Genomic DNA, 56,846 nt, shown 5'->3' on the forward strand with positions numbered 1-56,846 from the left:
GGGCGGCGGGGAGGGCGGCGGGAGGCCACGGTTCTCCCCCGGCGACGCGAGGCAGACCACGTCGGATTGCGGATGCCGCGCCCACCGGTGCCGGGACGGTCACGCCCTGCGCGCGCCCAGCGTCGGCGACAACGCCGTGGGCCACGGCATCCGCTCCCCGCACGGCATCCGCTTCCGCCGCGGCATCCGCCACGGCCTCCGGAACACCCTTCGGTTCCACATCGGGAGCCGCGTCCTCGACCACACCCCCGGCATCCGCGGGCGGCCAGGCCTCGCCCCCGGGCACACGCGGGAGACCGCGTCGCAGCTTGTTGGGTCCCTGAGCCTGCCGAAGGGCCGCCATGGCTACTTCTTCCGCGCCTCGAGGGCGGCGATCACCTGGGGCACGACCGTGAACAGGTCGCCGACGATGCCGAAGTCCGCGACGTCGAAGATCGGCGCGTCGCCGTCCTTGTTGATCGCGACGATGTTCTTCGCCGTCTGCATGCCGGCGCGGTGCTGGATCGCGCCGGATATGCCGAGAGCGACATACAGCTGTGGCGAAACCGATACACCGGTCTGCCCGACCTGATACGACTGCGGGATGTAGCCGGCATCCACCGCCGCCCGCGAGGCTCCGACGGCCGCCCCGAGGGCGTCGGCGAGCTCTTCGACAAGAACGAACTTCTCCTTCGAGGCCAGGCCACGGCCGCCCGAGACGACCTTGGTCGCCCCACGGAGATCGGGTCGGGACGACGCCACCTCGGCGGCCTCGACAGGACCGGCCGTCGCCGCGACCGCACCGGATGCCGTCACGGCGAGCGCCTCGACCGACGGCTGCGCCACTGCCTCGGCCCGCGCGTCGACCGCACCCTGGCGGAGGGTCACCACGAGCGCACCGAAGGTGGCCGCCGCGTCGACGAGGTACGAACCGCCGTAGACGGAGTGATGCGCGATGATGCCCTCGTCGTCGCGGGAGACTCCCACCGCGTCGACCGCGAGGGCGCTCTTCGTGCGCACAGCGAAACGACCGGCGACGTCGCGGCCCGAGATCGAGTTCGAGATGAGCACGGCATCCGGCTGCACCTGGGCGAACGCCGTCTGCAGCGCGTCGACGATCGGCACCGAGAGCGCGCCGGCATCCCCGTCGGCTGTCAGCACGACGGAGGCGCCCGCCGCAGCCGCAGTATCGACCGCCGCCTGCGAGCCGCCGACCACCAGCGTGACGGGTGAACCGATCGTCGAGGCCGCGCCGATCAGCGCCGCCGTGCTGGTCGCGGCATCGCCCGACGGGGTGACATCGACGAGGACGAGAATGGGGTTCTCGGGATACGACATCTCACACCAGCCTGTTCTGCACGAGGAATTCGACGAGCTTCTCGGCGGCATCACCCTCGTCGGTGATCTTCACGCCCGCAGCCCGCGCGGGCTTCTCCGACACCGCGGTCATGATCGTGCGCGGAGCCGTCGCCGGGTCAGCCGACACATCGAGGTCGGCGAGGGAGAGCACCTCGAGCGGCTTCTTCTTCGCCGCCATGATGCCCTTGAAGTTCGGGAACCGGGCATCCGGGAGTGCCTCGGTGATCGAGATCACGGCGGGGAGAGGCGCGGACACCTGCTGCCCGCCGGCATCCGCTGCTCGCGTGCCCGAGACGCCGTCGGCCGTGATCTCGACGCTGCTGAGCGCGGTCGCCTGTGCGAATCCGAGGTGCTCGGCGAGCATCGCGGGGATCACGCCGCCGGAGCCGTCGGTCGACAGGTTTCCGGTGATCACCAGGTCGGGGGCACCGCGACGGATCGCGGCGGCGAGCACCTCGGCCGTGAGACCGAGATCCGCACCGGCCAGCTCCTCGTCCGCGATGTGCACGGCGGAGCCGGCCCCGATCGCGAGCGCCCGCCGAACGGATGCCGTCGACCCTGCCGGAGCCATGGAGAGGGCGACCACCTCGGTGCCCTCGTTCTTGTCGGCGAAGCTCAGCGCGACCTCGAGAGCACGCTCGGTGATCTCGTCGAGCACGACGTCTCCCGCCGCACGATCGGCGAGCCCCGTCTCGAGATTCAGCTTGCGATCGCCATAGGTGTCTGGCACCTCTTTGACCAGGACGAAGATCTTCATCGATTGCTCCTCACGACTGCTGCAATTCTAGACCGCGATACTGAGTCCCAGTTGTTCTGCGACTCCGACTCAGCGACTCCCGCGGCGTCTGCATCGCGCGCCGCGACGACGCCCCGGCATCCCGCCGGTACCGTAGGGACGTGGCTCAACCCCGACCGCTCCCCGTTGATCCGCTCGCCGAGGCGAAGCGGCAGTGGCTCGCGCACGGATGGACGGATGCCGCCGACGGCATGACCGTCGTCACCTCGGTCATGCGGGCACAGCAGCTGCTGCTCGCGCGGGTCGACGCCACCCTCAAGCCCTTCGCCCTGACCTTCGCCCGCTACGAGATGCTGCGGCTTCTGGCATTCAGCCGGACCGGCCGTCTGCCCCTGTCGAGCGTGGTCGCGCGACTGCAGGTGCATGCGACGACCGTGACGAGCACCGCCGAACGTCTCGTGCGCGACGGCCTGATCCTGCGCGAGCCGCACCCCTACGACGGACGTGCCGCGCTCCTCGCCCTGACGGATGCCGGGCGCGACCTCGTCGAGAGGGCGACCGAAGCCTTGAACGCCGATGTCTTCGCGCAGCCGGGACTCAGCCGCGGCGACGCCGCCGAACTCGTCGCGATCGTGGCGCGCATGCGCAAGGATGCCGGCGACTTCACGGACCCTCGTCCGCAACCTGAAGCGCTCTGACATGGCGAGGTTCGTGATCGAGACGATCGCCGCCGCTCCCCCGACCGTGGTGTTCGACGTCTCGCTCGATCCGACGCTCCACCTGCGGTCGATGGCACGATACGGCGAGACGATGGTCGAGGCGCCGGCGGGCGGCGTGTTCACGGAAGGCTCGACCGTGACGTGGAGGGCGCGCCACTTCGGCATCCGCTTCCGCCTGAGGTCCGTCGTGTTCGACATCGACCCGCCCCACGGCTTCTCGGATCGGCAGCTGGCCGGTCCGTTCGCCGCCTTCCTGCACGAGCACCGGTTCGAGGAGCATGCGGTCGCCACTCTCATGCACGACACCGTGACGTTCCGGTCTCCGTTCGGGCCGCTCGGGCGGTTCGTCGACGCGGTGTTCCTGCGGGCGTACATGCGTCGGCTCATCGCAGACCGCAACCGGATCGTCGCCGCCGAAGCGGAAGCCCGCGGGCGTACCCTGTCGGCATGAGCGAACTGAGACTGCACACCGTTCTCGCCGGCCGCGGCCCCGCCGGGGCGATCCAGCTCACCGACGAGCAGGTCGCCTCCTTCGGCGCGGGCAAGTCGTTCCCCGTGCTGGTCACGATCGACGGGCGCACTGCGCGCCTCCGGGTGGCACGGATGGGCGGCCAGAACCTGATCGGCTTCAGCAAGGCCGTCCGCACCGAGATGGGTCTCGACCTCGACCAGGAGGTCGATGCGGTCATCCGGGTGGATGCCGCCGAGCGCACGGTCGACGTGCCAGACGAGCTCGCCGCCGCACTGGATGCCGATCCGGCCGTGCGCGCGGCCTTCGACGCTCTCAGCTACTCCACTCGCAAGGAGCATGCCCGGACCGTCGCCGAGGCGAAGCAGGACGCGACCCGCGAACGTCGGATCGCGAAGATCGTCGACGGGCTTCGCGGGTAACCGTCCACAATTCAGCAAGATCATCGCGTTGCCGGCGTATCGGGGTCTCCTGACGCCCCCCGGCGAAATTCTTGCTGAATTGTGAACCATGTTCGGCCCGGACCGCCGACTAGCGATTCTCGAATCGCGGGGCGCGCTTCTCCCGGAAGGCCGACATGCCCTCGGTCTGGTCGGCCGTGTCGAACAGCGCCGCGAACGCCTGCTTCTCGTGCGCGAGGCCGTCGGTGAGAGACGTCTCCATCGCAGCATCCAGGGCGGCTTTGGCGGCATAGACCGACGGCAGCGACTTCGCGGCGATCGTCTCGGCCAGCTTCTCGGTCTCGGCCAGGAGATCGGATGCCGGCACGACGCGCGACACGAGACCCGAGCGCTCGGCCTCCTCAGCGCCCATAAAGCGGCCGGACAGCACGAGCTCCGCTGCCTTGTAGTAGCCGACCGCACGGATCAGGCGCTGCGTGCCACCCATGCCGGGGATGACCCCGAGGTTGATCTCGGGCTGGCCGAACTTCGCCGTGTCGGCGGCGAGGATGATGTCGCACATCATCGCCAACTCGCATCCGCCGCCGAGGGCGAAGCCGGAGACCGCCGCGATGACCGGGGTGCGCACCGCCGCGAACTCGTGCCAGACACCGAAGTGATCGGTCTCGAGCATCTCCGCCGCCGACATGCCCTCCATCTCCTTGATGTCGGCCCCGGCGGCGAACGCCTTCTCCGAGCCGGTCACGACGATCGCCCCGACTCCCTCGTCCTGGTCGAAGGCGACGGCGGCAGCGGTGACCTCTTCGGCGAGACGGCTGTTGAGCGCGTTGAGCGCCTCCGGGCGGTTCAGGGTGATCCATCCGACCCGACCGCGCTGCTCCACCAGGATCGTCTCGTACTCGGTCATGTCGCCCTCTCCGTCGTGGTGCTTCTCAGTATGTCGCGGCGTGGAGGCGTTTCGTCTCGGTCGCTGCGCTCCCTCGCTCAACGACCGGGGTGTCGGTCGCTGCGCTCCCTCGCTCAACGACCGGGGTGTCGGTCGCTGCGCTCCCTCGCTCAACGACGGGAGTCGGAGTCGCGGATGTCGGTGATGATGCCGGAGAAGTCGCGATGCGCGCCTTCGCCCGCAGCGAACGACGCGTAGATCTGCTGCGCCAGCCGGCCCATCTGCGCGTCGGTCGACGTCTGCTCGATCGCCTGCAGCGCGAGACCGAGGTCCTTCGCCATGAGCGCTCCCGCGAAACCGGGCTGGTAGTCGCGGTTGGCCGGGCTCGTCGGCACGGGACCGGGAACCGGGCAGTTCGTCGTGATCGACCAGCACTGCCCGGAGGCCCGCGACACCACGTCGAACAGCGTCTGATGCTCGAGTCCCAGCCGCTCCCCCAGCACGAACGCCTCGGCCACGGCGATCTGCGACACCGCGAGGACCATGTTGTTGCAGACCTTCGCCGCCTGGCCGAGGCCCGGGCCACCGCAGTGCACGATCCGCTTGCCCATGACCTCGAGCAGCGGCAGCGCGGAGGTGAAATCCTCATCGGACCCGCCGACCATGAAGGCCAGCGTGCCGTTCTCGGCTCCGACGACGCCGCCCGATACCGGGGCGTCGACGTTGCGGTGCCCCGCGGCGAGCGCGAGCGCGTGGGCGGCTCGCGCCTCGTCGACGGCGATCGTGGACGACTCGATGAACAGGGTGCCCGGGCGGGCGGCGGCGAGCAACTCGGTGCGGTACGCGTCGATCACGTGCTTCCCGGCGGGGAACATCGTGATGACGACATCCGCGTCGGCGACGGCATCCGCCCCGCTCTCGGCGACGGCGATGCCGGCGGCGCGCGCCGCCTCGATCGCTGCAGGCACCAGATCGAAGCCGTGCACCTCGTGCCCGGCGGCGGCGAGGTTCTTCGCCATCGGCAGGCCCATGTGACCCAGGCCGAGGAAGGCGACGACCGCGGAGGAAGTTGACGTGCTCATGATGCGCTCCGTGCCTGGTCTCCGCCGCTGCGCTGGAGGGTCGCCGACCCCGCGGGCCTCAGCATCTCCCGCCCGACGATCAGGCGCATGATCTCGTTCGTCCCTTCCAGGATCTGGTGCACGCGCAGGTCGCGGACGACCCGCTCGATCCCGTAGTCCTGCAGGTAGCCGTAGCCGCCGTGCAGCTGCAGCGCGCGGTTCGCGACGTCGAAGCCGGCATCCGTCGCGAAGCGCTTGGCCATCGCGCAGCGCATGGTCGCGTCGGGGGCCCGCTCGTCGACCGCCTGCGCACCGTCGCGCACCATCAGGCGAGCGGCCTGCAGATCGGTGCGCATGTCGGCGATCGCGAACATGATCGACTGCTTCTCGGCCAGCGGCTCGCCGAAGGCCACCCGCTCGTGCACGTACTGCACCGCGCGGTCGAGCGCCCACTGCGCCCCGCCGAGCGAGCAGGCGGCGATGTTCAACCGACCGCCATTCAGGGCCGACATCGCGATTCCGAAGCCCTTGCCATCGTCACCCAGACGAGCGGATGCCGGAACGCGCAGTCCATCGAAGATGACCTGACGCGTGGGCTGGGCGTGCCAGCCCATCTTCTTCTCCGGCGCTCCGAAGCTCAGTCCCTCGGCGTCGCCGGGCACGAGGAAGGCGCTGATGCCGCGGGCCCCCGGCTCTCCCGTGCGCGCCATCACGACGTAGACAGCGGCCTCTCCGGCACCGGAGATGAACTGCTTCACGCCCGTGAGCACGTACTCGTCGCCGTCGCGCGCAGCACTCGCGGCGATGTTCGCGGCATCCGATCCTGCACCCGGCTCGGTGAGGCAGTAGCCGCCGAACTCCTGCATGGCGGTCAGCTGCGGCAGCCATCTTCCCCGCTGCGTGTCGTCGCCGTAGGTGTCGATCATCCAGACGACCATGTTGTGGATCGAGATGTACGCGGCGACCGCCGGGTCGCCCTTGGCGAGTTCCTCGAAGATCGCGACAGTGTCGGCGCGGCTCAGCCCCGAGCCGCCGAACTCCTCGCTCACGTAGATGCCGCCGAGGCCGAGCTCGCCCGCCTTGTTCAGCGATTCGCGCGGGAAGATGTGCTTCTCGTCGCGCTCGGCGGCGAAGGGCGCGAGCTCGGTGTCGGAGAACTCGCGGACCGCGTCGAGGATGGCCTCGCGCTCTTCGGCGGTGGTGGTGACGGTGGTCATTGTCATCGTGGTTCCTCTGGTGCGTTTCGTCTCGCGGAGACCGGTGCTGAGCGAGCGAAGGAAGTCGAAGTGTCGCTCAACGACCGGAGAAGGGTGGATCAGTGCATGGTGGGGATGACGAAGCTGGCGCCGTCCTTGATCCCCGACGGCCAACGGCTCGTCACCGTCTTGGTCTTCGTGTAGAAGCGGAACGCGTCGGTGCCGTGCTGGTTCAGGTCGCCGAAGCCGCTGCGCTTCCAGCCGCCGAACGTGTAGTACGCGATCGGCACCGGGATCGGCACGTTCACGCCGACCATCCCGACCTCGACGCGGGCGGCGAAGTCGCGCGCGGCATCCCCGTCACGGGTGAAGATCGCGACGCCGTTGCCGTACTCGTGCTCGGATGCCATCCGCAGGGCTTCCTCGTAGTCAGCCGCGCGGGCGATGACGAGCACCGGGCCGAAGATCTCTTCCCGGTAGATCGCCATGTCGGTCGTGACGTGATCGAAGAGGGTCGGCCCGAGGTAGAAGCCCTCCTCGAACCCTTCCACGGAGAAGCCGCGGCCGTCGGCGAGGAGCGTGGCTCCCTCGTCGACTCCCTGCTGGATGTAGCCCTCCACGCGCTCGACGGCGGCACGCGTGACGAGCGGTCCGTAGTCGACGTCCGCCGAGAGCGACGGCCCGATCCGCAGTCGCGCGATGCGCTCGAGGAGCTTCGCGGCCAGGGCGTCGGCGGTCTCCTGGCCGACCGGAACGGCGACCGAGATCGCCATGCAGCGCTCCCCCGCCGAACCGTAGCCCGCGCCGATCAGGGCGTCGACGGCCTGGTCGAGGTCGGCATCCGGCATCACGATCATGTGGTTCTTGGCACCGCCGAAGCACTGCGCGCGCTTGCCGTGGGCGGCAGCCGTCGCGTAGATGTACTCCGCGATCGGGGTTGATCCCACGAAGCCGACGGCGCGGATGCGGTCGTCGGTCAATAGCGTGTCAACCGCCTCCTTGTCGCCGTGCACGACGTTCAGCACGCCGGCGGGGAGCCCCGCCTCGAGGAACAGCTCGGCGATGCGCACCGGCACCGAGGGGTCGCGCTCACTGGGCTTGAGCACCACGGCGTTGCCGGCGGCGAGCGCGGGGCCCGCCTTCCAGAGCGGGATCATGGCGGGGAAGTTGAACGGCGTGATCGCGGCGACGACCCCGAGCGGCTGGCGCATCGAGTACACGTCGATGCCGGTGCCGGCACCCGTGGAGTACTCGCCCTTGAGCAGATGCGGGGCACCGGCCGCGAACTCGATGACTTCGAGGCCGCGCTGGATGTCGCCCTTCGCATCGTCGACGGTCTTGCCGTGCTCGCTGGCGAGGAGCTCGGCGAGCGACTGCATCTCCCGCTGCGCGAGGTCGAGGAAGCGCAGCAGCACGCGGGCCCGCTTCTGCGGGTTCGTGGCGCCCCAGGCCACCTGTGCAGCCTCGGCATTCGCGATCACGGTGCGCACCTCCTCGGCGGATGCGAGCGGCACCCGGGCCTGCACGGCGCCGGAACTCGGATCGAACACGTCGGCGAAGCGGCCCGAGTCGGGAGTGAGAAGCGATCCGCCCACGAAGTGCGGGATAGTGCGAGTCATTGTGTGACGTCCCTCCGTGCCGTCGTTGGCACATTGAGAGTTTACTCCGGCATCCGAAGATTTACTAGGACGTCCTTGTAAAGAAGGTTCTCACCGCGTTCACCGGCCGGACACCTGCGTCGATTACAACTGCAGATGCGCGGGCACAGGGACTCAGACCGGATCGGGTAGTCACGACATCGCGCACGGTGAGCACTCTCGCTCCCGGCGCGGCGCCCACGCCGCGAGACCCCCGCCGAATCGGGTCGGCGGGGGTCCTCTCTTTTCGCGGGGCGGCAACGCCCCAGCTTTCGAATCGCGCAAATGGTCGATGTTCGGCGCCATCTTCGGCCACTTGCGCGATTCGAAAACCGGATGGCTGTGGAGAACTCGATCCGTCGTCCCGCGCGGCGTGGCACCGTGTCTGGATGAAGCGATCAGACCTCCCCGATGGCTTGGAACCCACATTCTCGACCGGTATCGCTCGGCTGCACGGCGTCAGCCGCACACGTCTGCGAGCTGGCGACCTGACCGCGCCGTTCCACGGTGTCCGCACGCGGGTGGACGTCGACGCGCCCGACGCCGCCGCACCGCCTGACGCGGAGACGGACCCGTACGAGCGGCAACGCGCGGCTCGCGTCGCGCATGCCCGCATCTACAACGCTCGTCTCCACACCGGCCACTTCTTCAGCCACCAGACCGCTGCCTCGATCTGGGGAGGGCCCCTCCCCCTCGAGTTCGATGAGCGCGGGAAGGTCGCCGCTGATCACGACCTCGACCTCCACGTGAGCGCGCTCGGCGGCATCCCCTTCCCGCGCGCGGCAGGGATCATCGGCCACCGCACTCTCGCCAGTCTCACGTCGTTGCGCGTCGCGGGTGATCTGCGTGTCTCCTCACCTGCCACGACGTGGGTTTCGCTGGGCACTCTTCCGCTGTTCGACCTGATCGCACTCGGCGACTACTTCTGCCGGTGCTGGCGGGTCGGCCATGGACGGCCGGACGCCGGCCGCCCACCGTTGGCAACGATCGAGCACCTTCGGCAGGCGCTCGAAGCAGGACGTCGACGCGGCGCGAAGCGACTCCGCACGGCGCTCGAGGCGGTCCGAGAGGATTCGTGGTCGCCTCGAGAGACGCGGGTGCGTTGCCTGCTCGTCGGAGCGGGTCTTCCGGAGCCTGCGCTCAACGTCGATGTCTACGCACCCTCAGGACGGTTCATCGGATGCGTCGACATGGCGTATGCGGACCAGAAGGTGGCGATCGAGTACCTCGGGATGCTGCATAGCCACCGGTGGGCTCAAGACGTCGAGCGTCTGGCCGCTCTGCGCGCTGCGGGGTGGACGGTGATCGAGGTGAGTGCGCCTCTACTTCAGCGCCCGGCGGAGCTGGTCAGCCGTGTGCGTCGCGCTCTGGCTGCCTAGTCCCCAGCTTTCGAATCGCGCAAGTGGTCGGTCGCGGCGGCTGAGATCGGCCAGTTGCGCGATTCGAAAGCCCGCAACCCGAAATAGAATCGTCGATGCGCCCGGACCCCGGCGCGACCGCTTCGGCAGCCCGCGATCCGGGCTCCCCGTCTTCGAGGACCGCACCATGTCCGAACCCATCACCGTGTCCATCCGCCGCGAGGTCGATCCCGAGCGCATCACCGAGGCCACCGTCTGGGTGCAGACCGGGGTGAACCTCGCCACGAAGTACCCCGGCTTCCTCGGCTCCGGGTGGGTGCGCGCCGGCGAGGAGTCGCAGGTCTGGCACATGCTCTACCGCTTCGCGAACGAGGACTCCCTGGTCTCGTGGGAGAAGTCACCGGAACGCGAGTGGTGGCTCTCGATGGGCGAGGGCTTCATCCGCAGCGAGCGCTCGAAGCGCCGCTCCGGGATCGAGGGCTGGTTTGACGAGCCGACCACCGGCACCATCACCCTGCCCACCGCCGAGGGCGGCACCACGACCGTCGCCGTCGTCGCCGCGCCTCCGCGCTGGAAGCAGGCGGTCTCGATCTGGCTCGGCTTCTTCCCGGTGAACGTGGCGTTCGCCTATGCGGCGAGCCCGTTCCCGGGCTGGGACGCCCTGCCGATCTGGCTGCGCGTGCTCGCCACGACCGTCGTACTCACCCCGATCATGACGTACTGGGTGCTGCCGTTCGTGACGCGCTCGCTGCGCACCTGGCTCGCGCGCTGAGAATCTCGCGGGTGACGCTCAGATCACGCCGACGGACGTGAACGCGAGCTCGGCCGCGCCGAGCAGCAGGCGGTCGGCGGCGAGGGATGCCGGCAGGATGCGGAGTCCTTCCGCGTTCTCGGCCATCGCCGCGGCCGCCACGGCCTCGGCGAAGCCCTCGGCATCCAGCTCCTCGAGCTGCGCGAGGAACCCGCCGAGCACCACGACCGAGGGGTTGAGGATGTTGACGGCATCCGCGATGGCCTGGGCGAGCAGCATCCGCTGGCGCACGCACTCCTCGCGGACCGGACCGGCGTCGGATGCCGCGGCGAGAGCCTCCGCGAGCATCTCGTCGTCGGCGGTCGTGAGCCCGAGCACGGCCAGAAGCCTGGTCCGACTGACCTCGTCCTCGAGCACGGCGGCGCCGTCGACATCCACCCGATTCTGACCGAACTCCCCCGCGTAGCCGCCGACTCCGCCGACCGGCCGGCCATGCACGATGATCCCGCCGCCGATGCCGGAGGGTCCGCCGTTGAGGTAGACGACGTCGTCGGCACCCCGGGCTGCGCCGAACAGGTGCTCGGCGAGCGCGCCGAGACTCGCGTCGTTGCCGACGGCGACAGGGAGGCCCGTCGCCTCGGCGATCAGGGCGCTCACGGGCGCGTCGGTCCAGCCGAGGTGCGGCGCATTGCGCACGAGCCCATCGGCCGCCCGCACGAGACCGGGCACCGCGACACCCGCAGCGACGAGCCGGGATCCGTCGAGCGGGCCGAGCCGCCAGCGGTCCACGACCTCGGCGACGAGAGCGGCGACAGCCTCCGCCGTGAGGAGCGATGCGGATTCGATGCGCTCGCGGACCGCGATCGTCCGTGCCAGGTCGATCGCGGCGATCTCGACCGCATCCACCTCGGGGTTCACGGCGATCACGACGGTCGTCGGCGACGCCGCCACGACCGGAGACGGACGCCCGACGCGACCGACCGGGTCGGGCTCGCGCTCGACGACCCAGCCCTCGCCCACCAGTTCGGCGACCAGGTCCGCGATGGTCGAACGGTTCAGTCCGGTCGCGGTGGTCAGTTGCGCGCGGGACTGCGCTCCCCCCAGATGGACGAGCCTCAGGACGCGAGCGAGGTTGCGCGCGCGCACGCCGTCGGCGGATTCCTTGGGCGCAGCGGTTCCGCTGAGCACCGTCGAAGTGTCCGTCACATCGTCCTCGCATTCGGTTCGGCGTCTCAGTCTAGGAGGCTGGACTTCCGCTCCTCCAGGTTATATGTTGTTGCTCACAACATTTCTGTACCTCTACTTTCTGCCGCATCGCTGTCGGCACCATGCGAAGGAGCATCATGAGCCTCACCCCGACCCGCGACGACAAGTTCTCGTTCGGCCTCTGGACCATCGGCTACAACGGCACCGACCCGTTCGGCGGCCCCACCCGCCCGGCGCTCGACGTCGTGCACGCCGTCGAGAAGCTCGCCGAGCTCGGCGCCTACGGCCTCACCTTCCACGACGACGATCTGTTCGCGTTCGGATCGACGGATGCCGAGCGCCAGACGCAGATCGACCGCCTGAAGGGCGCGCTCGCCGACACCGGCCTCATCGTGCCGATGGTCACCACCAACCTGTTCAGCGCCCCTGTGTTCAAGGACGGCGGCTTCACCTCGAACGACCGTGACGTGCGCCGCTTCGCGCTGCGCAAGGTCTTCCGCCAGCTCGACCTCGGCGCCGAGCTCGGCGCCAAGACCTTCGTGATGTGGGGCGGACGCGAGGGCGCCGAGTACGACTCCGCGAAGGACGTCCGCGCGGCCCTCGAGCGCTACCGCGAGGCCGTCAACCTGCTCGGCGACTACGTGACGGACAAGGGCTACGACATCCGCTTCGCGATCGAACCGAAGCCGAACGAGCCCCGCGGCGACATCCTGCTGCCGACGCTCGGCCACGCGATCGCGTTCATCGACTCGCTCGAGCGCCCCGAACTCGTCGGCGTGAACCCCGAGGTCGGCCACGAGCAGATGGCGGGTCTCAACTTCACGGCCGGCATCGCCCAGGCGCTGTTCCACCGCAAGCTCTTCCACATCGACCTCAACGGCCAGCGCGGCATCAAGTACGACCAGGATCTCGTCTTCGGTCACGGCGACCTGCACAATGCCTTCTCGCTGGTCGACCTGCTCGAGAACGGCGGCCCGAACGGCGTTCCGGCCTACGAGGGTCCGCGCCACTTCGACTACAAGCCGAGCCGCACCGAAGACGAGAAGGGTGTCTGGGACTCCGCTGCCGCCAACATGCGCACCTACCTGCTGCTGAAGGAGCGGGCCGCGGCCTTCCGCGCCGACCCCGAGGTGCAGGAGGCGCTGGCCGCCGCCAAGGTCGCCGACCTCTCGACCCCCACGCTCAACCCGGGCGAGAGCTACGACGACTTCCTCGCCGACCGCAGCGCCTACGAGGACTTCGACGCCGACGCCTACTTGGGCGGCCACGGCTTCGGCTTCGTGCGGCTGCAGCAGCTCGCCACCGAGCACCTGCTCGGCGCCCGCTGATCCGCTGATGGCCCTGGTTCTCGGCGTCGACTCGTCGACGCAGTCGTGCAAGGTCATCGTGGCGGATGCCACGACCGGCGCGGTCGTCCGGACCGGTCGCGCCTCCCATCCCGACGGCACCGCGGTCGCCCCCGACGCCTGGTGGAGTGCGCTGCAGACGGCCATCGCTGACGCGGGCGGACTCGACGACATCGAGGCCTGGGCCATCGGCGGCCAGCAGCACGGCATGGTCGCGCTCGACTCGTCGGGCGCGGTCATCCGCGATGCGCTGCTGTGGAACGACACGCGATCGGCGGATGCCGCGGCAGACCTCGTCGCCGAGTTCGGAGCGCAGGAGCTCGCCGATCGCACCGGCGTCGTGCCCGTGGCATCCTTCACGATCTCGAAGGTGCGCTGGCTGCGCGACGCCGAACCCGAGAACGCGGCGCGGGTGGCGGCGATCGCCCTGCCGCACGACTGGCTGACCTGGCGTCTGCGAGGGTACGGCCCCGAAGGTGCGTCACCGCTCGGGCCGGTGCTCGAGGAACTCGTCACGGACCGCTCGGACGCCTCGGGCACGGGGTACTGGAATCCCGCGAGCGGCGAGTACGACCGCGAACTGTTCGTCGCCGCTCTCGGGCACGACGCGGTGCTGCCGCGGGTGCTCGGCGCCGCCGAGTCGGTGACGGATGCCGCGGGCCGGCTGGTGGCGCCCGGCGCCGGTGACAACGCCGCGGCAGCCCTCGGCCTCGGCGCAGGGCCCGGCGACGTCGTCGTGTCGATCGGCACCAGCGGCACGGTCTTCGCGGTGAGCGAGACTCCGTCGACCGACGCCTCGGGAATCATCGCGGGCTTCGCGTCGGCGGACGGCCACTTCCTCCCGCTGGTCTGCACGCTCAATGCGGCGCGGGTGCTCGACGTGACGGCATCCCTTCTCGGCGTCGATCACGAGGAGCTCAGCCGTCTGGCCCTCGCCGCGCCCTCGGGTGCCGCGGGGCTCGCGCTCGTCCCCTACTTCGAGGGTGAGCGCACGCCGAACCTGCCCGACGCGACCGCGACGCTCAGCGGCATGACGCTCGCCTCGACGACGCGCGAGAACCTCGCGCGGGCCGCGGTCGAGGGGATGCTGTCCGGCCTCGGCGCCGGCCTCGATGCCCTGCGCGAGGCGGGAGTGCCGCTGCGGCGCGCGCTGCTGATCGGCGGCGGCGCGCAGTCGGAGGCCGTGCGGGCCATCGCCCCCGAGGTGCTCGGCATCCCGGTCGAGGTGCCGGCATCCGAGGAGTACGTCGCGCTCGGCGCTGCCCGCCAGGCGGCATCCGTCCTCATCGGCTGACGGTTCCGGTCGCAGTTGCTGCCGTCTCTCCCGGTTCCGGTCGCAGTAGCTGCCGTCTCGCGACGCGCGGGACGGCAGCAACTGCGACCAGAGGGGCGCGCTGCCGGCTACACCGCCCGGATGCGCCAGCTCGCGACGTGCGACGCCCCGGGCTCGAGAGTCACGAGATCGACACCGGAGTTGAAGGCATCCGGCGGGCAGGTCATCGGCTCGACCGCCAAGCCGATCCGACTCGTCGACGGCTCGGCCGGGGTGTCGGCCGTGTGCACCTGCACCCAGGGGCACCGCTCGTCGAACGAGATGGCCACCCCGGTGCCGTCGGCTGCCGTCACTCTCACCTCGGCGATGCCGTCGGTACGATCGAGACCCGTGAAGGCGTGGTCGATGAAGACGTCGTCGATGCGGCGAGCCGTGCGGAAATCCCACTCCGGATGCTGCGACACCGGCTCGACCGCGACCGGGCTGAGCCGATCGGGTGTGACGGTCAGGACCTCGGATGCCGGGAGCAGGAGAGTCCACGCGTTGACGCGTTTCGTCACTTCGACTCGCTGCGCTCGCTCAGTACGGCGCTCGTCGCTGCGTTCCTTGCTCAACGACCGGGCGCCCGCCACGAGATAGGGGTGCGGGCCGGTGCCCCAGGGCGCAGCATCCGCTCCGATGTTGTTCGCCGTGACGGTCTGCTGCAGGCCGTCGGCGTCGAGACGGTACTCGACCTCGACCTCGACACGGAACGGGTAGCCGGTCTGCGGCTCGATCACGGCGGCGAGCACGATGCGGTCGTCGAGCACCAGGCGGTCGGCGAACTCCGTCCAGGCGAGCAGGCCGTGCAGCGCCTGGCCGCGCTCCGGCTCGGTCAGCGGCAGCTGGTACTCGACGCCGGCGAAGCGGTAGGTCCCGTCGACGATGCGGTTCGGCCAGGGCGCAAGCGTCGCGCCGCGGTACGCCGGACGCACCTCATCCGCCTCGAACGGCACGACCAGATCGCGGCCGTCGAAGGTCAGCGACCGCAGCGTGGCGCCGACGCTCGCGATCGCCGCCTCGTACCCGTGGGCGGCGATCCGCAGCTGGCGGCCGGAGCGGGCCTCGACGACCACGCTCAGAGTCCCTGCGCGAGGCGGTGGTAGGCCTGGTTCCAGCGCACCCGCATCTGGAACTCCGGCAGCGTCGTGCTGTCGTCGATCACGAGCAGCTCGACCTCGGCCATCTCGGCGAAGTCACGGAACGCCTCGATGCCGACCGCAGTCGACATGACGGTGTGGTGCGCGGCACCGGCGGTGAGCCAGGCAGCGGCGCTCGTGTTGAAGTCGGGCTGCGGCTTCCAGACCGCGCGGCCGACCGGGAGCTTCGGCAGCGACGCCCGCGGCGGCACGTTCTCGACGACGTTCGCGGTCAGGCGGAAACGGTCGCGCATGTCGCTCAGCGCGACGACGACAGCGGGTCCGGGGTCGGCCGTGAAGACCAGGCGCACGGGGTCGTCCTTGCCGCCGATGCCGAGCGGATGGATCTCGAGCGTGGGCTTCGCGGTGGTGAGGGACGGCGAGACCTCGAGCATGTGCGCGCCGAGGATGAGCTCGTCGCCCGGGGTCATGTCGTACGTGTAGTCCTCCATGAGGCTCGCACCGCCGGGGAGGCCGGCGCCCATGACGTTCGCGATGCGCACGAGGATCGCCGTCTTCCAGTCGCCCTCGGCGCCGAAGCCGTAGCCCTCGGCCATCAGGCGCTGCACCGCGAGGCCCGGCAGCTGCTTCAGCGCGCCGAGGTCCTCGAACGACGTGGTGAAGGCGCCGAAGCCGCCCTCCTCGAGGAACGATCGCAGCCCGAGCTCGATCGCCGCGCCGTCGCGCAGGGACTGGTGGCGGTCGCCGCCCTTCCGGAGCTCCGGGACGACCTCGTACAGCTCCTCGTACTCGGCGACGAGCGCGTCGATGTCGGAATCGGATGCCGCAGCCACGGCATCCGCCAGATCGTTCACGCCCCAGGTGTTCACCTGCACGCCGAAGCGCAGCTCGGCCTCGGTCTTGTCGCCCTCGGTCACGGCGACGAAGCGCATGTTGTCGCCGAACCGGGCGAGCTTGAGGTCGCGCGATGCCGCGAGGCCCGCGGCCGCACGCTGCCAGATGCCGAGCTCGCGGCGCACCCGCGGGTCGGACGCGTGCCCGACGATGGTCTTGCGCGGCACGCCGAGACGCGTCTGGATGTACCCGAACTCGCGGTCGCCGTGCGCGGCCTGGTTGAGGTTCATGAAGTCGAAGTCGATGTCGGCCCAGGGCAGCTCGACGTTCGCCTGTGTGTGCAGGTGCGCGAGAGGCTTGCGCAGCGCGTCGAGGCCCGCGATCCACATCTTCGCCGGGCTGAACGTGTGCATCCAGGCGACGAGTCCGATCACGCGGTCGTCGGCGTTGGCCTCGAGGGCGGTGCGCTTGATGGCCGCGGCATCCGTCAGGACGGGCTTCCAGACGATCTTCACGGGCACGTCGGACGACTCGTCGAGCAGCCGGGCGATCTCCTGCGACTGGTCGGCGACCTGCGCGAGGGTCTCGGGGCCGTACAGATGCTGGCTGCCGGTGAGGAACCAGACCTCGTAGCCGTCGAGCGAGGTGGTGAGGGCCATGGGTGTGCCTTTCGAAGAGATCGGTCGTTGAGCGAGGAGCGAAGCGACGAGACGAAACGTGGTGCGGCGTTTCGTCTCGCTACGCTCGCTCAACGAACGGGAGGATGGGGAGAGATGCGACGGCGGCGGCCTCGACGGCCAGCCCCGCCCGGTAGCGGTCGAGGTAGGAGGCGAAGCCGGCGACATCGGCCGCGTCCGGTTCGACGAGCGAGACGGATGCCGTGGCGAACACCTGCTCGTCAAGATACGTGCCGAGATCGGACGAGTCGGCGTGCGCGAGGTACGAGGCGAGCACCGCGATGCCCCACGCTCCGCCCTCCGACGCCAGTTCGCCGACCGCGACGGGCGCCGCGAGCGCCCCGGCGAGGAACCGCTGCGCGACCCCGGCCGTGCGGAACATGCCACCATGCGCGAACATCCGGTCGAGTTCGACGCCCTCGGTCGCGAGCACCTGCATGCCGAGCGCGAGCGTGCCGAACACGCCGTAGAGCTGGGAGCGCAGGAAGTTCGCAAGCGTGAAGGCGCTGTCCGGCGTGCGGACGAACAGCGGACGCCCGGCATCGAGTCCGGCGATCGGCTCGCCGGCCAGGTGGTTGTACGCCAGGAGGCCACCGGCATCCGGCTCTCCGTCGAGCGCCTCGCGGAACAGCACCTCGAACACGGTGTCGTCGTCGAGAGGCTGCCCGGCTGCCGCCGAGAACCGCGTGAAGAGGCCGGCCCAGGCGGCGAGCTCACTCGCGCCGTTGTTGCAGTGCACCATCGCGACGGCATCACCCGCAGGAGTCGTCACGAGGTCGAGCTCGTGGTGCGCCTCGGTCAGCGGTCGCTCGAGCACGACCATCGCGAAGATGCTGGTGCCCGCACTCACGTTTCCGGTGCGCGGGGCGACCGAGTTCGTCGCGACCATGCCGGTCCCGGCATCCCCCTCGGGCGGGCAGAGCGGGATGCCGGGCTGCAGGGTTCCGCTCGGGTCGAGGAGTGCAGCACCGCTGTGGGTCAGCGCGCCGGCTGCTGCCCCGGCCGACAGCACGGTCGGGAAGAGGTCTTCGACCGGAGCGGGCAGGCGGTCGCCGACGAGGTCGCGGTAGGCGTGCAGCATCCGCTCGTCGTATCCGCCGGTCGCCGAGTCGATCGGGAACATGCCGGAGGCGTCGCCCACCCCGAGCACCCGCTCGCCTGTGAGCCGCTCGTGCACGTAGCCTGCGAGGGTGTTGACGCTCGCGAGCCGCGCGACGTGCGGCTCATCGTCGAGCACGGCCTGGTGCAGGTGTGCGATCGACCAGCGCAGCGGGATGTTCACGCCGAATGTCTCGCTGAGCTCTGCGGATGCCGCGCCGGTGTTGGTGTTGCGCCAGGTGCGGAAGGGGACGAGCAGTTCGCCCTCGGCGTCGAGCGCGAGGTACCCGTGCATCATGGCCGAGACGCCGATCGCGCCGAAGGCGGTGGGGCGGATGCCGTGGCGGCGCTCGGCATCCGCGACGAGGTCGGCGTAGGCCGCCTGGAGTCCTGCCCAGACCTCGTCGAGCGCGTAGGTCCAGAGGCCGTCTTCGAGGCGGTTCTCCCAGGCGAAGGATCCGGTCGCGAGCACGTGAGAGGCGTCGGGGCCGATCAGGCACGCCTTGATGCGCGTCGAGCCCAGCTCGATGCCGAGGCTGGTGCGGCCGTCGCGGATGTCATCGGTGGCGGTCATCGGCGGGTGTCCTGACTCTGGCCGTACACGTTCTGATAGCGGTCGAAGAGACTGTCGATCGCCTGCTGCGGGATCGGGATGAGGGGGCCGGCCTCGCGGGCGAGGTGCACGGTGCGGGCGACGTCTTCGACCATGACGGCGGCCTTCACGGCATCCTTCGCGTCCGTGCCGATCGTGAACGGTCCGTGGTTCTGCATCAGGACCGCCCGGGAGCGGTGACCGCTCAGCGTCTCGACGATGCCGCGGCCGATCGAGTCGTCGCCGATGATCGCGAAGGGCCCGACCGGGATCGGGCCGCCGAACTCATCGGCCATGGCCGTGATCACGCAGGGGATCTCCTCGCCGCGCGCGGCCCAGGCGACGGCATAGGTCGAGTGGGTGTGCACGACGCCGCCGACCTCGGGCATGTTCCGGTAGACGTAGGCGTGCGCGGCGGTGTCGCTCGACGGGGAGCGGTCGCTGCCGGGTGTGCCGGGGATCACGGTGCCGTCGAGGTCGCAGAGGATCATGTTCTCGGGAGCGAGATCGTCGTAGCTCACGCCGCTGGGCTTGATCACGAACAGGTCGGCGCCGGGGACGCGACCGGAGACGTTGCCGCCGGTCCAGACGACGAGGCCGTAGCGCACCAGTTCGCCGTGGAGGCGGGCGACGTCGGCGCGGACGGAGGCGATGGCGGCGTCGACCTCGGGGCCGAACGTGGGGGCTTCGTTGCTCACAGGTACCTCAGGGTCGCATCCGGCCGCTGTGACCGGTCACAGCAGTGTGTCATGGGGGCGGCTGAGGCGTCAAGAGGGCAAGGCGCGGCAGTCGGCCGTTCACAATTCAGCAAAAGTTTCGCGGCGGCCGACGGGGTTCGCGGAATCACGCGAGCGAACATGCGGCCCGCCCGAGTTCTGGCTGAATTGTGAGCGAGCTGTCGGCCGGACCGGAGGGTGATGCGCCGCAGCCGAGGGTCAGCGCGGCGGCGCGACCGAATCCCGGGCGACCAGTACCGGAGCGACCGGGGCGAGCTCGGCAGCCTTGACCTCGGCCCCTCCGACCGCTGCGGCGACCGCGCGGCGCGCGAGCTCGTCGAAGTCCTGCCGCACGGTCGTGAGCTTCGGCCAGTAGAACGCGGCATCCGGGATGTCGTCGAAGCCGACCACGCTGAGGTCGCCGGGAACCGAGAGACCCGCTTCGTGCAGGCCGCCGAGCAGCCCGAGCGCCATCTGGTCGTTCGCCGCGAAGACCGCGGTGACGCCCGAGCGGCGCACCGCGTCGGCGGCGGCGTATCCCGATCCCGCCGTCCAGTCACCCGCGATCACTGGCCCGGGCTCCAGCCCTCGCGCGGCGAGCTCCGCGGCGAAACCCTCGGCGCGCGACTCCGCCTCGAGCCAATCCGACGGGCCGGCGAGGTGAGCGATGCGCGTGTGTCCCGCGTCGGCGAGCGCCGCGACGGCCAGCCGAGCACCGGCGGCCTGGTCGACCGAGAGACCCCGCGCGCCGCGACCCGCGGAGTGCAGCGTGACCACCGGCACCCCGATGCGCAGGTCGTCGAGCACGGCGAGGGTGCGGGCATGCGGAGCGACCACGACGATCCCCTCGACGCCCTGCGCCACCAGGTGATCCACGGCCGACACGACCGCGTCGGCATCGCCGGCATCCGCGAAGGCCGCGCTCACCCAGTACCCGGCGCCGCGCGCCGAGGCCTCGAGCGCGGCGATGCTGCGCGACGGCCCGTACTGCAGGGCGTCGGAGGCGAGCACCCCGAGCGTGCGCGAGCGCCGAGTCCCCAGCGCGCGGGCGGCATTGTTCATGCGGTAGCCGAGCTCGCCCATCGCTGCGCGCACCCGCTCGAGGGTCTCCGGCGCGACGTCGGGGTGATCGTTCAGCACGCGCGACACCGTCTGACGAGACACCCCCGCGAGGGCGGCGACATCCCGCACGCCGACCGTGCGTCCTGGGGTGCTGCTCGACTCACTCACGCCGATGAGTGTACGACGCCCGGCCCGACCGGCCGGCAGGCGTGGCACTCTGGAGTCATGCGCATCGCTCTCACGGGATCATCGGGCAAGCTCGGCCGCGTCGTCGCACGCGAACTGCGCGCCCACGGGTACGACGTCATCGGCATGGACGTCACGGGCGCCCGCGGCCCGGACTTCGTGCAGGTCGACCTCACCGACTACGGCCAGGTCGTCGATGCGTTCACGGCGGTCGGCGACACGCATGAGGGCATCGACGCGGTCGTGCATCTCGGCGCGATCCCGGCCCCCGGCATCCGTCCCGACGTCGCGACCTTCCACAACAACATGCCGGCGACCTTCAACGTGTTCTGGGCGGCCGTGCGGCTCGGCATCCGGCGGATCGTCTACGCGTCGAGCGAGACCGTGCTCGGGTTGCCGTTCGACGTGCCGCCGCCCTACGTGCCGGTCGACGAGGACTACCCCGCGCGGCCCGAGTCGGTGTACTCGCTCGTGAAGACGCTCGAGGAGCACATGGCGACCGAGCTCGTGCGCTGGCATCCGGAGGTGTCGATCGCGGCGCTCCGGTTCTCGAACGTGATGGACCCCGAGGACTACGCCGCCTTCCCGTCGTTCGACGCCGACGCGCTGCTGCGCAAGTGGAACCTCTGGGGCTACATCGACGCCCGCGACGGCGCCCAGGCGATCGAGCGGGCACTCGAGAATGCGGCTCCGGGGTTCGATCGGTTCATCATCGCGGCGGCCGACACCGTGATGTCGCGGCCGAACGCCGAGCTGCTCGCCGAGGTCTTCCCGGATGTGCCGGTCAAGGGCGAGTTCGGCCCGAACGAGACCCTGCTGTCGATCGACAAGGCTCGCCGGGTGCTGGGGTTCGACCCGCAGCACTCCTGGCGCGAACACGTGTGAGGCCGAGGCCGACGCCTTCCGGTCGCAGTTCGTGCCGCCCCGGACCGACGCGGACGGCAGGAAGTGCGACCGGAGCGAATGGGGCTACAGCCCCAGCCGCTCCAGATACGGATTCACCAGACGCCGGTCGGGGTCGAAGCGCGCGGCCAGGGCCGCGAAGTCGTCGAAGCGCGGATACCTCGAGCGCACCTCGGCGGCGTCCAGCTCGAAAACCTTGCCCCAGTGCGGGCGGGCGGTCGTCGGCAACGCGGCCTCGATGATCGGCAGCAGCGCCCTCACGGCCGCCTCCTCGGGTTTCCAGGTGAAGTGGATGCCGACGGCATCCGTCCCGGACGACGAACTCAGCCACAGATCGTCAGCCTTGACCGTGCGGATCTCGTTCACCAGCAGCAGCGGCGCGATCTGCCCGGCGAGCTGCCGCACCGCCTGGATGGCCGCTACCGCGTCGGCGCGGGGCACGAGGTACTCGGTTTGGATCTCGGCGCCGGCAGAGGGGGTGAACTCGAGCTTGAAGTGCGGCAGCCGCTCGAACCAGGGTCCGCCGACTCCGCCCTGTTCGGTGCAGGCGACCGGGTCGACGCCGAGGATCGGATGCCGCTTGCTCACGGCCGCCTCGGCACCGAGCTTCTCGAACAGCGACTCGCGCGCCGACTCGTGCGCCTCGGGGAGCCGCTGCTTCACCCAGATCTGGTCGGCGATGTCGGTGCGCTGCCAGGTCGAGAAGATGCTGACACTCGTGCCTGCGGCGGTCACCTCCTCGAAGTCGCGGAGGATCGCCTCCCAGTCGGGATGCTCGAACACGAACTGCGCGACCTCATACGTCGGCTCGACGTCGAGCGTGACGTCGATCACGGCGCCGAGCGCGCCGAGACTGACGACCGCGCCGTCGAAGTCGTCGTCTCCCCGACGCAGGGAGTGCATCCCGCCCATCGGGGTCATGATCGTGAGGGCGCGCACCGCGCTCGCGAGCGAGCCGATCGCGTCACCGGAACCGTGAGTGCCGGTGGCGACGGCACCCGCGACCGAGATGTGCGGCAGCGAGGCGAGGTTCGCGAGCGCGAGCCCCTCCGCCTCGAGCAGCGGGGCGATGTCGCCGTAGCGCAGGCCTCCGGACACCCGCACGGCATCCCGCTCGGGCGCGATCTCGAAGACCCGCGGCATGCCGTCGAGCGCGACCAGGATGCCGCCGGTGTCGGCGACGTCGTTGAAGCAGTGCCGCGATCCCAGCATCCGCACCGGACCGCCCTGGCCGAGCACGTCGCGCAGCTCATCGAGCGATGCGGGGTGCGCGATCTCCGATGCCCGATAGGTGAGGTTGCCTGCCCAGTTGCGCTCGATGACCATAGGCGCCATATAACCACGGATCACGTCCATCGAACGATCGGCTACATCGATGTACTGCGCGCGCCGAGACGCGCTCGCTAGGCTGACCGGATGACAGTCACGCCCCCGCCACGCGCGACGATGAAAGACGTCGCCGCTCTCGCGGGAGTCTCGACGAAGACCGTCTCCAACGTCGTGACCGGCACCGTCGCCGTGCGCGAGGAGACGCGCCGCAAGGTCGAAGCCGCGATGATGCAGCTCGACTTCGTGCCCAACCTCAGCGCCCGGGGCCTGCGCAACGGCCGCTCCGGGATCATCGCCGTCGCACTCCCCGATCTCGCCACCGCCTTCTCGGCCGAGCTGCTGCACCGCATCGTCGAAGCAGCGCACGAACGCGGCCTCGCCGTGCAGATCGAGGAGACCGCGACCGAGCCGGAACGCGAGAAGGAGCTGGTGTCCCGCGCCAGGGCCCACCTCGTCGACGGCCTGATCCTCAACCCGATCCGCCTCGAGGACAGTGTCGTGCGCTACGCCGATCGCCTTCCTCCCGTGGTCGTGATCGGCGAGGTCGAGCAGAATCGCGCGGATCACGTGCGCATCGACAGCCGTCTCGCCGCGGCCGATGCCACCCGGCACGTGCTGTCCCGCGGCGCCCGGCGGATCGCGGTCATCGGCGCGGACGACGACCCGTCGATCGCGACGGCCACCAGCAGGCTTCGGCTCGAAGGCGTGCACGATGCACTCCGCGATGCCGGCATCCCTCGGGATCCGGCCCTCGAGGTGAACCGACTGCCCTGGTCGATGTCGGGAGGAGCGGATGCCGCGCGCACCCTGCTCGGCCGCGGAGTCGCCTTCGACGCGATCGTGGCCCTCACCGACTCGCTCGCGCTCGGCGCCCTGCACACCCTGCACGAGCACGGCATCCGCGTTCCCGACGACGTGATCGTGACGGGATTCGACGACGTGGAGTTCTCGAAGTACACCTCGCCGTCGCTCACCTCGGTGGCCTTCGACCGGCAGGCTTTCGCGGTCGCCGCACTCGGACTGCTCGAGACCCGCATGAACGATCGCAGCGCCCCTCCCCGCGCGCTCACGCTGTCGCATCACCTGCTGCAGCGGTCCAGCACGGATGGGCGGCCCGCCGGCTACCGGCCCTGACGCGCAGCATCCGTTCTCCGTTTTCGAATCGCGCAAATGGTCGATGTCGTGGCCACCAACCGACCATTTGCGCGATTCGAAAGTGAAATCGCACTCTTGCGCACGCGATTACATCGATGTAATGATGAGGCGTCCCCACCACCCGGTCACGAAGGAGTGACGATGACGCCCCCGCTCGATCTGTCGAGGCGGCAGTTCCTTACTGCCACCTCCCTGGCCGCCGGCGCAGCTCTGCTCGCCGGCTGCGCTCCGGGAACGGTCCCCGGCTCCGGACCCCAGACCCTGCAGTTCTGGCATCTCCTCTCCGGAGGCGACGGGGTCACCATGTCGCAGCTGCTCGACGAGGTGAACGGCGCGCAGAGCGCGTTCCGCATCCGCCCCACCGTCCTCGCCTGGGGCACGCCGTACTACACGAAGCTCGCCATGGCGGGTGCCGGCGGCCGCGCACCCGACGTCGCGATCATGCACGCCACGCGCACCGTCGGCTGGGCCCCGGGCGGCCTGCTCGACCGCTGGGACCTCGACGAGCTGGCATCCCGCGGCATCGACGAGTCGACCTTCCCGAAGCCGATCTGGGAGAAGGGCTTCGTCGGCGAGGGCATGTACAGCGTCGCGCTCGACGCCCACCCGTTCGTGATGATGTTCAACACCGACATCTGCGACGCGGCCGGCGTGCTCGACAGCGACGGCAAGCTCGCCGAGACCTCCTCCCCCGAGGAATTCCTCGAGCAGCTGCGCGCGGTCGGCGGCAAGGCGGAGGGCCATGCGCTGTCGTACGGCTACCTCGGCGACGGCGCGCAGATGTGGCGCCTCTTCTACACGTTCTACGCACAGCACGGCGGCGCCATCGAGCTGCCCCCTGGCGGCCCGGCCGTGATCGACAAGGATGTCGCGGTCGAGTCGCTGTCGCTCATGCGCACTCTCCTCGACGGCGAGATCGCCCTCGCGCAGGCCGACTACGGCAGCGCGGTCGCCGAATTCGCCACCGGCAAGAGCGGGATGCTGTTCACCGGCGTCTGGGAGCTGCGCACCATGCAGGCCGCCAAGCTCCCCCTCGACGCGACGATGATCCCGACCCTGTTCGGAACGCCGGCGGTCTACGCCGACTCGCACTCGTTCGTGCTCCCGAACCAGACGAACGCCGATCCTGTGCGTCGCGGCCTCACCTACGACTTCGTCGCCGACATGCTGAAGAACTCGTTCGGCTGGGCCGAGGCCGGGCATATCCCCGCGTTCCTCCCCGTGACGGAATCCCCCGAGTACGACGACCTGATCCCCCAGGCGAACTACGCCGAGGCCGCCCAGTACGTCGTCTACGACCCGACCGCATGGTTCACCGGATCGGGTTCGAACTTCCAGGCCGAGTTCGGCGCCGCGGTGCAGGGCGTCCTGCTCTCGGGCGACGACCCCGCCCAGGCGATCGATCGCTTCGAGGCACGCGTCAACACCCTGCTCCGACAGCCCAACCCGGCTGACCCCGAAGGGACGTTCGGATCATGATGACCACCCCCACCTCCACCCGGAACGCCACCGACTCCACCCGCACGATCGTCACCGGCTCGAAGGCCGCGACCCCGCTGCGGCGCCCCGGCTCCCGCAACCGCGAACAGCTCATCAGCTGGGCGTTCCTCGCCCCGTTCCTCGTGGCCTTCCTGCTGTTCCTGGTCTGGCCGATCATCCACGGCATCATCCTCAGCTTCACCGACCAGTCCCTCACCGGTGCGGGCGGCGCGTTCGTCGGCTTCGCCAACTACGCCGAGGCGCTCAGCGATCCGAAGATGTGGCAGTCGATGGGGAACACGGTGTGGTTCACGCTGCTCTCCACCGTGCCGCTCGTCGTGATCGCCCTCGTGATGGCGGCGCTCGTCGACCGCGGAATTCCAGGCCAGTGGCTGTGGCGGCTGTCGTTCTTCATGCCGTTCCTGCTCGCCTCGACCGTGATCTCGCAGATCTGGGTCTGGATCTTCAACCCGCAGGTCGGCGCGGCCAACAACATCCTCGAGTTCTTCGGACTCGAGCCACTCGCCTGGCTGCAGAACCCCGACACCAACATGCTGTCGATCGTGATCGCCACCGTCTGGTGGACGGTCGGCTTCAACTTCCTGCTGTACCTCGCGGCGATGCAGAACATCCCCCCGCAGCAGTACGAGGCGGCATCCCTCGACGGCGCCGGCGCCTGGCGTCAGTTCTGGTCGATCACGCTCCCGCAGCTGGGACCGGCGACCGTCCTGATCCTGATCCTGCAGATTCTCGCCTCGCTGAAGCTGTTCGACCAGGCGTACCAGATGCTCGGCGGAGTCGCGAGCGACACCACCCGCTCGATCGTGCAGTACATCTACGAGGCCGGCTTCGTCAGCTACCGGTTCGGCTACTCGGCCGCCATCTCCTATGTCTTCTTCGCTCTCATCGTCATCCTCGGCGTCGTGCAGGCCCTGATCACGCGTCGCCGGAAGGAGCAGTTCTGATGTCCACCGCCACTGCCACCAGCCCCACCACCACCGAGACGATCACCACCGCGCAGCCGCGGCAGACGCGTCACTCGCACCTCCCCGGCCAGAAGCCCTTCGGGCCGCTGCGCATCACCGCGTTCGTCGTGCTGCTGCTGCTCGCGATCGGGTGGCTGCTGCCGTTCCTGTGGGCGGTCGCGACCGCCTTCAAGACCGAGACGGATGCCGCGTCCGGCGACCCGGGATGGATCGGCGCCGCCGGCCCCACCGTCGAGGCGTTCACCGCGATCCTCTCGCAGGGCAACGTCTACATCTGGGCGCTGAACAGCCTCTGGACCTCGGTCGCCATCACCGTGATCACCCTCGCGATCTCGGCGATGGCCGCCTACGCCTTCTCGCGACTGGACTTCACCGGTCGCAAGTGGCTGTTCGTCGTCATCATCGCCTCGATCGTCGTGCCGCCGCAGGTGCTGATCATCCCGCTGTTCTACGAGATGCTCGCGTTCAACATGATCGACACCCACTGGGGTCTGATCCTGCCGCAGGTCGTCGCACCGGCGATGGTGTTCATCCTGAAGCGGTTCTTCGATGCGATCCCGATCGAGCTGGAAGACGCCGCACGCGTGGACGGCGCCGGTCGACTGCGGATCTTCTGGTCGGTCGTGCTGCCGCTGTCGCGTCCGATCATGGCCTCCGTCGGGATCTTCGTGTTCATCGCCGCGTGGAACAACTTCCTCTGGCCGTTCCTCGTGATCAACGACACCACGCTGATGACGCTGCCGGTGGGACTTCAGACCGTGATCAGCGCCTACGGGGTGCAGTACGCGCAGGTGATGGCCCAGGCCGTGCTCGCGGCGCTCCCGCTGATCGTCGTGTTCCTCATCTTCCAGAAGCAGATCGTCAAGGGAGTCGCGACGAGCGGCTTCGGCGGTCAGTAGACCCGCCCTAGCGGCATCCAGACCCTTCCACGGCCCACTCACTAGGAGAGCAATGTCTCAGGCCCGCATCACCATCGACCGCGACTTCACGATCGCCGACGTCCCCCGGAGGCTCTTCGGCTCGTTCGTCGAGCACATGGGCCGCTGCGTCTACACCGGCATCTACGAGCCCGGCCACCCGCAGGCCGACGAGCGCGGATTCCGTCAGGACGTGCTGGCCCTCGTGAAGGAGATGGGACCGACGGTCATCCGCTACCCCGGCGGCAACTTCGTCTCCGGATACCGGTGGGAAGACGGCGTGGGGCCGGTCGAGGACCGCCCCGTGCGCATCGACGGCGCATGGCACACGATCGAGACGAACGCCTTCGGCCTGCACGAGTTCATGGACTGGGCGAAGGATGCCGACGTCGAGGTCATGGAAGCGATCAACCTCGGCACCCGCGGTGTCGAGGAGGCACGCGCCATCGTCGAGTACGCCAACCACCCGGGCGGCACGTACTGGTCGGACCTCCGGCGCAAGAACGGAGCGGAGCAGCCGTTCGACATCAAGCTGTGGTGCCTCGGCAACGAGCTCGACGGTCCGTGGCAGATCGGCGGCAAGACCGCCGGCGAGTACGGGCGTCTCGCGCAGGAGGCAGGCAAGGCCATGCGCCTGGTCGATCCGTCGATCGAGCTCGTCGCCGTCGGCTCCTCCGGTCGCTCGATGCCGACATTCGGCACCTGGGAGCACACCGTGCTCACGCACGCGTACGACGAGGTCGACTTCGTCTCGATGCACGCGTACTACCAGGAGCACGACGGCGACGCCGAGTCGTTCCTCGCCGAGTCCGTCGACATGGACGCCTTCATCGAGGGCGTCATCGCCACGGTCGACGCCGTCAAGGCCGCGGGCAAGCACACCAAGCAGGTCGACATCTCGTTCGACGAGTGGAACGTGTGGGACCAGGTCAAGTACAACGACGTGGAGGCCAAGGAGATCGAGAAGGCCGGTTGGCGAGAGCATCCGCGGCTCATCGAAGACACCTACTCGGTGACGGATGCCGTCGTCGTCGGCACTCTGCTGAACAGCCTGCTGCGGCACGGCGACCGGGTGAAGATCGCCAACCAGGCGCAGCTCGTGAATGTGATCGCGCCGATCCGTTCGGAGGAGGGTGGAGCCGCGTGGCGGCAGACCAGCTTCTGGCCGTTCGAGCGGATGGCGCGCCTCGCGAAAGGCCGCATCCTGCGCCTCGCCGTCTCGGCACCGCAGATCGAGACGAAGCGCTACGGCGGGGTCGATTCGGTGGATGCCGCGGCGACCTGGGACGAGGCCACCGGCCGCGTCGTGGTCTTCGTCGCGAACCGCTCGCTGTCCGAGTCGAGCGACCTCACGATCGACCTGCACGGGCTCGGCGACCTGCGCGTCGTGAACGCCGAGACGCTGACCATCCCCGTGGGTGGCGACCGCCACACCTCGAACCTCGAGACCGCGCCCGACTCGGTGCGCATGGTGCCGCTCGGTGCGGCCGAGGTCGTCGAGGGAGCGGTGCGTGCGACGCTGCCTCCGCTGTCGTGGTCGGTCATCGAGCTCGACGTGACACGGGCGTAGGTTCCGGTCGCGAAAAGGCCCCGATACCTTCGCGGTATCGGGGCCTTTTGGCGACCCGAGCGGGTGCTCAGCCGGCGGCTTCCTCCGGGCGCTCGAGCACGTCGATCGCGGCGGTGTCGGGCTCGTACTCCTCGATGTGCCGCTCCTCCGGACCGTTGTAGGCCGACAGCGGTCGGATCAGCGCGTTCGACGACTGCTGCTCGATGATGTGCGCGGTCCACCCCGTGATGCGGGCGGCGACGAAGAGCGGCGTGAACGTCAGGGTGTCGAAGCCGATGAGGTTGTACGCCGGGCCGGAGGGGTAGTCGAGGTTCGGGTAGATGCCCTTGCGCGAGACGAACTCGCTCTCCAGCTTCTCGTACAGCTCGCCGACCTCCGGCTTGTCGAAGTGCGCGACGAGAGAGTCGAGCGCCACTTTCATGGTCGGCACGCGCGAGTCGCCGCGCTTGTAGACGCGGTGGCCGAAGCCCATGATCTTGCGCTTCTCGGCGAGGGCTTTGTCGAGCCAGGCCTCGACCTGGTCGGCCGATCCGATCTCGTCGAAGATGTGCATGACGGCCTCGTTCGCCCCGCCGTGCAGCGGCCCCTTGAGCGCGCCGATGGCACCGACGACCGCGGAGTACAGGTCGCTGAGGGTCGACGTGATCACCCGGGCCGTGAAGGTGGAGGCGTTGAAGGAGTGCTCGGCGTACAGAATCATCGAGCGGTTGAACGCGTCGACGACGGGGGCATCCGGCTCCTCGCCGAAAGTGAGCCAGAGGAAGTTCGCGGCGTAATCGAGGTCGTCGCGCGGCTCGATCAGCTCCAGCCCGCGACGCCGACGCTGCCCGTAGGCCACGATCGCCGGAAGCGCGGCGAACAGGGTGAGGCTGCGCTCGAGGTTCTCGTCGGGCGTGCCGACGGCATCCAGCACGTTCGCGATGCCGGCGGTCTCGATCGCGCCGATCACGCTGACGGCCGTGCGCACCTCGTCCATCGGGTGCGAGTCCAGCGGCAGCCGATCGATCGCGTCCTTGACGACGGCCGAGAGTGCACGATGCTTCCGCTCGGTGAGGCGGAACGCCGCCAGCTCGTCTGCCGTAGGGAGCTCGCCGTTCCAGAGCAGGTACGCCACGGCCTCGAACGGCTGCGTGGCGGCCAGCTCCTGCACGGGGTATCCGCGATAGAGCAGGCTGTTCGTCTCGGGGTTGACCTTCGAGACCGCGGTCGTGTCGACGACGACGCCCGCGAGGCCCTTCTTGATGTCCGGCTCGGCCATGGTCACTCCTTCGTGTGATTACGGTCGTTGAGCGAGGAGCGAAGCGACGAGACGAAACGCGCGTTTCGTCTCGCTCCGCTCGCTCAACGACCGGTGTCGAGTGTGAAGTTGAAGACTCCCGAGTCGAAGTGGTTGTACGACTCGTAGTCGATGAGGTCATAGAGATCGGCGCGGTGCTGCATCTCGCCGAGCTTCGAGGTCAGGTGCCCCTCTTCGTTCAGAGTATCGAGCGCACGGCCGGATGCCCCCATCGAGATGCGCAACAGCGACACAGGCCAGATGACGAGGTTCACCCCGGCATCGCGCAGCTGGTCGACCGAGAAGAGCTCGCTCTTGCCGAACTCGGTCATGTTCGCGAGGACCGGCACGTCGAGCGCGTTGGCCATCGCCTCGAACTCTTCCAGGGTGCGCATGGCCTCGGGGAAGACGGCATCCGCTCCGGCATCCACCAGCGCCTTGGCGCGATCGATCGCGACGTCGAGCCCCTCGATCGCGCGGATGTCGGTGCGCGCCATGATCTGGAAGTTCGGGTCGCGGCGGGCGTCGGCGGCGGCACGGATGCGCTTGATCGCGGTGTTCTCGTCGACGACGCTCTTGCCGTCGAGGTGCCCGCAGCGCTTGGGGTTGATCTGGTCCTCGATGTGGGTGCCGGCGAGACCGGCATCCTCGAGCTCCTGGATCGTGCGGGCCACGTTCATCGGCTCGCCGAAGCCGGTGTCGGCGTCGACGATCGCGGGGAGGTCGGTCATCCGCGCGATCTGCTTCGCGCGGCCGGCGACTTCGGTGAGCGTGGTGAGGCCGATGTCGGGCAACCCGAGGTCGGCGGCGAGGACGGCGCCCGAGATGTAGACCCCGTCGAAGCCCTTCTGCTCGATGAGGCGGGCGCTCAGCGGATTGAACGCCCCGGGGAACCGCAGCAGCTCGCCGCTCGCCAGCCGTTCGCGGAACAGCCGCCGCTTCTCTGCCGGGGTGGTGGTGGAGTACAGCATCAGCGGGTCTCCCTCGTGTCAGGGCGTTTCGTCTCGCTTCGCTCGCTCAACGAGCGAAGCCTCCGGTCGTTGAGCGAGGAGCGAAGCGACGAGACGAAACGCCGCATCAGAACAGGCCCTTCGGGGCATCGGCCGACTCGAGCAGCCCGGGCTTCGCCACGATCGACAGCTCGGCGACCTCGGCGGCCGTCAGCTCGGGGAGGCGCTGGACGAGTTCCAGGAACCGCTCGATCTCAGCCGGTTCGAGCACGGGCTCGGCCAGCAGACGGAACTTCGCGATGTAGTTGTCCCGCGCGAACGGACGGGCACCGAGCGGATGCGCGTCGGCCACGGCGATCTCGTCGATCACGGTCGTGCCGTCGGTCAGGCGGAACTCGACGCGACCGCCGAATGCCTTCACGTCGGGGTCCTCGGAGTGGTAGCGGCGCGTCCACTCGGCATCCTCGGCCGTGGTGATCTTGTGCCACAGTGCGACGGTGTCGGCGCGGCCGGCACGCGACGGCGCGTAGGAGTCGACGTGGTGCCAGCCGCCGTCCTGCAGCGCGACCGCGAAGATGTACGGGATCGAGTGGTCGAGGGTCTCGCGCGATGCCGTCGGATCGTACTTCTGCGGGTCGTTCGCGCCCGAGCCGATCACATAGTGGGTGTGGTGGCTCGTGTGGAGCACGATGGCCTCGATGTTCGCGGGATCGCGGAGCGACGGGTTTTCGGTTCCGAGCTTGCGCGCGAGGTCGATCCACGCCTGGGCCTGGTACTCGGCCGAGTGCTCCTTCGTGTAAGAGTCGAGGATCGCGCGCTTCGGCTCGCCCGCGGCAGGCAGCGGCACCTCGTACGCGGCATCCTTCCCGTCGAGCATCCAGGCGATCACGCCGTCTTCGCCCTCGTAGATCGGGGCGGGGCTGGTCTGCCCGCGCATCGCCCGGTCGACCGCTTCGACGGCCATCTTGCCGGCGAAGGCCGGGGCGTGCGCCTTCCAGGTCGAGATCTCGCCCTTGCGGCTCTGCCGGGTGGCGGTCGTGGTGTGCAGCCCCTGGCCGACCGCTTGGTAGATGGTCTCGACGTCGAGCCCGAGCAGGGTGCCGATGCCGGCTGCGGCCGACGGGCCGAGGTGCGCGACGTGGTCGATCTTGTGCTTGTGCAGGCAGATCGCGCGCACGAGGTCCATCTGGATCTCGTAGCCGGTCGCGATGCCGCGGACGAGCGCCCGACCGTCGGCACCGACGTGCTGCGCCACCGCGAGGATCGGCGGGATGTTGTCGCCCGGGTGCGAGTACTCCGCGGCGAGGAAGGTGTCGTGGTAGTCGAGCTCGCGCACGGCCACGCCGTTCGCCCACGCCGCCCACTCGGGGCTCGTGCGGTGGTCGAGGGCCGCGCCGAAGAGGTTCGCGCCCGCGCCTCCGGTGGAGACGGGGTGGCTGAACGCCTGCGCGCGGGCCGCGTTGATGGGCGCACGCGTGAGGGATGCCGCGGCGACGGACGCGTTGTCGATGATGCGGTTGATGATCATGTCGACGACGGGCTGCTCGACCTCGACGGGATCGGCGGCGACCTCGGCGATCTTCCAGGCGAGCTGGTCTTCACGGGCGAGGTTCTCGTCGCTGCGGTGCACGCGGACGTGGTGTGTGACGGTCATGAGACTCTTTCGGTCGTTGAGCGAGGGGGGTTCGTTGAGCGAGCCGCAGGCGAGACGAAACGCAGAGACGAAACGTGTTCAGGGAGCGAATCGAGGATGCCGGTGAGCGCATTGTGCAGGTGCACGTGCGTGGCGTGGGCGGCGAGGTCACCGTCGCGAGCGGCGACTGCTTCGGCGATCGTGCGGTGCTCCGCGGCGGATGCCGCGAGTCGCGCGGGCTTGTCCCGGGCCATCCGCCGCACCCGCACGAGATGGGTGCGCACGGTGCGGAGCGCCGAGGCGATGTAGTCGTTGGCGACGGCCGCATCGAGGGCGGCGTCGAAGCGGGCGATGAGAGCGTAGTAGGCGTCGCGCCCCTCGACGGCGTCGAGGTTCACGTGCGCGAACTCCTCGGCGAGGGCGGCGAAGAGCTGGGCGTCGCCGCGCGCGGCGGCGAGGCGGGCGGACGTCTCCTCGAGCGCGCGGCGGATCTCGAACAGCGAGCGGATGTCGTCGGCATCGAGATCCGCGACGACGGTGATCCGCGGCGACTGCTGCACGACGAGGCCGTCGGCGATGAGGCGGCGCAGGGCCTCGCGCAGCGGAGTGCGGCTCACGCCGAGGCGGGCGGCCTGCTCGACCTCGCCGAGCACCGTGCCGGCCTCGAGCGATCCGGACTGGATGCCGTCGAGCAGAGCAGCGTAGGCGCGATCACTCGCGGACGTGCGCTCGACGGAGAGGGTCATGTCATTAGTGTATACATAAATTGATTGAAACGGAGCCGAAGTCGACCTGAGCAACACCCTCGTATACATTGCCGACGTGACCCGCCCTGGCGGGTGCCCCAATCACGGGCAACACGGTCAGACGATCTTGCGGGGAGCCGCGGCTGCGCCAGGCATGCCCTCGCACGTGATTCACTCAGACGCGCGATCGCCGTGGTTGCCAGCACACCGATGCTGATCCCGTTGACGAGGCGGTCGGGCTGAGCCCGTCGGGCATCGCCTACGCGCGGAAAAGCATCACGGAGACCACGGAGTGGAGGATCGCGATCAGCAGCATGCGCCGCCGACCCGCGCAGTGGCTACACGCACGAGGAAGAGCAGGCCGATGATGGCCCCGACGGCATCGGCGAGGATGACCGGGACCATCCAGACCGGGGCATCCGTCGCGCTGCCTTAAGGGGCCCGCATCGACAAACGATACCAATGGCCAAGGCCACTGGCCGAAAGCCAGTCCACCGATAGGGGGACAAATCGAGATATGCCAATATACCGTCGCATTTGGTCTTGACCGTGCCGAACCTACCTCACATAATTCAAGAGTTGCGCCGACTCATCGGGCAACGCTTATCACATCGAATCGGGGAATCTTGTGAAGACTGGCGATGCATCCGAGAACGCGATGACGAACTCCACTGCCTCAGATGCGCCGGGCTGGATATCGGTGGCAATGGGACTTTTAGCCGGAGTCGCGGTGTGGTCTCCGTTGGCCGGTTCGGCGCTGGGCATGTCTTTGGTCGCCGCCTGTTGCGCAGCCGGGATGCTTTTTCTCTCCGCTAAGACTGCGACGTTCACTCCCCGCCGAGGCGCGACAGCTCGACTCATTTTAATGATTGCGACACTCGTCGGCCTCTTTGCGACCTCAATCTGGGGTTCCACTCTGGGATTGATCTGGCTTGTTTGGCTTGCCGCCCTCGTGGCTGCCGTCATCGTGGCTGCCAGCCTATTCGTCGCGGGTCTTCGGCGCGACGAAACGGCAACAGCTGCCTGAGTATTCAAGACGCATTCACGCGATTCGTTCGTACGGGCCCGCGCTGCGGGCGCCCAATGGCACTCTCGCGTGTCAATGAGTGCCGCGGATGTGCGCTGCAAAGCATGGCGACGAAACCAAGGCCAACTGTAAAATACTGGACATCTTCTCATAGATGCGATTACCGTCATCGGTGGCGGAATGGTTTCGCTAAATTAAAGACCGGAGATGAAATGACTGCAGTTCTGGAACGCCCCGCAGGATACCTCGATTTGCTCGACGAGGAATTCGATGACATCGACGGAGGTATCACCTGGGGCGCCGTCGCCGCTATTGTTACCACCGCTGTTGCGGCAGGCGGAGCAACATACGCTGTCGGCCAAGCCGCTGGCGAGCGCGCGTACCATGCGGGCCTTCGCAACTCGTACTACCAGCAAGTTAAGTGGCAGGTGCGCGGGACCGTCGTCGGCTTCGCCAGTTCAATCGGTCTCGTCGGCACCATTGCCGGGGCCCTTGTGATGACCGGATTTGAGAACAAGTTCTACTCGATGGGCTGACGAAAGGACTCGGCGGTAGCTGCTCCGTGGTACACGGGCAGCTACCGCCGTCATGCGAATGAAGACACCAGTAGCTCTCCAGTACCCCCGCGAGCTCGCTCGCGACAACAGTCCGCGCTGAGATCTCCATAGGAGCGCTCGGCGAGATCGCAACCATCGGTGCGACGCTGACAAGAGCGATGCGACGCGCTGGCCTCCCTCCCGCAGGGCCCCTCATGCAGTGCAGCGGGATCACTGCCGATGGCCCCCGGAATTTCATTCTCCGTCAGACCAAGGAGGAGCCTAAGAGCGTCCCCGGCTTCGCTACCTGCGTGGCGCAATCGCTACCGCAGTGCGTGCTCGCTCGCTCGCTTCGAAGGTGAGGCATCCGATCTCGGAATCGTCTATAGCGCCATCGAGGTCTATGCATATGAGATGGAACTCGACCTGACGGGCGAGTTCCACCTCATCTTCATCGAACAGGTGGATCTCCATGTGACAGTCGACGTATTCGCATCCACTCTGGCGTCGCGGCCGTGAGGGTCGTCTCTCTCGGCCAGCTCACAGACAGTCGGCTCCTGTACGAGAAGCGGCCGCCGCTCTTCGGGTTCATCGTCATCGCGCTCGTCCTCCTCATCCTCGTCACAACCATCGTGTGGGCATCTAACACGACACGTCCGAGCGTAATCACCGCGGTAGGGACCGTTCAGGGTGCAGAGCGCTCCACGATTGTGAGCACCGAGTCGGGCCGAGTGTCCGAGGTGCAAGCACCGAACGGAACGGTCGTGGAAGCGGGCGTCGCCATCTTGAAACTCGAGAGCACTGAGCTTGCCGTAGAGGCGCAAACTCTCCAGGCGCAGCGCGACGCTCTAGTGGCCCAGGCCGACCTACAGGCACGGTTCACGGCGGCGGTGGCGAACAGCACGAACACTTTCAACATGAGCGATCCTGCCGAGGCACACTTCGGCTACCAGTTCGAGACGCTGCAGAACAAGAAGTCTCAGTTGCGGATCGACCGCCCAAGTTTGGAAGCGCAAGGGTACTCGGCCGTCGAGATCGACAACGCTGTCAAGGGGAACACACTAGAGATGACCGAGCTCGACAAGAGCGCGCTGGCCGACTCCACCAAGATCGAGACCGACCTGCGCATCCAGATCCAAGAGGTCGACATCCGGCTCGGCGGACTCGAAACGGGGAAATCGGCCTACACGGTGACGGCGAGCCAGTCCGGCGAGGTGTACCTGGACGCCCGGGTGACACCTGGGAGCGTCATCTCGGCGGGGACGCCCATCGGTACGATCTCCTCCACCGAAATGGGCATCACGCTGGACGCCTTTCTGGCCGTGACCGACCGCCAGTTCGTCGAAGAGGGTGACACGGCCCGGATCACCGTTTCGGGACTCCCCACTTCGGACTTCGGCAGCGTCGACGGCATCGTCGCTGCAATCGATTCCGACACCACTACCGTGAGCGACGGCAATGCAGAGTCAACGGCCGGGACGAGTTTCTTCGTCGCGGAAATCGAGCTCGAGCATTCCTATATCTCCAGTAAAGGCAACGGTAAACACCGGCTCGTCAACGGCACGGCCGTAGACATTTCGCTCACGTATAACGAGACGACCTACTTCGACCATTTCCTCCACCTGATCGGGATGAAGTGAGCGCTCCGACGCCCGCTCCGACACGAATCGACGGGACCCGAGATGCCTAGAACTTCACACGTCCGGCAACTGGATCAGTCTGACTGCGCCGCGGCATGCTTGGCCTCCGTCGCATCGTCCTACCGTCGTGAGACGTCGATCACACAACTCCGCGACGCGCTAGGCACGGGCGTAAAGGGAACCACGATCCGCGGCCTGGTCAACGGCGCAGAGGCGCTGGGGTTCGAGACGTCCGCCGTACGCGTTGACAAGGAAGCGCTATCGTCGAGGTTCACGCTGCCGGCGATCGCGCACATGAGCTTTCCCGGCGGAGTCCACCATTTCGTCGTAATACACCGCGTGCGACGCACGCGGGTCAAGGTCGGCGACCCGGCCGCGGAACGGGTGCGGTGGGTCTCGTACGACGAGTTCATTCGAAACTTCTCCGGTGTGCTCGTCCTCCTTGCTTCCGGCTCTGAGTTCGTCCAGAAAAGCGGAACGCGGCGGAGCAACCTGGCGCGCTTCATCGGCCTGCTCACGCCACAGGTGGGGCTGTTCGTCTGGGCAGTGCTCGCATCCCTCATCCTCACCGTTCTCGGCATTTCAGGGTCGATGGTGACAAAGGTGCTCTTCGACGAAGTCGTGCCCTATAGCCTGGAGAGTCTTCTTGTTCCAGTCTTCGTCCTGTTCGCCGCCGTGTACATCGTGCAGAGCCTGCTGCAGTTCGTGCGGCAGTGGATCGTGCTGCACCTGTCCCAACGGATAGACCTTCCCCTGATCCTGGGCTTCTTCCAGCACATCTACGGCCTGCCATTGCGTTTCTTCGCGAGTCGACCTGTGGGCGACATCCTGACGCGTTTCGGCGACGCGATGACGATCAAGAACGTACTAACGGGTGCCGCACTGACCGTGGTCATGGACGTGGTGATGGCCGTCATCGCAGGCGTCGTGTTGTTCACACTCGACCAGACACTCTTCTTCGTCGTCGCCGTCTTCGTGATCGTAGCCCTCGCCCTCATAATGTCGTTCCGAATACCCTTCCGGAACGTGAACCAAAAGCAGATGGCGCAGGCCTCGGTCCTCAACTCGCGCATCATCGACGGCCTAAAGGGCGTAGAGGGCGTGAAGCTCGAAGCGAACGAGAAGCGCGAGATGGAGGGCCTCGAACGCGAGTACGTGCGAAGCCTGCGCATTTCGTTCAAGGAGGGGATGCTGGACAACGCCCAGTCGTCCATCATGGGTCTGGCGCAGGCGTTCGTCGGTCTGGTGCTGCTCGTGCTCGGTACGTCACGAATCCTCCAGGGCGACATGACCATCGGCACGTTGATGGCGTTCATCGCGCTGGCGAACTTTTTCGTCGACCCCGTGACGCGGCTGATCGGACTCCAGCTGAGCTGGCAAGAGGCGGCGCTCGCGCTCACGCGAGTGGGGGAGATCCTCGACTACGACCCGGAACCAGACTCCTCCGACGAGCTTCGCGGAAGCGGCGCCACGACCGGCGACGTCACCTTCGACGAGGTGTCGTTCGGGTACTCGCTGCGCGAACCCACGCTCCGCGACCTGTCGTTCCACATCGCGCCCGGCTCCAAGGTGGCGTTCGTCGGGGCGAGCGGCAGCGGTAAGTCCACCATCGCTCGGATGCTCCTCAAGGTGCACCATCCGGACCAGGGGGTGATCAGCTTCGGACGGATCAGCGTCGCTGACCTTGACGCGAAGGACATCCGCCGCGGGATCGGCTACTGTCCACAGAACGTCCAGCTTTATGCCCGCAGCGTGCTGGAGAACGTCAAGATGTCGAGCCCCGACGCCAGCGACGCCGAGGCCTACGCGGCCCTTCGCAAGTGCGGTATGGCCGACGTCGTAGCCCGTCTCCCTCAAAGCGCGGCAACCGTCCTCGATGAAGGAGGGATGGGGCTCTCCGGCGGAGAACGTCGTCGAATCGCTCTCGCGCGAGTGCTGATGAAGCGCGTTGACCTATACATCTTCGACGAAGTCACCAGCGACCTCGACCCGGCGAGCGAGGTCGAGGTCATGCAGGCGATCTACGACCATGTCGGAGAGTCCACGGCGATATTCGTCGCGCACCGGCTCGCGACGATCTCCGGGTGCGACGCCATCTTCGTCCTCGACGGGGGCCGAATCGTCGAGTCCGGCACCCACGACGAGTTGCTCAGGCTCGGGAGTGTCTACGCGGAGATGTGGCAGCTTCAGAACGAAAGGGTTCCGGACTTCAGGAAGCGTCGGCACTCGATGAGCCGGAGGCGCGGACCCGAGGTCGTCACCGCACCGTCCATGCAGTACCTCGACTGAAAGCCTTGGGACGCGGTCGCGCCGTGTGCCCGCGCGGCGTCGCGCTGGTCGCGAAGGCGGCCTCGTGGACACAGATTCGCCGCCCCGCCGACGGTGATCGCTGCGGTTGGCGCTGCGGCTTCACATTCGACCGGGCTCAGGAAGGGGCTCGACGAACTCGACCTCGATCGACGGCGCGGGCACCGGTTCGCCGAGCTTCACGACGACGACGCCGGCGAGCACGAGCGCGCCGCCGAGCATCTGCATCGGACCGGGAACCTGGCCGAGCAGCAGCCATCCGAAGAGCAGTGCGGCCACGACCTCGGCGAGCGCGACGAACGATGCGAGCCGCGATCCCAGCATCCGCGTCGAGGCGATGCCGAGGAAGTACGCGACCGCGGTCGCGAGCACGCCGATCGCGAGCACCGGCACGAACCACGGAACGGTCCCGAAGCGATAGGTGATGTCGTCGGTCGTCCAGGCGATCGGTACGATCCCGACCGCCCCGGCCACCGTCAGCCCGAGGGCTCCCAGCAGCAGGCCGCTTCCGGCGAGCGCGAGCGGTGGCAGCCCGGTGTCGGCCTTGGCCGACAGCACGAAGTACGTCGCCGCCCCGACCATGGCGCCGAGCGCCCAGAGGATGCCGGCGCCGTTCACCGACGCGCCGGTGAGGATGTCGAGCATGAGCACGAGCCCTGCGAACGCGATCACCGCTCCCACGATGCTGCGCCGGCTCGGGCGCTCCCCTCGACGGATCCAGAGCCAGAGGACGACCGCGACCGGGGCCGTGTACTCGATGAGCAGCGCGATCCCGACGTCCATCACGGCGACGGCCTGAAAGTAGAACAGCTGCGTGGCCGTCACGGCGAGCAGCCCGTAGGCGGCGATCAACCCGGCGTTCTTCCGCAGCAGACCCCACTTTCCGCGCAGGGAGAGGATCGTCGGGATGAGCAGCACGAGCGCGGCGACCCAGATGCGGGCGGTCACTGCGGCCCCGGGAGTCCACCCCGCGTCGATGAGGCCGCGCGCCCAGCCGCCGGACATGCCGAAGGCGAAGGCGGCGCCGATCGCGAGCGGCAATCCCACGCGGACATCGCGTGCGGCGTCATCGGTCATAGCACTCATGGGAAGTGACGCTACTCGTCGCGGATGTAAGATGTCAACATGATCTTCACCAATGACACGGAGGAAGCTCTGCGGTCGGCCGTGTGGCTCGTGAACTCTGCGGAGGATCCGGAGACCCTGGCAGATCTCGACGACTACGCCGCCTTCCTCACCGAGTTCCCCTACACGGGGCGCATCGACCGCGACGCGGCCGAGCTGGCGTCGCTTCAGGAGCTGCGTCCGCGACTGCGCGCGATGCTGCTCGCGCCCCGCGACGACATGGTCACCCGCGTCAACGAGGCGCTCGACGAGAGCACGCTCACCCCGCACCTCGTGCGCCACGATGACACCGACTGGCACCTGCACGCGGTCGCCGACGACAACCCGCTCGCCGAGCGCGTGCTGATCGAGACCGCGATGGCCCTGATCGACGTCATCCGCGCAGACGAGGGCTCGCGCATCACCGTCTGCGATGACGACACCTGTGAGGCGCTCGCCCTCGACCTTTCCCGCAACCGCTCGAAGCGGTACTGCTCGGCGACCTGCGCGAACCGCAACGCGGTCGCCGCGTACCGCGCCCGCCGCGCGGAGGTCTGAGCCCCCGGCATCCGGTCTGCTCCGGTCGCGACATGTCAGCCATCCCGCCCGCGGATGCATGACATATCGCGACCGGAACCTGATGAGGGTGCCGCACGCGAGCAGCGACAGATGCGCGAATGCGCAGCGCACCCTGGACGCCTCCTGTCATCACAGGTACACTCAACTTGTCATTACAGGTTGCGCAGCGCCGCAGCATCCGTATCGAGGAGCACCGATGCCCGAGTTCCACACAACGCCGATCTCTCCGATGGCGATCGCCTTCGATGCGGACAACCTCACGCTGACGCCGGCGGGGCCGACCCTCACCCGGCGGATGTCGGACCTCGAAGGCCTCTTTCTCGACCACGACGCCTGGGCCGCAGCCGCCGAAGCAGACAACCCGGTCGTCTACACGGTCGTGAGCTCGCCGGTTCCCGAGGTCGACCGCGAGCTCCCGCAGTCGATCACCACGATCATGCCGGGCGACACCGCGGGCGAGCTCTGGATGACGAAGGGGCACCAGCATCCGAACCACCAGGGCGAGATCTACCTCGCGCTGAAGGGCCGCGGCGGCCTGCTCATGTTCGACGGCGAGCGCACCGAGTGGCTCGACATGCTGCCCGGCACGATCGGCTACATCCCGCCGGGCTGGGCGCACCGCTCGATCAACACCGGCGACGAGCCGTACGCGTTCCTCGCCGTCTACCCGGGCGGCGCGGGGCACGACTACGGCTGGGTGCTCGAGCACGGGATGGGATCGCGGGCATATCGGGCAGCCGCGAACAACGGCTCCGTCGACCTGCGCCCGTACGCGGGATAGCCGCTCATGCTCATCGCGCACGATCTCGGCACGACCGGGAACAAGGCCTCGCTGCACCACGACGACGGCCGCCTGATCGCGTCGGTCACGGTCCCGTATCCGGCCCGCTTCGCCGCGGGCGGCGTCGCCGAGCAGGATCCGGCGGACTGGTGGGATGCCGTCGTCATGGCGACCCGCGATCTGATCGCCCGCACCGAGACGGCTCCAGCCGACGTCGCCGGGCTCGTCGTGAGCGGGCAGATGATGGGCGCGGTGCTGCTGGATGCCGACGGGGAGCCCGCGCGCCCTGCGATCATCTGGGCTGACACGCGAGCGGGTGCGCAGCAGCGGGAGCTGGAGGCAGCCCTCGGCGCGGAGCACGCCTACGCGATCCTCGGCCACCGCCTCAACCCGACCTACTCGCTCGAGAAGGTCATGTGGGTGCGCGACAACGAGCCCGACATCTGGTCGCGCGTGCGCCGAGTGTGCGTCGCGAAGGACTTCATCGTGCTGCGTCTCACCGGCCGGCTCGCGACCGACCGCTCCGACGCGTCGGGCACCAACGCCTACGACCAGCGCGCCGGAACCTGGTCGGATGAGGTGCTGCGAGCCGCGCGTCTCGACCCCGCCCTGTTCCCCGAGATCCTGGAATCGACCTCGATCGCCGGGACGCTGACGGATGCCGCCGCGCACGCTCTCGGCCTGCCGTCGAGCGTCCGCGTGGTGATGGGCGGCGGCGACGGACCGCTCGCGGCCGTCGGCTCGGGCATCGTCGCGCCCGAGGACGGTGCCTACGTCTGCCTCGGCACCTCCTCCTGGATCTCGTTCGCCGCCGACCAACCGCTGCACGACCCCGCGATGCGCACCTTCACGTTCGACAACGTCGTGCCGGGATCATTCGTGCCCACCGCAACCATGCAGGCCGGCGGGGCATCCGTGCAGTGGATCGCCGAGGCGCTCTCCCCCGACCCCGCCCATCCCGATACCGGCCGCCTCGTCGCCGAAGCATCCGCCGATGTCGACACCGACGACCTCTACTTCCTGCCGTACCTCCTCGGCGAGCGCTCTCCGATCTGGGACCCCGACGCGCGCGGCGCCTTCCTCGGCCTCGCGCGACACCACCGGCGCGAGCACCTCGTGCGGTCCGTGCTCGAGGGCACCGCCTTCAACCTGCTCACCTGCATCCAGGCGTTCCGCGCCTCGGGCGCCGTGATCGACCGCATCGACGCGGTCGGCGGCGGCGCGCAGAGCGATGTCTACCTGGCGGTCCTCGCCGACGTGTGGGGTGTGCCGGTGCGCCGGCGCACGATCGTCGAGGAGGCGAACAGCCTGGGCGCCGCGGTCACGGGCGCGGTCGGCCTCGGCCTCGCCGAATTCTCGGCGGCCCGCTCGCTCAGCGAGGTGACGGCCGAGTTCACTCCGGATGCCGCGCGCCACGCCGTCTACGCCGAGCGGCACGCCCGCTTCACCGAGGCGTACACCGCGCTCGCACCCTGGTTCGCCGGACGGCCGAGTGGACCGCCGAGTGGACGGCCGAGCTGATGGCCGTCATCCTCGTCACGAGCCGCTCGTTCTCGGACGGCGACCTCGATCTGGTCGGACGCGCGGCGCAGGCCGGGCACCGCATCCTCCGCGGGCCCGCCCACCACGACCTCGACGAGCTGCGCATCCTCCTGCACGGTGCCGACGCCTGGATCGCGGGTACGGGACAGATCACCGAAGAGCACCTCGCCGCCGCGCCGAAGCTGAAGGTCATCGCCCGCTACGGCGTGGGCACGGAGTCCGTGGATCTGGAGGCGGCCCGTCGGCGCGGCATCCCGGTCACGAACACGCCAGGCGCCAATGCGGATGCCGTCGCCGATCACGCTGTCGGCTTGATGCTCGCGGCGCTCCGCTTCACCCCCGACGGAGATCGCCGGGTGCGCGAAAGCGACTGGGGCGTGCGCCGCGGCCGCGAACTCGGAGCTGCGACCGTCGGGATCGTCGGGTTCGGCCGGATCGGTCAGGGCGTCGCGAGGCGCCTGACCGGATTCGGCCCGCGCGTCGTCGCCGCCGACCCCTTCCTCTCTGCCGACGTCATCAGCACGAACGGCGCCGAGCCGGTCGAGCTCGATGAGCTGTTCCGCGTCGCCGATGTGATCACGCTGCACGCGCCCGGCGGACAGCTGCTCGTCGACGCCGCACGCCTGGCGCGCATGCGCCGCGGCACGGTGCTCGTCAACACCGCCCGGGGCGACCTCGTCGACGAATCCGCGATCGCCGATGCCCTGCACGACGGCATCCTCGCGGCGTACGCCGCCGACACGCTCGACGGCGACACCGCTGCGCAGAGCAGTCCGCTGCTCGCACCCGCTCTCGCCGACCGCGTGATCATCACCCCGCACCTCGGCGCGCAGACGACGCAGGCCGTCGACAACATGGGCTCGCTGTCGCTCGACGACGTGATCGCCGTGCTCAAAGGCGCCGAGCCCGTGCATCCCATCCCCGCCAACCCGGCATCCGTCCCTCAGGAGATCCGATGACCGCCTCCCCCGCCGCATCGATCGCACCGGGCACCGACCAGGCCGACTACATGGGCTTCGTCGGAGTGACGACCGCATCCTCTTCGATCATGAAGGTGTTCCCGCTGTGGGCCGACATCCTGGGGCTGCCGACGCGCACCCTGATCGGACATGACCTGCCGATGGATGCCGACCCGGCGCAGTACCGCGGGATGGTCGAGCAGATCCGCGACGACCCGCGTCACCGCGGCGCCCTCGTGACCACGCACAAGATGAACGTGTACGCCGCGGCATCCGATCTCTTCGACGAGCTCGATCCGTTCGCGATCTCGTGCGCCGAGATCTCGAGCATCTCCAAACGCGGTGCGCTGCTGTCAGGGCGCGCGAAGGACCCGATCACCGTCGACCTCGCGCTGAACGACTTCCTGCCGATGGATCACTTCGCGCGCACCGGAGCCGGGGTCGTCATCCTCGGAGCGGGCGGTTCGGGCACGGCGCTCAGCTGGGCCCTCGCGGAGCGCGGCGACGCTCCCACCCGCGTGACGGTGACCGCCCGCACCCAGGACAAGCTCGATCACCTGCGCGAGGTCCATCGCCAGCACGGCACGCGGGACGGGCTCCTGGAGTACGTGGTCACCGAGACCCCGGAGGAGGCGGATGCCGTGGTCGCGGCGGCCCCGGCAGGATCGGTCATCGCGAACGCGACCGGGCTCGGCAAGGATCGCCCGGGCTCTCCGTTGACCGCTGCGGTCGAGTTCCCCGAGGGCGCGTTCGCGTGGGAGTTCAACTACCGCGGGTCGCTCGAGTTCCTCCACCAGGCGCGTGCACAGGAGCAGGCGCGCGGGCTGCGGGTCCTCGACGGATGGCGCTACTTCATCCACGGCTGGTCCCAAGTGGTCGCCGACGTGTTCGAGCTCGATCTCACTCCGGAGATCGTCCAGCGGCTCGCCGCTGCCGCGGAGTCGGTGCGCTGATGCCTGTCGTCCGCACGGTGCTCGGCGACATCGAGCCGAGGGCGCTCGGACGAGTGGACTACCACGAGCACCTGTTCCAGGTCTCGCCGCTGCTCGCCGGCGACGAGCTCGACGATGAGGACGCGTCGCGTGCGGAGGCCGGACTCCTTCAGGCCAGCGGCTTCGAGGCGATGATCGACGCGACACCGTTCGGACTCGCCCGCGACCCCGCGGCCCTCGCCCGGATCAGCAGTGCCACCGGCCTGCACATCGTGGCGAGCACCGGACGGCATCGCGAGGCGCACTACGGCGCCGACCACCCCATGCAGGCGTGGGATGCCGATCGCCTGGCCGCCCTGTTCGTCACCGACATCGCGCAGGGGATGCCGTCAGCCGACGCCGCGGTACTCGAGACGGCGAGCCCGCCCGCCGCCACGACGTCGGAGGGCACGCCCGTGCGGGCCGGACTGCTGAAGGCCGGCATCGACTACTGGCGCATCAGCTCCTTCGAACGCACCACGCTCCTCGCCGTCGCCACCGCCCACCGCGCGACCGGCGCCCCCGTCATGGTGCACCTCGAGTTCTGCACCGCCGCGCACGAGGTGCTCGACCTGCTCGCGGCCGAGGGCGTGGCATCCGATCACGTGGTGCTCGCGCACGCGGATCGCGATCCGGATGCCGGGCTGCACGTCTCGCTCGCCGAACGCGGTGCCTTCCTGGGCTATGACGGCTTCGCCAGGCCGCGCACCCGCTCCGACGCGGAGCTGCTCGCCCTGACGGAAGCGGTCGTCGAACGCGGCGCGGGCGATCGGGTGGTGCTGGGCGGCGACGTCGCCCGGCGCACGCGATACATCTCCTACGGAGGGATGCCGGGCCTTGCCTATCTGGGCGAGCGCTACCTCCCCCGGCTCCGCTCGTTCATCGGGGATGAAGCTGTGGAGCGTATGCTCGTCGCCAACCCTGCGCGGCTTCTCACGCTGTCGGCTCCCGGTCGTTGAGCGACACTTCGACTCGCTTCGCTCGCTCAGTGCGGGTCTTCGCGAGACGAAACGCCCGCCCCCGCACCCGAACCCGGAGGAACCCCCGATGACCGAGCCGACCATCCTGCATGCCACGTTCACCGCGCAGCCGGGTCAGGCCGATCGCATAGCCGCGCTGCTCCGCGACTTCGCCGAGGTAGTGCGCGCCGAGGAGGGCAACCTCGTCTTCGACGCGAGCCGCCTCGCCGACGACCCCGACCGGTTCTTCGTGTACGAGGTCTACCGCGACGACGAAGCTTTCCAGGCGCACCTCGCGTCTCCCGCTGGCGTGCCGTTCAACGCCGAGCTGCAGAGCCTGATCGTCGAACCGGCGTCGCAGCTCACGTTCCTGCAGCGCCTCTGACACGCCGCGCACCGACGACTGCCGCACCTGACACGAAGAAGCCCCCCACCCGAAGGTGAGGGGCTTCCGTCGATCTCCGCGTGTCACTCGTAGAGGACGGCGGCGATCTCCTCGTCCTCGATGTTGTCCTTGTCGTACCAGTAGGAACCGGTGTCGTAGAACTCGTCGACCTCGTCGCCGTTGGCTGCGTCGTACGCCGCCTGGACGACCTGCTCGCCGATGCCGATCGGGTCCTGCGTGATGGCGCCGGCCATGGTGCCGTCCTTGATCGCGTTGATCTGCGCAGCTCCCGAGTCGAAGCCGACGATCGTGAGCTTGCCCTTCTCGAGGCCCAGCTCGTTCACCGCGTTGACCACGCCGATGGCGGAGCCCTCGTTGGTGCCGTAGATGCCCTTGAGGTCGGGGTACGCGGCGATCAGCGTCTTCGCGATGTCGGCCGACTTCAGGTGGTCACCGTCACCGTACTGGATGTCGACGATCTCGATGTCGGGGAAGTCGGCTTCCATCTTCTCGACGAAGCCGTCACGACGCTCGACACCGGTCGAGTTGATCTGGGAGTGGCCGACGATCGCGACCTCGCCCTCTCCGCCGATCAGCTCTGCCATGTGCTCTGCAGCGAGCGCGCCCGCGACCTTGCTGTCCGTCGCCGACAGGCTCAGTCCGACATCGCCGTTGCAGGGAGCGTCGAAGTAGACGACCGGGATGTCCTTCGACTTCGCCTGCTCGAGCGGGGCGACGCACGCCTCGGGGTCGAGGGCGGCGTAGGCGATGGCATCCGGGTTCTTGTCGATGGCGGCGGTCAGCATCTCGAGCTGACCGGCGATCTCGGTCTCTGCGGCCGGGCCCTCGAAGGTGATCCGCACGCCGAGCTCTTCCGCCTTCTGCTCGGCACCCTTCTTCACTGCCTGCCAGAACTGGTGCTGGAAGCCCTTCGAGACGAGGGCGATGTACATCTCGCCGTCGCCGCCGCCGGCGTCGCCGCCGCTGCCTTCCTCGATCACGTCGCCGCCGCCGGCACAGCCGGCGAATACCAGCGCGGATGCCGCCACGAGTGCCGCGAATGCGGTCTTCTTTCCGAATTTCATGGAAACTCCATTGTTCTCTGTGATGGTTCTCTGTGACTGCCGGCCAGGGCCGACGGTGGACTGCGTGGTGCTATTCAGTTGAGTCGGGTGAAGCGGATCAGGTCCGCTGGCGGTTGCGCAGCGAGTCGAGGAAGACGGCCAGCAGCACGACGACGCCGACCACGATGTTCTGCCACTCGGGCTGGATCGACAGGATGCGCAGACCGTTGACCAGCACGCTCATGATCAGCGCGCCGATGACGGTGCCGAGGATGGATCCGCGTCCGCCGAGCAGCGAGGTGCCGCCGATGATGACCGCGGCGATCGCCTGCAGTTCGTACCCCATGCCGATCTGCGGCTGGGCCGAGTCGAGGCGGGCGGCGATCACGATGCCCGCGATGCCGGTGAAGGCTCCGGCGAACATGTAGATCAGGATCGTCCAGCGCCGCGTGTTGACGCCCGAGAGGCGCGTGGCCTCTTCGTTCGAGCCGATCGCGAACGTGTAGCGGCCGAGGAGGGTCTTCGACAGCACGAGCCAGGCGATGATCGCGACCACCGCGGTGATCAGCACGGCGTTCGGGATGCCGGGAATGATCACGCCGAGCGCGATCTTCTTGAAGTCGGGCGCCGAGGTCGAGAAGTAGATCGGCGAGACGTTCGAGATGACCAGAGCGAGGCCGCCGGCGATCATCATCATCGCGAGGGTGGCGATGAACGGCGGGAGCCGCAGGAACGTGATGTTGACGCCGTTCACGAGACCCATCAGCACACCGGTCAGCACGCCGCCGATGACGCCGACCCAGACCGGCAGGCCCATGTTCGTCACGAACACACCCGTCATCACGGCGCAGAGCGCCATGCCGGTGCCGATCGACAGGTCGATGCCGCCCGTGATGATGACGAACGTCGTGCCGAGGGCGAGGATGCCGATGACCGCGGTCGAGAGCAGCACCGTGGCGATGTTGCTGAAGGTGAAGAAGTTCGGGCTGGCGATCGTGAAGAAGATCACCAGGACGATGAGAGTGCCGAAGGCCAGCGACTGCTGGAGCTGGCGCTTCACGAACGCTCCGACGTCGCGCTTGTCCGTGTTCTCGTCGACCGCTGTCTGGATGATCGTCGTCGTCGACGATCCGGGCTGCGTGGGGGTGCTCATCAGTCTTCCTCCCCGTGGGCTGCGAGTTGCATGATCTTCTCCTGGCTTGCTTCCTCGTTGCGGAGCGTTCCGGTGATGCGACCGTTCGCGAAGACCGCGATGCGGTTCGCGACACGGAGGATCTCCGGGAGCTCCGATGAGATGACGATGATGGACTTGCCCGCCTCGGCGAGCTGCTGCATGAGGCGGTAGATCTCTTCCTTCGCGCCGACGTCGATCCCTCGGGTCGGCTCGTCGAAGATGAGGATGTCGCAGTCGCGCATCAGCCAGCGGGCGATGACGATCTTCTGCTGATTACCTCCGGAGAGGAGTTTGACGACCTGGTTCACCGAGGGCGTCTTGACCCGCAGCTGCTGGACGTACTCCTTGGTGCGGTTCTTCGCCTTGGCGTCGCCCATCCAGCCGATGCCGTTGGCGTACGAGCCGAGCGAGGCGAGCACCGTGTTGAACGTGACGTCCTGCTCGAGCATGAGCCCGAGGAGCTTGCGGTCCTCCGAGAGGTAGCCGACGCCGTGCTTCACGGCATCCGCGGGCTGCGCGATGCGCACGGGACGACCAGCGACCGAGATGGTGCCGCCGTCGCGGTGGTCGGCGCCGATCACGGCGCGCGCGGTCTCGGTGCGGCCGGCGCCCATGAGTCCGGCGAAGCCGAGGATCTCGCCCCTGTGCAGCTGGAACGAGACGTCCTTGAGTAGGCTCCTCGTCGACAGCCCCTGCACGTCGAGCACGATCGGGTCGTTGATGTGCTCACGTGCCAGCGGACGGGTTCCCTCGTCGATCACGCGGCCGACCATCATCTCGATGATCTTCGGGATGGTGACGTCGACGCGATCGAGTGATCCGATGTATGTGCCGTCGCGGAGCACGGTAACGCGATCGGCCAGGCGGCGCAGCTCGTCCATGCGGTGCGAGATGTAGACGATGCCGGTGCCGCTCGCCTTGAGCTGCTCGATCAGCACGAAGAGCGTCTCGACCTCGGTGTCGGTGAGAGCCGATGTCGGCTCGTCCATGATCAGCACCTTGGCGTTGAACGACAGCGCCTTGGCGATCTCCACCATCTGCTGCTCGGCCACCGTCAGCTCGCCGACGAGCTGTCGCGGCTCGAGGTGGATGTTGAGCCGCTGCAGCAGTTCAGCCGTCTGGGTGTTTAGCTTGCGCTCGGAGAGGAACGGGCCGGAAGTCGGCTCACGGCCTACGAAGATGTTCTGCGCGACGGTCAGATCCGGCATCAGGTTGAGCTCCTGATGGATGATCGTGATACCGAGTTCCTGCGCCTGCAGCGGGCTGGTGAGCTCCACTTCCCGGCCCTCGAACGTGATGGTGCCCTCGTCCTTGGTGTAGATGCCGGAGAGGATCTTCATCAGCGTCGACTTGCCGGCACCGTTCTCGCCCACGAGCACCAGCACCTCGCCGGCACGCACCTCCAGGTGCACGTCTTTCAGCGCCTGCACACCGGGGAAACCCTTGCTGATCCCCTCAACCCTGAGAATGGGTTCACTCATGTGCTCACCTGCTTCCTTGAAGGTCGTGTTGCGATCCGGATGCTGCGGGCCGCAGTAAACATCGGATCAATTCTGCGGCCTGCGACACTTTCTCGCAAGTTGTATCTGAATGTATCTAAGGGATCCCGGATTGGGAAGACCCTGTAATAACATCTTGATCTTCGATATTCCCGCGCCGCGGCGGGGCTCAGTGCAGGCGGATCGACTCCACAGCGACGAGCTTGTCGCGGATGTAGGCGTTGGCGTGTGCGCCGAGCTCGTCGTTGTCGGTCCAGAGATTGCGCCAGATGCCGAGCATCCGACTGAGATCCGGAGCGACCACGGCCGATGAGAACGACTCGAACACGATCGGGCCGTCGTACCCGATGCGCCCCAGAGCCTTGAAGAAGTCGTCGAAATCGACGGTGCCGGTTCCAAGATAGCCGCGGTGGCTCTCGCCGATGTGCACATAGCGCAGGGCGGGCTCGGCGTCGAGCACCGGCGCGAACATATCCGACTCCTCGATGTTCATGTGGTACGTGTCGAGATGGATGCCGAGATTCGGCCGGTCGACCTCCGCGAGGTATGCGAGGGCCTGCCTGGCCGTGTTCAGCACGTTCGTCTCGTAGCGGTTCACGACCTCGAGCGAGACCGAGATCCCGCGCTCGGCGGCGTGATCGGCCACACGGCCGATGGCGGCGCGACTGCTCGCGAGCCCCTCCGGCGTCACAGGCTCCATGTACTTCTTCATCGCGCTGTAGATCACGCCGCAGAAGTGCTGTCCGCCGAGTTCGGCGAGCACGTCGACCGCGCGGATCAGCAGTGCCTCGCCGGCCGCGACGATCGCCGGGTCGGAGCTGGTCACGTCGGTCGCCTCCGACAGTCCGAGCGAGGCGCTCACGGCGAGGTCGTGCTCCGCCAGAGCATCCTTCGCCGCCGCGACGTCGAACGAGAAGGGATCCATCAGCGGGAACTCGATGAGGTCGAATCCTGTGTTCTTGGTCTTCTCCACAGCGAGGCGGATGCCGTCGGCATCGAAGTTCCCGGTCCAGACGAGCCCGTGGCAGCCGATGTTCATGAGGCCTCTCGCAGGCGGGTGTCCGGCACCGTCGCCTCGCCTTTTGGCACGTGCCAAGTCAGCGTTCGAGTCACGTTACGGGGGTAGGTTCCGCCCTGTCAAGAACTTTCTTGGCACGTGCCAATTCGTCCGCTATCCTGAGGCTCGCCGCCCCGCCCGTCGCAGTGATCGGGGTATAACGACGAGGAGTTCCATGCCCGCGAGCGTCAAGGACGTCGCCGCCCTGGCCGGCGTCTCCTCCTCGACCGTCTCGAACTATCTCAACCATCCGCACGTACTGGGCGCATCCAGCCGGGAACGTGTGCGGGCAGCGATCGAGCAGCTCGGCTTCGTGCCCAACGAGTCGGCGCGGCAGCTGCGCGCGGGGTCGAGCAAGGCGCTCGCACTGATTCTGCTCGACGCGTGGCTGCCGTACTTCAATGAGCTGTCCCGCGGCGTGGAAGACGTGACGCGCGAAGGCGGCTGGTCCCTCTTCTTCAGCAACAGCAACCGCGACGCCGCGCAGGAGCGCCGCAACATCGACATGTTCGAGGCGCACCGGGTGCAGGGCATCGTGATCTACCCGCTCGGCGACGTGGTGCCGCGTCTCGAACGACTGGCCGAGCGCGGCATCCGGTCGGTCGTCGTCGGGCCGATCCGCGAATCGCCGTCCGTCGCGTCGATCCTGTTCGACGATCGCGGCGGAGGCCGACTCGCCGGCGAGCACCTGCTGTCGCTCGGCCGCAGGCGGATCCTGTTCCTCGGCAGCCCGACGGTGAGCCAGTCGAACGATCGACTTGCGGGGCTGCAGGATGCTCTCGCCGGAAGTCCTGCGACGCTCACGGTGATCGACGTGCCGCACCTTGCGACCGAAGAGGGCTTGCGCGTCGCCGCGCAGATCCTCGCCCAGCCCGTCGCCGAGCGCCCGGACGCGGTGTTCGCGGCGAACGACATGGTCGCGCTCGGCGTGCTCACGCAGCTCATGCGCCACGGCATCCGCGTGCCGGACGAGATCGCCCTCGTCGGATTCGACGACGTCGCCCAGGCCCACCAGAGCGTCGTGCCGTTGACGAGCGTGCGCCAGCCCGGCTACGAGATCGGTCGCGCGGCCGGCGCCGCACTGCTGCAGCAGCTGGCCGATCCCACAGCTCCGCCACCCGCGACGACCCCGTTCCGCGCCGAGCTCATCGTGCGGGAGTCGACGATCGGGCGCTGAGGTCGTGGCGTCTCGGCGCGACGGTGTTCACAATTCAGTCAGATTTCCGCGGATCGGCCCATTCGAGCCGGATCCGACGCCTCCGCGAAAATTCTGGCTGAATTATGAACGCGACGCGTGCCCGACCACGCCCTTCCGCAGCAGCGCGTTGCCGTATTTCCGCGTCTCGCCCGTGCGCACCATCAGGTACGCGTCCTTCGCGACCTCGTAGTACGCGAATCGCTCGACGAACCGCGTGGTGTCGATGCTCGTGCCGGCGGCATCCATCAACTCCTGCTGCACGTCGAGCACCTCGCCGTCCGCCGAGGTCATGAGGTCGATGCCCGGCGCGTCGTCGAGCGGCAGCACCGTGCGGATCGCGGCGACGACCTCCGGAGTGGTCGTGCCGGGCAGGTCGATCACGCGCGCGCCCAGCCCCCACGCCGGAAAGTGCGCGTCGGCGATCACGACCGCGTCGGAGTGCCCCATCCGATCGAGGTGCAGCAGCAGCTCGCCGGTCAGCAGCGGGTGGATTCCTTCGAGCATGAACGCTCCTTCGGGTCTTCGGGCAGGACGAACGCTCAGGCGGGGATGAGGCCTTCCGCGGCCAGATTCTCCCAGAGCTCCTCGGGGATGGCCAGCGCCGCGTACTCGGCGTTCTGCCGCAGCTGCTCCGGCCGGCTCCCACCGACGACGACCGAGCGCACGCCCGAGGCCTGCAGGGGGAACTGGATCGCTGCGGCCGGCAGCGGCACCCCGTGGTCGGCGCAGACCGCGGCGATCCGCAGCAGTCGCTCCCACAGCTCGTCGGGCAGTTGGCCGTATTCGTACCGGCCGTCGCGGCGGGGCTCGTTCGACGCGAGCAGCCCGGAGTTGAAGACGGATGCCGCGACGATCCCGGTTCCGCGTTCCCGGCAGGCCGGGAGCACGTCGACCGCGGCGGGCTGTTCGAGCAGCGTGTAGCGACCGGCGACCATGATCAGGTCGAGGTCGGCGCCGCGGACGGCAGCGGTGAGAGCATCCGACACCATCGAGCCGATGCCGATCGCGGCGACCTCGCCGTCGGCGCGCAGCTGCTCCATGGCTGGGAAGGCCTCGGCGAGCGCGAGCTCGAGGTCGTGCCGCTCGGGGTCGTGCAGGTACAGCAGGTCGATGCGCTCGATGCCGAGGCGCTCGCGCGACTCGTCGAGGCTCCGCCGGATGCCGTCGGCGGAGAAGTCCCACACCCGCTGGAGGTCGTCCGGCACGTGGAAGTCATGCGCCGTGTCGAGGCCGCCGTCGAAAGCAGGGTTCGGGCGCAGCAGCCGCCCCGCCTTGGTGGACAGTACGTAGTCGTCGCGGGGCTTCGTCTGCAGGAAGGCTCCGAGCCGGCGCTCGGAGAGTCCGAGTCCGTAGTGCGGGGCGGTGTCGTAGTAGCGGATGCCGCTCTCCCACGCCGCATCGAGCACGGCCCACGCCTCGTCGTCGCTCAGCGGCCGGAACAGGTTGCCGACGTTCGCAGCACCGTAGCCGAGGGGCGGGACGGCCAGACGGTCAGACGGCGACATGCGCACCCGTCCAGGTGTAGGTGGCGATGCTGTCGGCCTTCATCTCCATGCCGGCCCCGGGGTCCGTGGGCGCCATGTACGAGCCGCCTCGGATGTCGGTCGGCACGACGAAGTGCTCGTGCAGGTGGTCGACGAACTCGATCATTCGCCCCTCGCGGGTGCCGGTGACCGCGACGAAGTCGAACATCGAGAGGTGCTGCACGGCCTCGCACAGCCCGACACCGCCGGCGTGCGGGCAGACCGGTACGCCGAACTTGGCGGCCAGCAGCAGGTTCGCGATGTTCTCGTTCACGCCCGCGACGCGCACGGCGTCGATCTGCATGACCGAGATGGCCTCGGCCTGCAGCAGCTGCTTGAAGATCACGCGGTTCTGCGCGTGCTCGCCGGTCGCGACGCGGATGGGCGCGACCCCGCGGGCGATCTCGGCGTGGCCGAGCACGTCGTCGGGGCTGGTCGGCTCCTCGATCCAGGCCGGGTGGAACTCGGCGAGCGCGTTCACCCACTCGATCGCCTCGGAGACCTCCCACCGCTGGTTCGCGTCGATCGCGATCGGGAAGTCGGGTCCGCACACCTCGCGCGCCTTGCGGAAGCGGCGGATGTCGTCGTCGAGGTCGGCGCCCACCTTGAGCTTGATCTGGGTGAAACCGTCGGCCATGGCCTCGCGGGCCAGGCGCTCGAGCTTCTCGTCGGAGTAGCCGAGCCAGCCGGGGCTCGTCGTGTAGCCGGGGTAACCGGTGGCGAGCAGCTCCTGCTCGCGCTCGGCCCGACCGGGCTCGGCGGTGCGCAGGATCTCGAGCGCGTCGTCACGGGTGAGGGCGTTGGTCAAGTAGCGGAAGTCGACCAGGTCGACGAGCTCCTCCGGTGACATCCGCGCGAGCAGCTGCCAGAGCGGGAGGCCCGCGCGCTTGGCCTTGATGTCCCACAGCGCGTTGATGACGGCGCCGATCGCCATGTGCATGACGCCCTTCTCCGGGCCGAGCCAGCGCAGCTGCGAGTCGCCGATGATCGCGCGGAAGGTGCCGCCCATGTCGTCGAGCAGCGGCTCGAGCTCTCGTCCGACGAGATGGCCTGCGAGCGCGTCGATGCCGGCGACCTGCACGTCGTTGCCGCGTCCGATCGTGAAGACGAAGGCGTGCCCCTCGATGGCATCGTCGGCATCCGTCCGCACGATGACGTACGCCGCGGAGTAGTCGGGATCGGGATTCATCGCGTCCGAGCCGTCGAGGCTCAGCGATGTCGGAAAGCGGATGTCGGTGGTGTCGAGGGCGACGATGCGGCTCACGGAAGTTCCTCTCCATGCGCGAGAGCTTTTCTTCGCGCGGATCTCTTGGAGTGTAAACATCGGATGTCTATACTGTCAACGAGACCTACCGCGATGTCGCGGCCCCACGACCGATCAGGAGAATCATGAAGTTCGCGCGGCTTGGCGCCCCAGGGACCGAGATCCCCGTCCTCGTGGAGGGCGACCGCTATCTCGACCTCCGCCCCCTGACATCCGATGTGAACGGCGATTTCCTGGCCGGCGACTTCCGCGCCCGCGTCGCCGCGGCCCGCGACGCCGGTGAGCTTCCCGAGGTGACGGATGCCGCCGCTCTGCGCATCGCCGCCCCGATCGCCCGACCGAGTGCGGTGATCTGCGTCGGCATGAACTACGCCGCCCACGCCGCAGAGTCGGGCTCGGAGCCGCCGACCATCCCGATCATCTTCCTCAAGACCCCGAACACGGTCGTGGGGCCGAATGATGCGGTCACGATCCCCCGCGGCAGCGAGAAGACCGACTGGGAGGTCGAGCTCGGCATCGTGATCGGCGCCCGCGCCTCGTACCTCGACTCTCAGGAGGAGTCGATGGCGCACGTCGCGGGCTTCGTCGTCGCCAATGACGTGTCGGAGCGGGCGTTCCAGATCGAGGTGTCGGGCGGCCAGTGGTCGAAGGGCAAGATCGCTCCGGGCTTCAACCCGACCGGACCCTGGCTGGTCACCCCCGACGAGGTCGACCACCACGCCCTCGGTCTGCGCAGCTTCGTCAACGGCGAGCCCCGGCAGGACTCGAACACCAGCGACATGATCTTCTCGGTCGAGCACATCGTGCACCATCTGTCGCAATACGTGGCCCTCGAGCCCGGCGACCTGATCCTCACCGGAACCCCGCAGGGCGTCGCTCTGTCGGGCAACTTCCCGTACCTCGCGGCCGGCGATGTCGTCGAGGTCGAGATCGACGGCCTCGGCCGCCAGCGTCAGGAGTTCGTGGCATGGGAGGCCCAGAAGTGACCGGCGCGCTCGACGGACTCGTCGCGATCGTGACCGGCGGAGCATCCGGGATCGGCGCCGCGATCGCGCAGCGCCTGCATGCCGACGGCGTCCGGATCGCCGTACTCGACCGCGACACCGCCGCGGCCGATCCGGCATTCGCGGCCTTCACCGCCGATGTATCGGACCGCGCCAGCGTCGACGCTGCGGTCGCCGCCGTGGCCGAGAGGTTCGGGCGCATCGACATCGTCGTGAACAACGCCGGGATCGGCGCGACCGGCGACATCTCCGCGAACGACGACGACGAGTGGGCGCGGGTGCTGTCGATCAACGTCACCGGCATCGCCCGCGTGACGTCGGCGGCGCTGCCCTGGCTGCGGAAGTCGCCGTCGGCGGCGGTCTGCAACACGGCATCCATCGCCTCCACGACGGGCCTTCAGCAGCGCGCGCTGTACACCGCGTCCAAGGGCGCGGTCTCGGCACTCACCCGGGCCATGGCTGCCGACCACCTCAGCGAGGGCATCCGCGTGAACGCCGTCAACCCCGGCACCGCCGACACCCCGTGGGTCGGACGACTGCTCGACTCGGCATCCGATCCAGCCGCGGAACGCGCCGCCCTCGAAGCCCGCCAGCCGCACGGCCGGCTTGTGAGCCCCGACGAGGTCGCCGCGGCCGTCGCCTATCTCG

The 56,846-nt window shown here is 68.5% G+C and carries 51 protein-coding genes and 1 pseudogene (1 of these 52 running past the window's edge); 26 read left to right on the plus strand and 26 right to left on the minus strand.

Annotated features, from left to right (window positions below):
- From RS85_RS18925 to RS85_RS04510, 3 genes and pseudogenes are all read right to left on the minus strand, one after another.
- A pseudogene (locus RS85_RS18925) lies at positions 1-343 on the minus strand (hypothetical protein); the annotation flags it as partial.
- Between the two features lie 2 nt (positions 344-345).
- Positions 346-1,317, minus strand: a complete 972-nt coding sequence (locus tag RS85_RS04505) for an electron transfer flavoprotein subunit alpha/FixB family protein (protein ID WP_046012244.1) — start codon at positions 1,315-1,317, stop codon at positions 346-348.
- A gap of 1 nt (position 1,318) precedes the next feature.
- Positions 1,319-2,095 (minus strand): electron transfer flavoprotein subunit beta/FixA family protein, encoded by a 777-nt coding sequence (locus RS85_RS04510; RefSeq protein ID WP_046012245.1) that lies wholly within the window; start codon positions 2,093-2,095, stop codon positions 1,319-1,321.
- Between the two features lie 140 nt (positions 2,096-2,235).
- Between RS85_RS04510 and RS85_RS04515 the strand changes: the two genes are divergently transcribed.
- Genes RS85_RS04515 through RS85_RS04525 form a run of 3 tightly spaced genes read left to right on the plus strand, consistent with a single transcriptional unit; the run spans position 2,236 to position 3,684 of the window.
- Positions 2,236-2,772, plus strand: coding sequence for a MarR family winged helix-turn-helix transcriptional regulator (locus tag RS85_RS04515; protein WP_046012246.1), 537 nt, complete (start codon positions 2,236-2,238; stop codon positions 2,770-2,772).
- A gap of 1 nt (position 2,773) precedes the next feature.
- The gene (locus tag RS85_RS04520) at positions 2,774-3,244 is read left to right on the plus strand and encodes an SRPBCC family protein (RefSeq protein ID WP_046012247.1); all 471 of its coding nucleotides are present in this window, start codon (positions 2,774-2,776) and stop codon (positions 3,242-3,244) included.
- Entirely contained in the window at positions 3,241-3,684 is a 444-nt protein-coding gene (locus RS85_RS04525) for a YdeI/OmpD-associated family protein (RefSeq protein ID WP_046012248.1), read from the plus strand. The genes RS85_RS04520 and RS85_RS04525 overlap by 4 nt, the downstream gene beginning before the upstream one ends.
- 109 nt (positions 3,685-3,793) lie before the next feature.
- Here RS85_RS04525 and RS85_RS04530 read toward each other — a convergent pair whose 3' ends face one another.
- From RS85_RS04530 to RS85_RS04545, 4 genes are all read right to left on the minus strand, one after another.
- The gene (locus RS85_RS04530; protein ID WP_046012249.1) at positions 3,794-4,570 is read right to left on the minus strand and encodes an enoyl-CoA hydratase-related protein; all 777 of its coding nucleotides are present in this window, start codon (positions 4,568-4,570) and stop codon (positions 3,794-3,796) included.
- A 149-nt stretch (positions 4,571-4,719) separates the two neighbouring features.
- Entirely contained in the window at positions 4,720-5,631 is a 912-nt protein-coding gene (gene mmsB, locus RS85_RS04535) for a 3-hydroxyisobutyrate dehydrogenase (protein WP_046012250.1), read from the minus strand.
- Positions 5,628-6,833 carry an acyl-CoA dehydrogenase family protein gene (locus RS85_RS04540; protein ID WP_046012251.1) on the minus strand — a complete coding sequence of 402 codons (1,206 nt, stop codon included), beginning with the start codon at positions 6,831-6,833 and terminating at the stop codon, positions 5,628-5,630. Before RS85_RS04540 ends, mmsB begins: the two co-directional genes overlap by 4 nt.
- 92 nt (positions 6,834-6,925) lie before the next feature.
- Entirely contained in the window at positions 6,926-8,425 is a 1,500-nt protein-coding gene (locus RS85_RS04545; RefSeq protein WP_046012252.1) for a CoA-acylating methylmalonate-semialdehyde dehydrogenase, read from the minus strand.
- Between the two features lie 407 nt (positions 8,426-8,832).
- Between RS85_RS04545 and RS85_RS04550 the strand changes: the two genes are divergently transcribed.
- Both RS85_RS04550 and RS85_RS04555 read left to right on the plus strand, forming a co-directional pair.
- Positions 8,833-9,822, plus strand: coding sequence for a hypothetical protein (locus RS85_RS04550; protein WP_052703398.1), 990 nt, complete (start codon positions 8,833-8,835; stop codon positions 9,820-9,822).
- Between the two features lie 166 nt (positions 9,823-9,988).
- Positions 9,989-10,573, plus strand: coding sequence for an antibiotic biosynthesis monooxygenase (locus tag RS85_RS04555; RefSeq protein WP_046012253.1), 585 nt, complete (start codon positions 9,989-9,991; stop codon positions 10,571-10,573).
- 18 nt (positions 10,574-10,591) lie between these two features.
- On the opposite strand, the gene RS85_RS04560 is transcribed toward RS85_RS04555, so the two are convergent.
- Positions 10,592-11,740 (minus strand): ROK family transcriptional regulator, encoded by a 1,149-nt coding sequence (locus tag RS85_RS04560; protein WP_046012344.1) that lies wholly within the window; start codon positions 11,738-11,740, stop codon positions 10,592-10,594.
- Positions 11,741-11,895: 155 nt separating this feature from the next.
- On the opposite strand from RS85_RS04560, the gene xylA reads away from it, so the two are divergent.
- Positions 11,896-13,086 carry a xylose isomerase gene (xylA, locus tag RS85_RS04565; protein WP_046012254.1) on the plus strand — a complete coding sequence of 397 codons (1,191 nt, stop codon included), beginning with the start codon at positions 11,896-11,898 and terminating at the stop codon, positions 13,084-13,086.
- 7 nt (positions 13,087-13,093) lie between these two features.
- Positions 13,094-14,398: a xylulokinase gene (xylB, locus tag RS85_RS04570; protein WP_046012255.1), complete on the plus strand. Its 1,305-nt coding sequence runs from the start codon at positions 13,094-13,096 to the stop codon at positions 14,396-14,398.
- Positions 14,399-14,505: 107 nt separating this feature from the next.
- Here the strand turns inward: xylB (RS85_RS04570) and RS85_RS04575 are convergent, their stop codons facing one another.
- The 5 genes from RS85_RS04575 to RS85_RS04595 all read right to left on the minus strand — a co-directional run bounded on the left by RS85_RS04575 (position 14,506) and on the right by RS85_RS04595 (position 20,663).
- The gene (locus tag RS85_RS04575; RefSeq protein WP_442921923.1) at positions 14,506-15,498 is read right to left on the minus strand and encodes an aldose 1-epimerase family protein; all 993 of its coding nucleotides are present in this window, start codon (positions 15,496-15,498) and stop codon (positions 14,506-14,508) included.
- The gene (gene araA, locus RS85_RS04580; protein ID WP_046012257.1) at positions 15,495-17,009 is read right to left on the minus strand and encodes an L-arabinose isomerase; all 1,515 of its coding nucleotides are present in this window, start codon (positions 17,007-17,009) and stop codon (positions 15,495-15,497) included. The genes RS85_RS04575 and araA overlap by 4 nt, the downstream gene beginning before the upstream one ends.
- 79 nt (positions 17,010-17,088) lie before the next feature.
- Positions 17,089-18,699: a xylulokinase gene (locus tag RS85_RS04585; protein WP_046012258.1), complete on the minus strand. Its 1,611-nt coding sequence runs from the start codon at positions 18,697-18,699 to the stop codon at positions 17,089-17,091.
- A complete protein-coding gene (locus tag RS85_RS04590; RefSeq protein ID WP_046012259.1) occupies positions 18,696-19,415 on the minus strand; it encodes an L-ribulose-5-phosphate 4-epimerase in 720 nt (239 codons plus the stop codon). Before RS85_RS04590 ends, RS85_RS04585 begins: the two co-directional genes overlap by 4 nt.
- A gap of 237 nt (positions 19,416-19,652) precedes the next feature.
- Complete coding sequence (locus tag RS85_RS04595) at positions 19,653-20,663, minus strand: LacI family DNA-binding transcriptional regulator (RefSeq protein ID WP_046012345.1); 1,011 nt, start codon at positions 20,661-20,663, stop codon at positions 19,653-19,655.
- Between the two features lie 57 nt (positions 20,664-20,720).
- Between RS85_RS04595 and RS85_RS04600 the strand changes: the two genes are divergently transcribed.
- Entirely contained in the window at positions 20,721-21,566 is an 846-nt protein-coding gene (locus tag RS85_RS04600; RefSeq protein WP_046012260.1) for an NAD-dependent epimerase/dehydratase family protein, read from the plus strand.
- An 84-nt stretch (positions 21,567-21,650) separates the two neighbouring features.
- Here RS85_RS04600 and RS85_RS04605 read toward each other — a convergent pair whose 3' ends face one another.
- Entirely contained in the window at positions 21,651-22,940 is a 1,290-nt protein-coding gene (locus tag RS85_RS04605) for a D-arabinono-1,4-lactone oxidase (protein ID WP_235282334.1), read from the minus strand.
- A 60-nt stretch (positions 22,941-23,000) separates the two neighbouring features.
- Between RS85_RS04605 and RS85_RS04610 the strand changes: the two genes are divergently transcribed.
- The 5 genes from RS85_RS04610 to arfA all read left to right on the plus strand — a co-directional run bounded on the left by RS85_RS04610 (position 23,001) and on the right by arfA (position 29,020).
- Entirely contained in the window at positions 23,001-24,047 is a 1,047-nt protein-coding gene (locus tag RS85_RS04610; RefSeq protein WP_046012262.1) for a LacI family DNA-binding transcriptional regulator, read from the plus strand.
- A 162-nt stretch (positions 24,048-24,209) separates the two neighbouring features.
- On the plus strand, positions 24,210-25,547 hold the full coding sequence (locus tag RS85_RS04615) for an extracellular solute-binding protein (protein ID WP_046012346.1): 1,338 nt from the start codon (positions 24,210-24,212) through the stop codon (positions 25,545-25,547).
- Entirely contained in the window at positions 25,547-26,512 is a 966-nt protein-coding gene (locus tag RS85_RS04620) for a carbohydrate ABC transporter permease (RefSeq protein WP_046012347.1), read from the plus strand. The genes RS85_RS04615 and RS85_RS04620 overlap by 1 nt, the downstream gene beginning before the upstream one ends.
- Positions 26,512-27,432, plus strand: coding sequence for a carbohydrate ABC transporter permease (locus tag RS85_RS04625; RefSeq protein WP_052703399.1), 921 nt, complete (start codon positions 26,512-26,514; stop codon positions 27,430-27,432). The genes RS85_RS04620 and RS85_RS04625 overlap by 1 nt, the downstream gene beginning before the upstream one ends.
- A gap of 52 nt (positions 27,433-27,484) precedes the next feature.
- Positions 27,485-29,020, plus strand: coding sequence for an arabinosylfuranosidase ArfA (gene arfA, locus RS85_RS04630; RefSeq protein ID WP_046012263.1), 1,536 nt, complete (start codon positions 27,485-27,487; stop codon positions 29,018-29,020).
- A gap of 67 nt (positions 29,021-29,087) precedes the next feature.
- Here the strand turns inward: arfA and RS85_RS04635 are convergent, their stop codons facing one another.
- From RS85_RS04635 to RS85_RS04650, 4 genes are all read right to left on the minus strand, one after another.
- Positions 29,088-30,278, minus strand: a complete 1,191-nt coding sequence (locus RS85_RS04635; protein ID WP_046012264.1) for a bifunctional 2-methylcitrate synthase/citrate synthase — start codon at positions 30,276-30,278, stop codon at positions 29,088-29,090.
- An 83-nt stretch (positions 30,279-30,361) separates the two neighbouring features.
- Entirely contained in the window at positions 30,362-31,267 is a 906-nt protein-coding gene (gene prpB, locus RS85_RS04640) for a methylisocitrate lyase (protein ID WP_046012265.1), read from the minus strand.
- Between the two features lie 106 nt (positions 31,268-31,373).
- Entirely contained in the window at positions 31,374-32,900 is a 1,527-nt protein-coding gene (locus RS85_RS04645; RefSeq protein ID WP_046012266.1) for an MmgE/PrpD family protein, read from the minus strand.
- Positions 32,897-33,625 carry a GntR family transcriptional regulator gene (locus tag RS85_RS04650; RefSeq protein ID WP_235282335.1) on the minus strand — a complete coding sequence of 243 codons (729 nt, stop codon included), beginning with the start codon at positions 33,623-33,625 and terminating at the stop codon, positions 32,897-32,899. Before RS85_RS04650 ends, RS85_RS04645 begins: the two co-directional genes overlap by 4 nt.
- A gap of 1,239 nt (positions 33,626-34,864) precedes the next feature.
- Between RS85_RS04650 and RS85_RS04655 the strand changes: the two genes are divergently transcribed.
- The 3 genes from RS85_RS04655 to RS85_RS04665 all read left to right on the plus strand — a co-directional run bounded on the left by RS85_RS04655 (position 34,865) and on the right by RS85_RS04665 (position 39,117).
- Entirely contained in the window at positions 34,865-35,188 is a 324-nt protein-coding gene (locus tag RS85_RS04655; RefSeq protein ID WP_046012267.1) for a hypothetical protein, read from the plus strand.
- 515 nt (positions 35,189-35,703) lie between these two features.
- Positions 35,704-36,828, plus strand: coding sequence for an HlyD family secretion protein (locus RS85_RS04660; RefSeq protein WP_046012268.1), 1,125 nt, complete (start codon positions 35,704-35,706; stop codon positions 36,826-36,828).
- A 42-nt stretch (positions 36,829-36,870) separates the two neighbouring features.
- Positions 36,871-39,117, plus strand: a complete 2,247-nt coding sequence (locus RS85_RS04665) for a peptidase domain-containing ABC transporter (RefSeq protein ID WP_046012269.1) — start codon at positions 36,871-36,873, stop codon at positions 39,115-39,117.
- Positions 39,118-39,237: 120 nt separating this feature from the next.
- On the opposite strand, the gene RS85_RS04670 is transcribed toward RS85_RS04665, so the two are convergent.
- Complete coding sequence (locus tag RS85_RS04670; RefSeq protein WP_046012270.1) at positions 39,238-40,221, minus strand: EamA family transporter; 984 nt, start codon at positions 40,219-40,221, stop codon at positions 39,238-39,240.
- Positions 40,222-40,260: 39 nt separating this feature from the next.
- On the opposite strand from RS85_RS04670, the gene RS85_RS04675 reads away from it, so the two are divergent.
- From RS85_RS04675 to RS85_RS04705, 7 genes are all read left to right on the plus strand, one after another.
- Positions 40,261-40,797, plus strand: coding sequence for a CGNR zinc finger domain-containing protein (locus RS85_RS04675; protein ID WP_046012271.1), 537 nt, complete (start codon positions 40,261-40,263; stop codon positions 40,795-40,797).
- Positions 40,798-41,014: 217 nt separating this feature from the next.
- Complete coding sequence (locus tag RS85_RS04680) at positions 41,015-41,599, plus strand: glucose-6-phosphate isomerase family protein (protein ID WP_046012272.1); 585 nt, start codon at positions 41,015-41,017, stop codon at positions 41,597-41,599.
- 6 nt (positions 41,600-41,605) lie between these two features.
- Positions 41,606-43,120: a xylulokinase gene (xylB, locus tag RS85_RS04685; RefSeq protein WP_046012273.1), complete on the plus strand. Its 1,515-nt coding sequence runs from the start codon at positions 41,606-41,608 to the stop codon at positions 43,118-43,120.
- Positions 43,120-44,100, plus strand: coding sequence for a phosphoglycerate dehydrogenase (locus RS85_RS04690; RefSeq protein ID WP_046012274.1), 981 nt, complete (start codon positions 43,120-43,122; stop codon positions 44,098-44,100). The genes xylB (RS85_RS04685) and RS85_RS04690 overlap by 1 nt, the downstream gene beginning before the upstream one ends.
- Complete coding sequence (locus RS85_RS04695) at positions 44,097-45,053, plus strand: shikimate dehydrogenase family protein (protein WP_046012275.1); 957 nt, start codon at positions 44,097-44,099, stop codon at positions 45,051-45,053. Before RS85_RS04690 ends, RS85_RS04695 begins: the two co-directional genes overlap by 4 nt.
- On the plus strand, positions 45,053-46,030 hold the full coding sequence (locus RS85_RS04700; RefSeq protein ID WP_046012276.1) for a phosphotriesterase family protein: 978 nt from the start codon (positions 45,053-45,055) through the stop codon (positions 46,028-46,030). The genes RS85_RS04695 and RS85_RS04700 overlap by 1 nt, the downstream gene beginning before the upstream one ends.
- A gap of 88 nt (positions 46,031-46,118) precedes the next feature.
- Positions 46,119-46,415: a putative quinol monooxygenase gene (locus RS85_RS04705; protein WP_046012277.1), complete on the plus strand. Its 297-nt coding sequence runs from the start codon at positions 46,119-46,121 to the stop codon at positions 46,413-46,415.
- An 83-nt stretch (positions 46,416-46,498) separates the two neighbouring features.
- Here RS85_RS04705 and RS85_RS04710 read toward each other — a convergent pair whose 3' ends face one another.
- The 4 genes from RS85_RS04710 to RS85_RS04725 form a co-directional block, all read right to left on the minus strand.
- Positions 46,499-47,500: an ABC transporter substrate-binding protein gene (locus RS85_RS04710; RefSeq protein ID WP_052703402.1), complete on the minus strand. Its 1,002-nt coding sequence runs from the start codon at positions 47,498-47,500 to the stop codon at positions 46,499-46,501.
- Between the two features lie 97 nt (positions 47,501-47,597).
- The gene (locus tag RS85_RS04715; protein WP_200894790.1) at positions 47,598-48,632 is read right to left on the minus strand and encodes an ABC transporter permease; all 1,035 of its coding nucleotides are present in this window, start codon (positions 48,630-48,632) and stop codon (positions 47,598-47,600) included.
- Complete coding sequence (locus tag RS85_RS04720) at positions 48,632-50,134, minus strand: sugar ABC transporter ATP-binding protein (protein WP_046012278.1); 1,503 nt, start codon at positions 50,132-50,134, stop codon at positions 48,632-48,634. The genes RS85_RS04715 and RS85_RS04720 overlap by 1 nt, the downstream gene beginning before the upstream one ends.
- 187 nt (positions 50,135-50,321) lie before the next feature.
- Positions 50,322-51,191, minus strand: a complete 870-nt coding sequence (locus tag RS85_RS04725; RefSeq protein WP_046012279.1) for a sugar phosphate isomerase/epimerase family protein — start codon at positions 51,189-51,191, stop codon at positions 50,322-50,324.
- A 193-nt stretch (positions 51,192-51,384) separates the two neighbouring features.
- Between RS85_RS04725 and RS85_RS04730 the strand changes: the two genes are divergently transcribed.
- Positions 51,385-52,386 carry a LacI family DNA-binding transcriptional regulator gene (locus tag RS85_RS04730; protein WP_046012280.1) on the plus strand — a complete coding sequence of 334 codons (1,002 nt, stop codon included), beginning with the start codon at positions 51,385-51,387 and terminating at the stop codon, positions 52,384-52,386.
- A gap of 102 nt (positions 52,387-52,488) precedes the next feature.
- On the opposite strand, the gene RS85_RS04735 is transcribed toward RS85_RS04730, so the two are convergent.
- Genes RS85_RS04735 through RS85_RS04745 form a run of 3 tightly spaced genes read right to left on the minus strand, consistent with a single transcriptional unit; the run spans position 52,489 to position 55,194 of the window.
- Complete coding sequence (locus RS85_RS04735; protein WP_046012281.1) at positions 52,489-52,911, minus strand: RbsD/FucU family protein; 423 nt, start codon at positions 52,909-52,911, stop codon at positions 52,489-52,491.
- A 35-nt stretch (positions 52,912-52,946) separates the two neighbouring features.
- Positions 52,947-53,912: an aldo/keto reductase gene (locus tag RS85_RS04740; protein ID WP_046012352.1), complete on the minus strand. Its 966-nt coding sequence runs from the start codon at positions 53,910-53,912 to the stop codon at positions 52,947-52,949.
- Entirely contained in the window at positions 53,899-55,194 is a 1,296-nt protein-coding gene (locus tag RS85_RS04745) for an L-fuconate dehydratase (RefSeq protein WP_046012282.1), read from the minus strand. Before RS85_RS04745 ends, RS85_RS04740 begins: the two co-directional genes overlap by 14 nt.
- A gap of 125 nt (positions 55,195-55,319) precedes the next feature.
- Between RS85_RS04745 and RS85_RS04750 the strand changes: the two genes are divergently transcribed.
- Together RS85_RS04750 and RS85_RS04755 are read left to right on the plus strand one after the other, a co-directional pair.
- Positions 55,320-56,180 (plus strand): fumarylacetoacetate hydrolase family protein, encoded by an 861-nt coding sequence (locus RS85_RS04750; RefSeq protein ID WP_046012283.1) that lies wholly within the window; start codon positions 55,320-55,322, stop codon positions 56,178-56,180.
- Positions 56,162-56,846: the 5' portion of an SDR family NAD(P)-dependent oxidoreductase gene (locus tag RS85_RS04755; RefSeq protein WP_046012284.1), read on the plus strand. 83 nt of this gene lie beyond the right edge of the window; only the first 685 of its 768 coding nucleotides appear in the window; it begins with the start codon at positions 56,162-56,164; the stop codon falls past the right edge of the window. Before RS85_RS04750 ends, RS85_RS04755 begins: the two co-directional genes overlap by 19 nt.

Source organism: Microbacterium sp. SA39 (genome assembly GCF_000967865.1).
Lineage (GTDB): Bacteria > Actinomycetota > Actinomycetes > Actinomycetales > Microbacteriaceae > Microbacterium.

Excerpts from the sequence above, each read along its gene's own strand:
- RS85_RS04655 (WP_046012267.1), top strand. The coding sequence starts at position 34,865 with ATGACTGCAGTTCTGGAACGCCCCGCAGGATACCTCGATTTGCTCGAC.
- RS85_RS04545 (WP_046012252.1), bottom strand. The coding sequence starts at position 8,425 with ATGACTCGCACTATCCCGCACTTCGTGGGCGGATCGCTTCTCACTCCC.
- RS85_RS04620 (WP_046012347.1), top strand. The coding sequence starts at position 25,547 with ATGACCACCCCCACCTCCACCCGGAACGCCACCGACTCCACCCGCACG.
- RS85_RS04635 (WP_046012264.1), bottom strand. The coding sequence starts at position 30,278 with ATGGCCGAGCCGGACATCAAGAAGGGCCTCGCGGGCGTCGTCGTCGAC.
- RS85_RS04510 (WP_046012245.1), bottom strand. The coding sequence starts at position 2,095 with ATGAAGATCTTCGTCCTGGTCAAAGAGGTGCCAGACACCTATGGCGAT.
- RS85_RS04550 (WP_052703398.1), top strand. The coding sequence starts at position 8,833 with ATGAAGCGATCAGACCTCCCCGATGGCTTGGAACCCACATTCTCGACC.
- RS85_RS04740 (WP_046012352.1), bottom strand. The coding sequence starts at position 53,912 with ATGTCGCCGTCTGACCGTCTGGCCGTCCCGCCCCTCGGCTACGGTGCT.
- RS85_RS04680 (WP_046012272.1), top strand. The coding sequence starts at position 41,015 with ATGCCCGAGTTCCACACAACGCCGATCTCTCCGATGGCGATCGCCTTC.
- xylB (WP_046012255.1), top strand. The coding sequence starts at position 13,094 with ATGGCCCTGGTTCTCGGCGTCGACTCGTCGACGCAGTCGTGCAAGGTC.
- RS85_RS04700 (WP_046012276.1), top strand. The coding sequence starts at position 45,053 with ATGCCTGTCGTCCGCACGGTGCTCGGCGACATCGAGCCGAGGGCGCTC.
- RS85_RS04525 (WP_046012248.1), top strand. The coding sequence starts at position 3,241 with ATGAGCGAACTGAGACTGCACACCGTTCTCGCCGGCCGCGGCCCCGCC.
- RS85_RS04520 (WP_046012247.1), top strand. The coding sequence starts at position 2,774 with ATGGCGAGGTTCGTGATCGAGACGATCGCCGCCGCTCCCCCGACCGTG.
- RS85_RS04690 (WP_046012274.1), top strand. The coding sequence starts at position 43,120 with ATGGCCGTCATCCTCGTCACGAGCCGCTCGTTCTCGGACGGCGACCTC.
- RS85_RS04705 (WP_046012277.1), top strand. The coding sequence starts at position 46,119 with ATGACCGAGCCGACCATCCTGCATGCCACGTTCACCGCGCAGCCGGGT.
- RS85_RS04585 (WP_046012258.1), bottom strand. The coding sequence starts at position 18,699 with ATGACCGCCACCGATGACATCCGCGACGGCCGCACCAGCCTCGGCATC.
- RS85_RS04615 (WP_046012346.1), top strand. The coding sequence starts at position 24,210 with ATGACGCCCCCGCTCGATCTGTCGAGGCGGCAGTTCCTTACTGCCACC.
- RS85_RS04670 (WP_046012270.1), bottom strand. The coding sequence starts at position 40,221 with ATGAGTGCTATGACCGATGACGCCGCACGCGATGTCCGCGTGGGATTG.
- xylB (WP_046012273.1), top strand. The coding sequence starts at position 41,606 with ATGCTCATCGCGCACGATCTCGGCACGACCGGGAACAAGGCCTCGCTG.
- RS85_RS04505 (WP_046012244.1), bottom strand. The coding sequence starts at position 1,317 with ATGTCGTATCCCGAGAACCCCATTCTCGTCCTCGTCGATGTCACCCCG.
- RS85_RS04710 (WP_052703402.1), bottom strand. The coding sequence starts at position 47,500 with ATGAAATTCGGAAAGAAGACCGCATTCGCGGCACTCGTGGCGGCATCC.
- RS85_RS04675 (WP_046012271.1), top strand. The coding sequence starts at position 40,261 with ATGATCTTCACCAATGACACGGAGGAAGCTCTGCGGTCGGCCGTGTGG.
- RS85_RS04605 (WP_235282334.1), bottom strand. The coding sequence starts at position 22,940 with ATGGACGTGATCCGTGGTTATATGGCGCCTATGGTCATCGAGCGCAAC.
- RS85_RS04555 (WP_046012253.1), top strand. The coding sequence starts at position 9,989 with ATGTCCGAACCCATCACCGTGTCCATCCGCCGCGAGGTCGATCCCGAG.
- RS85_RS04730 (WP_046012280.1), top strand. The coding sequence starts at position 51,385 with ATGCCCGCGAGCGTCAAGGACGTCGCCGCCCTGGCCGGCGTCTCCTCC.
- RS85_RS04650 (WP_235282335.1), bottom strand. The coding sequence starts at position 33,625 with ATGACCCTCTCCGTCGAGCGCACGTCCGCGAGTGATCGCGCCTACGCT.
- RS85_RS04600 (WP_046012260.1), top strand. The coding sequence starts at position 20,721 with ATGCGCATCGCTCTCACGGGATCATCGGGCAAGCTCGGCCGCGTCGTC.
- RS85_RS04750 (WP_046012283.1), top strand. The coding sequence starts at position 55,320 with ATGAAGTTCGCGCGGCTTGGCGCCCCAGGGACCGAGATCCCCGTCCTC.
- RS85_RS04540 (WP_046012251.1), bottom strand. The coding sequence starts at position 6,833 with ATGACAATGACCACCGTCACCACCACCGCCGAAGAGCGCGAGGCCATC.
- RS85_RS04645 (WP_046012266.1), bottom strand. The coding sequence starts at position 32,900 with ATGACCGTCACACACCACGTCCGCGTGCACCGCAGCGACGAGAACCTC.
- RS85_RS04720 (WP_046012278.1), bottom strand. The coding sequence starts at position 50,134 with ATGAGTGAACCCATTCTCAGGGTTGAGGGGATCAGCAAGGGTTTCCCC.
- RS85_RS04610 (WP_046012262.1), top strand. The coding sequence starts at position 23,001 with ATGACAGTCACGCCCCCGCCACGCGCGACGATGAAAGACGTCGCCGCT.
- araA (WP_046012257.1), bottom strand. The coding sequence starts at position 17,009 with ATGGCCCTCACCACCTCGCTCGACGGCTACGAGGTCTGGTTCCTCACC.
- RS85_RS04725 (WP_046012279.1), bottom strand. The coding sequence starts at position 51,191 with ATGAACATCGGCTGCCACGGGCTCGTCTGGACCGGGAACTTCGATGCC.
- prpB (WP_046012265.1), bottom strand. The coding sequence starts at position 31,267 with ATGCTGTACTCCACCACCACCCCGGCAGAGAAGCGGCGGCTGTTCCGC.
- RS85_RS04715 (WP_200894790.1), bottom strand. The coding sequence starts at position 48,632 with ATGAGCACCCCCACGCAGCCCGGATCGTCGACGACGACGATCATCCAG.
- arfA (WP_046012263.1), top strand. The coding sequence starts at position 27,485 with ATGTCTCAGGCCCGCATCACCATCGACCGCGACTTCACGATCGCCGAC.
- xylA (WP_046012254.1), top strand. The coding sequence starts at position 11,896 with ATGAGCCTCACCCCGACCCGCGACGACAAGTTCTCGTTCGGCCTCTGG.
- RS85_RS04625 (WP_052703399.1), top strand. The coding sequence starts at position 26,512 with ATGTCCACCGCCACTGCCACCAGCCCCACCACCACCGAGACGATCACC.
- RS85_RS04665 (WP_046012269.1), top strand. The coding sequence starts at position 36,871 with ATGCCTAGAACTTCACACGTCCGGCAACTGGATCAGTCTGACTGCGCC.
- RS85_RS04695 (WP_046012275.1), top strand. The coding sequence starts at position 44,097 with ATGACCGCCTCCCCCGCCGCATCGATCGCACCGGGCACCGACCAGGCC.
- RS85_RS04530 (WP_046012249.1), bottom strand. The coding sequence starts at position 4,570 with ATGACCGAGTACGAGACGATCCTGGTGGAGCAGCGCGGTCGGGTCGGA.
- mmsB (WP_046012250.1), bottom strand. The coding sequence starts at position 5,631 with ATGAGCACGTCAACTTCCTCCGCGGTCGTCGCCTTCCTCGGCCTGGGT.
- RS85_RS04735 (WP_046012281.1), bottom strand. The coding sequence starts at position 52,911 with ATGCTCGAAGGAATCCACCCGCTGCTGACCGGCGAGCTGCTGCTGCAC.